This is a genomic window from Aeromonas aquatica (assembly GCF_000764655.1).
Lineage (GTDB): Bacteria > Pseudomonadota > Gammaproteobacteria > Enterobacterales > Aeromonadaceae > Aeromonas > Aeromonas aquatica.
Window position 1 is genome coordinate 1 of sequence record NZ_JRGL01000119.1, and the last position, 57,671, is coordinate 57,671.

49 protein-coding genes and 2 pseudogenes (1 of these 51 running past the window's edge) are annotated in these 57,671 nt (G+C 61.3%); 18 read left to right on the plus strand and 33 right to left on the minus strand.

The annotated features are described in order from the left end of the window. Positions 1-2,486: sensor domain-containing phosphodiesterase (locus tag LG30_RS0115120; protein WP_033131588.1), on the minus strand; the 2,486-nt coding region annotated here is incomplete at its 3' end. 401 nt (positions 2,487-2,887) lie between these two features. Between LG30_RS0115120 and LG30_RS0115125 the strand changes: the two genes are divergently transcribed. The 3 genes from LG30_RS0115125 (at position 2,888) to LG30_RS0115135 (ending at position 5,889) form a co-directional block, all read left to right on the plus strand. Further along, positions 2,888-3,598, plus strand: coding sequence for a UTRA domain-containing protein (locus LG30_RS0115125; RefSeq protein WP_033131532.1), 711 nt, complete (start codon positions 2,888-2,890; stop codon positions 3,596-3,598). Beyond that, complete coding sequence (locus LG30_RS0115130) at positions 3,567-4,583, plus strand: sugar phosphate isomerase/epimerase family protein (protein ID WP_202963163.1); 1,017 nt, start codon at positions 3,567-3,569, stop codon at positions 4,581-4,583. The genes LG30_RS0115125 and LG30_RS0115130 overlap by 32 nt, the downstream gene beginning before the upstream one ends. Positions 4,584-4,728: 145 nt before the next feature. Next, positions 4,729-5,889, plus strand: coding sequence for an MFS transporter (locus LG30_RS0115135; protein ID WP_274518505.1), 1,161 nt, complete (start codon positions 4,729-4,731; stop codon positions 5,887-5,889). 116 nt (positions 5,890-6,005) lie between these two features. Here the strand turns inward: LG30_RS0115135 and LG30_RS0115140 are convergent, their stop codons facing one another. Genes LG30_RS0115140 through LG30_RS0115160 form a run of 5 tightly spaced genes read right to left on the minus strand, consistent with a single transcriptional unit; the run spans position 6,006 to position 11,116 of the window. Beyond that, positions 6,006-6,425 (minus strand): ion channel, encoded by a 420-nt coding sequence (locus LG30_RS0115140; RefSeq protein WP_033131535.1) that lies wholly within the window; start codon positions 6,423-6,425, stop codon positions 6,006-6,008. Between the two features lies 1 nt (position 6,426). Further along, positions 6,427-7,452 (minus strand): DUF2955 domain-containing protein, encoded by a 1,026-nt coding sequence (locus LG30_RS0115145; RefSeq protein WP_033131536.1) that lies wholly within the window; start codon positions 7,450-7,452, stop codon positions 6,427-6,429. Positions 7,453-7,460: 8 nt separating this feature from the next. After that, positions 7,461-8,555, minus strand: a complete 1,095-nt coding sequence (locus tag LG30_RS0115150; protein WP_033131537.1) for an HlyD family secretion protein — start codon at positions 8,553-8,555, stop codon at positions 7,461-7,463. Continuing rightward, a complete protein-coding gene (locus LG30_RS0115155) occupies positions 8,548-10,074 on the minus strand; it encodes an efflux transporter outer membrane subunit (protein WP_033131538.1) in 1,527 nt (508 codons plus the stop codon). Before LG30_RS0115155 ends, LG30_RS0115150 begins: the two co-directional genes overlap by 8 nt. A 4-nt stretch (positions 10,075-10,078) precedes the next feature. Further along, complete coding sequence (locus LG30_RS0115160; RefSeq protein ID WP_238566442.1) at positions 10,079-11,116, minus strand: AI-2E family transporter; 1,038 nt, start codon at positions 11,114-11,116, stop codon at positions 10,079-10,081. Positions 11,117-11,676: 560 nt separating this feature from the next. On the opposite strand from LG30_RS0115160, the gene LG30_RS0115165 reads away from it, so the two are divergent. Both LG30_RS0115165 and pbpC read left to right on the plus strand, forming a co-directional pair. After that, the gene (locus LG30_RS0115165) at positions 11,677-16,530 is read left to right on the plus strand and encodes an alpha-2-macroglobulin family protein (protein WP_033131540.1); all 4,854 of its coding nucleotides are present in this window, start codon (positions 11,677-11,679) and stop codon (positions 16,528-16,530) included. 7 nt (positions 16,531-16,537) lie between these two features. Then, positions 16,538-18,913 (plus strand): penicillin-binding protein 1C, encoded by a 2,376-nt coding sequence (pbpC, locus tag LG30_RS0115170; protein ID WP_081966212.1) that lies wholly within the window; start codon positions 16,538-16,540, stop codon positions 18,911-18,913. Between the two features lie 81 nt (positions 18,914-18,994). On the opposite strand, the gene LG30_RS0115175 is transcribed toward pbpC, so the two are convergent. Beyond that, positions 18,995-19,954, minus strand: coding sequence for a hypothetical protein (locus tag LG30_RS0115175; protein WP_033131542.1), 960 nt, complete (start codon positions 19,952-19,954; stop codon positions 18,995-18,997). A 190-nt stretch (positions 19,955-20,144) separates the two neighbouring features. Between LG30_RS0115175 and thiI the strand changes: the two genes are divergently transcribed. Further along, positions 20,145-21,593 carry a tRNA uracil 4-sulfurtransferase ThiI gene (thiI, locus tag LG30_RS0115180; RefSeq protein WP_033131543.1) on the plus strand — a complete coding sequence of 483 codons (1,449 nt, stop codon included), beginning with the start codon at positions 20,145-20,147 and terminating at the stop codon, positions 21,591-21,593. Between the two features lie 100 nt (positions 21,594-21,693). On the opposite strand, the gene LG30_RS0115185 is transcribed toward thiI, so the two are convergent. Both LG30_RS0115185 and LG30_RS0115190 read right to left on the minus strand, forming a co-directional pair. Next, positions 21,694-22,086 carry a hypothetical protein gene (locus LG30_RS0115185; RefSeq protein WP_033131544.1) on the minus strand — a complete coding sequence of 131 codons (393 nt, stop codon included), beginning with the start codon at positions 22,084-22,086 and terminating at the stop codon, positions 21,694-21,696. Positions 22,087-22,187: 101 nt separating this feature from the next. Further along, positions 22,188-22,820 carry a trimeric intracellular cation channel family protein gene (locus tag LG30_RS0115190; RefSeq protein WP_033131545.1) on the minus strand — a complete coding sequence of 211 codons (633 nt, stop codon included), beginning with the start codon at positions 22,818-22,820 and terminating at the stop codon, positions 22,188-22,190. A 404-nt stretch (positions 22,821-23,224) separates the two neighbouring features. On the opposite strand from LG30_RS0115190, the gene LG30_RS0115195 reads away from it, so the two are divergent. The 8 genes from LG30_RS0115195 (at position 23,225) to LG30_RS0115230 (ending at position 31,937) form a co-directional block, all read left to right on the plus strand. Next, on the plus strand, positions 23,225-24,127 hold the full coding sequence (locus LG30_RS0115195; protein ID WP_033131546.1) for a flagellin N-terminal helical domain-containing protein: 903 nt from the start codon (positions 23,225-23,227) through the stop codon (positions 24,125-24,127). Positions 24,128-24,750: 623 nt separating this feature from the next. Beyond that, a complete protein-coding gene (locus LG30_RS0115200) occupies positions 24,751-25,650 on the plus strand; it encodes a flagellin N-terminal helical domain-containing protein (RefSeq protein WP_033131547.1) in 900 nt (299 codons plus the stop codon). Between the two features lie 610 nt (positions 25,651-26,260). Next, positions 26,261-27,145: a flagellin N-terminal helical domain-containing protein gene (locus LG30_RS0115205; RefSeq protein ID WP_033131548.1), complete on the plus strand. Its 885-nt coding sequence runs from the start codon at positions 26,261-26,263 to the stop codon at positions 27,143-27,145. A 39-nt stretch (positions 27,146-27,184) separates the two neighbouring features. Beyond that, positions 27,185-27,643 carry a flagellar protein FlaG gene (locus LG30_RS21175; RefSeq protein ID WP_033131549.1) on the plus strand — a complete coding sequence of 153 codons (459 nt, stop codon included), beginning with the start codon at positions 27,185-27,187 and terminating at the stop codon, positions 27,641-27,643. Between the two features lie 31 nt (positions 27,644-27,674). Continuing rightward, positions 27,675-29,069 carry a flagellar filament capping protein FliD gene (fliD, locus tag LG30_RS0115215; protein WP_033131550.1) on the plus strand — a complete coding sequence of 465 codons (1,395 nt, stop codon included), beginning with the start codon at positions 27,675-27,677 and terminating at the stop codon, positions 29,067-29,069. Positions 29,070-29,098: 29 nt separating this feature from the next. Further along, positions 29,099-29,521, plus strand: a complete 423-nt coding sequence (fliS, locus tag LG30_RS0115220; protein WP_033131551.1) for a flagellar export chaperone FliS — start codon at positions 29,099-29,101, stop codon at positions 29,519-29,521. Next, positions 29,518-29,844 (plus strand): hypothetical protein, encoded by a 327-nt coding sequence (locus tag LG30_RS0115225; RefSeq protein WP_238566443.1) that lies wholly within the window; start codon positions 29,518-29,520, stop codon positions 29,842-29,844. The genes fliS and LG30_RS0115225 overlap by 4 nt, the downstream gene beginning before the upstream one ends. Further along, on the plus strand, positions 29,844-31,937 hold the full coding sequence (locus LG30_RS0115230; protein WP_033131553.1) for a motility associated factor glycosyltransferase family protein: 2,094 nt from the start codon (positions 29,844-29,846) through the stop codon (positions 31,935-31,937). The genes LG30_RS0115225 and LG30_RS0115230 overlap by 1 nt, the downstream gene beginning before the upstream one ends. A 95-nt stretch (positions 31,938-32,032) precedes the next feature. On the opposite strand, the gene LG30_RS0115235 is transcribed toward LG30_RS0115230, so the two are convergent. The 14 genes and pseudogenes from LG30_RS0115235 to LG30_RS0115295 form a co-directional block, all read right to left on the minus strand. Further along, positions 32,033-32,698, minus strand: a complete 666-nt coding sequence (locus tag LG30_RS0115235) for a class I SAM-dependent methyltransferase (RefSeq protein WP_033131554.1) — start codon at positions 32,696-32,698, stop codon at positions 32,033-32,035. A 16-nt stretch (positions 32,699-32,714) separates the two neighbouring features. Continuing rightward, positions 32,715-33,755 (minus strand): pseudaminic acid synthase, encoded by a 1,041-nt coding sequence (pseI, locus tag LG30_RS0115240; RefSeq protein ID WP_033131555.1) that lies wholly within the window; start codon positions 33,753-33,755, stop codon positions 32,715-32,717. Then, complete coding sequence (gene pseH, locus LG30_RS0115245) at positions 33,752-34,315, minus strand: UDP-4-amino-4,6-dideoxy-N-acetyl-beta-L-altrosamine N-acetyltransferase (protein ID WP_033131556.1); 564 nt, start codon at positions 34,313-34,315, stop codon at positions 33,752-33,754. Before pseH ends, pseI begins: the two co-directional genes overlap by 4 nt. Further along, on the minus strand, positions 34,297-35,241 hold the full coding sequence (locus LG30_RS0115250; protein ID WP_033131557.1) for a hypothetical protein: 945 nt from the start codon (positions 35,239-35,241) through the stop codon (positions 34,297-34,299). The genes pseH and LG30_RS0115250 overlap by 19 nt, the downstream gene beginning before the upstream one ends. Then, positions 35,242-36,531, minus strand: a complete 1,290-nt coding sequence (locus LG30_RS0115255; RefSeq protein WP_033131558.1) for an aminotransferase class III-fold pyridoxal phosphate-dependent enzyme — start codon at positions 36,529-36,531, stop codon at positions 35,242-35,244. Next, the gene (locus LG30_RS0115260; protein ID WP_033131559.1) at positions 36,528-37,283 is read right to left on the minus strand and encodes a cytidylyltransferase domain-containing protein; all 756 of its coding nucleotides are present in this window, start codon (positions 37,281-37,283) and stop codon (positions 36,528-36,530) included. The genes LG30_RS0115255 and LG30_RS0115260 overlap by 4 nt, the downstream gene beginning before the upstream one ends. Further along, positions 37,280-38,125 carry an aldo/keto reductase gene (locus LG30_RS0115265; RefSeq protein WP_033131560.1) on the minus strand — a complete coding sequence of 282 codons (846 nt, stop codon included), beginning with the start codon at positions 38,123-38,125 and terminating at the stop codon, positions 37,280-37,282. Before LG30_RS0115265 ends, LG30_RS0115260 begins: the two co-directional genes overlap by 4 nt. Further along, positions 38,116-39,258, minus strand: coding sequence for a UDP-4-amino-4,6-dideoxy-N-acetyl-beta-L-altrosamine transaminase (gene pseC / locus LG30_RS0115270; protein WP_033131561.1), 1,143 nt, complete (start codon positions 39,256-39,258; stop codon positions 38,116-38,118). The genes LG30_RS0115265 and pseC overlap by 10 nt, the downstream gene beginning before the upstream one ends. Beyond that, the gene (gene pseB, locus LG30_RS0115275; RefSeq protein ID WP_033131562.1) at positions 39,255-40,259 is read right to left on the minus strand and encodes a UDP-N-acetylglucosamine 4,6-dehydratase (inverting); all 1,005 of its coding nucleotides are present in this window, start codon (positions 40,257-40,259) and stop codon (positions 39,255-39,257) included. The genes pseC and pseB overlap by 4 nt, the downstream gene beginning before the upstream one ends. 106 nt (positions 40,260-40,365) lie before the next feature. Then, positions 40,366-41,202: a cobalamin-binding protein gene (locus tag LG30_RS0115280; RefSeq protein ID WP_081966214.1), complete on the minus strand. Its 837-nt coding sequence runs from the start codon at positions 41,200-41,202 to the stop codon at positions 40,366-40,368. After that, the gene (locus tag LG30_RS0115285) at positions 41,195-42,130 is read right to left on the minus strand and encodes a cobalamin biosynthesis protein (protein WP_152599330.1); all 936 of its coding nucleotides are present in this window, start codon (positions 42,128-42,130) and stop codon (positions 41,195-41,197) included. The genes LG30_RS0115280 and LG30_RS0115285 overlap by 8 nt, the downstream gene beginning before the upstream one ends. 23 nt (positions 42,131-42,153) lie before the next feature. Continuing rightward, entirely contained in the window at positions 42,154-42,846 is a 693-nt protein-coding gene (gene mtnN / locus LG30_RS0115290; protein WP_033131564.1) for a 5'-methylthioadenosine/S-adenosylhomocysteine nucleosidase, read from the minus strand. 175 nt (positions 42,847-43,021) lie between these two features. Next, positions 43,022-43,147: pseudogene (locus LG30_RS22155) on the minus strand (ZIP family metal transporter); the annotation flags it as partial. 23 nt (positions 43,148-43,170) lie between these two features. Beyond that, positions 43,171-44,100, minus strand: coding sequence for a ZIP family metal transporter (locus LG30_RS0115295; RefSeq protein WP_033131565.1), 930 nt, complete (start codon positions 44,098-44,100; stop codon positions 43,171-43,173). A 334-nt stretch (positions 44,101-44,434) separates the two neighbouring features. Here LG30_RS0115295 and LG30_RS0115300 point away from each other — a divergent pair, with 334 nt between their 5' ends. Beyond that, on the plus strand, positions 44,435-46,066 hold the full coding sequence (locus LG30_RS0115300; RefSeq protein WP_033131566.1) for a methyl-accepting chemotaxis protein: 1,632 nt from the start codon (positions 44,435-44,437) through the stop codon (positions 46,064-46,066). A 118-nt stretch (positions 46,067-46,184) separates the two neighbouring features. Here LG30_RS0115300 and gloA read toward each other — a convergent pair whose 3' ends face one another. From gloA to rsxA, 8 genes are all read right to left on the minus strand, one after another. Then, entirely contained in the window at positions 46,185-46,598 is a 414-nt protein-coding gene (gloA, locus tag LG30_RS0115305) for a lactoylglutathione lyase (protein ID WP_033131567.1), read from the minus strand. A gap of 97 nt (positions 46,599-46,695) precedes the next feature. Then, the gene (gene nth / locus LG30_RS0115310) at positions 46,696-47,337 is read right to left on the minus strand and encodes an endonuclease III (protein ID WP_033131568.1); all 642 of its coding nucleotides are present in this window, start codon (positions 47,335-47,337) and stop codon (positions 46,696-46,698) included. A gap of 21 nt (positions 47,338-47,358) precedes the next feature. After that, positions 47,359-48,117, minus strand: coding sequence for an electron transport complex subunit E (locus tag LG30_RS0115315; protein WP_033131569.1), 759 nt, complete (start codon positions 48,115-48,117; stop codon positions 47,359-47,361). A 75-nt stretch (positions 48,118-48,192) separates the two neighbouring features. Then, positions 48,193-48,825, minus strand: coding sequence for an electron transport complex subunit RsxG (gene rsxG / locus LG30_RS0115320; protein WP_033131570.1), 633 nt, complete (start codon positions 48,823-48,825; stop codon positions 48,193-48,195). Positions 48,826-48,859: 34 nt separating this feature from the next. Further along, a complete protein-coding gene (gene rsxD / locus LG30_RS0115325; RefSeq protein WP_033131571.1) occupies positions 48,860-49,912 on the minus strand; it encodes an electron transport complex subunit RsxD in 1,053 nt (350 codons plus the stop codon). A 3-nt stretch (positions 49,913-49,915) separates the two neighbouring features. Further along, on the minus strand, positions 49,916-52,150 hold the full coding sequence (gene rsxC / locus LG30_RS0115330; protein WP_052101132.1) for an electron transport complex subunit RsxC: 2,235 nt from the start codon (positions 52,148-52,150) through the stop codon (positions 49,916-49,918). Positions 52,151-52,164: 14 nt separating this feature from the next. Next, positions 52,165-52,731 carry an electron transport complex subunit RsxB gene (gene rsxB / locus LG30_RS0115335; RefSeq protein WP_033131572.1) on the minus strand — a complete coding sequence of 189 codons (567 nt, stop codon included), beginning with the start codon at positions 52,729-52,731 and terminating at the stop codon, positions 52,165-52,167. A gap of 4 nt (positions 52,732-52,735) precedes the next feature. After that, positions 52,736-53,317, minus strand: coding sequence for an electron transport complex subunit RsxA (gene rsxA / locus LG30_RS0115340; RefSeq protein WP_033131573.1), 582 nt, complete (start codon positions 53,315-53,317; stop codon positions 52,736-52,738). Between the two features lie 111 nt (positions 53,318-53,428). On the opposite strand from rsxA, the pseudogene LG30_RS21020 reads away from it, so the two are divergent. Further along, a pseudogene (locus LG30_RS21020) lies at positions 53,429-54,324 on the plus strand (DMT family transporter). Between the two features lie 60 nt (positions 54,325-54,384). Continuing rightward, on the plus strand, positions 54,385-54,582 hold the full coding sequence (locus tag LG30_RS0115350) for a hypothetical protein (protein WP_033131574.1): 198 nt from the start codon (positions 54,385-54,387) through the stop codon (positions 54,580-54,582). An 85-nt stretch (positions 54,583-54,667) separates the two neighbouring features. Here LG30_RS0115350 and LG30_RS22895 read toward each other — a convergent pair whose 3' ends face one another. Both LG30_RS22895 and LG30_RS0115360 read right to left on the minus strand, forming a co-directional pair. Continuing rightward, a complete protein-coding gene (locus LG30_RS22895) occupies positions 54,668-55,966 on the minus strand; it encodes a methyl-accepting chemotaxis protein (protein WP_033131575.1) in 1,299 nt (432 codons plus the stop codon). A 296-nt stretch (positions 55,967-56,262) separates the two neighbouring features. After that, the gene (locus LG30_RS0115360) at positions 56,263-57,300 is read right to left on the minus strand and encodes an AraC family transcriptional regulator (protein WP_081966216.1); all 1,038 of its coding nucleotides are present in this window, start codon (positions 57,298-57,300) and stop codon (positions 56,263-56,265) included. A 292-nt stretch (positions 57,301-57,592) separates the two neighbouring features. On the opposite strand from LG30_RS0115360, the gene LG30_RS0115365 reads away from it, so the two are divergent. Further along, a protein-coding gene (locus LG30_RS0115365) for a beta-glucosidase family protein (protein WP_033131577.1) crosses the window boundary here: on the plus strand, positions 57,593-57,671 show its 5' end (the start). The gene runs 2,342 nt beyond the window's last position; the window shows 79 of its 2,421 coding nt (coding positions 1-79); the start codon lies at positions 57,593-57,595; the stop codon falls past the right edge of the window.

A 57,671-nucleotide genomic window follows, 5' to 3' on the forward strand; every position in this document is an offset into this window, starting at 1 on the left:
AAGCCGGCGGTGTGGAACTGGCGGGCGCTGACGTTGACCGACAGATGGGGAATGGTGAGACCGTTGTTGAGCCAGAAACTGTACTGGGCACAGGCGGTCTTCATCACCCAATAGCCGATCTCCTGGATGAGGGTGGTCTCCTCGGCGATGGGGATGAACTCACCGGGGGGCACCATGGTGCCGTCGGCTTTCTGCCAGCGCAGCAGGGCCTCCACCCCGGACAGACTGCCGTTGTCGACCCTGTACTGGGGTTGATAATGCAGCACCAGCTCGTTGTTGCGCAGGGCATCGCGCAGCTGGTTGCTCAGGGAGAGCTTGTTCTTTTCCTTCTCTGCCATGGCCTCGCTGAAGAACACATAGTTGCCCTGGCCGGCGCGCTTGGCCATGTGCACGGCGGTGTCGGCCTGTTGCATCAGGATCAGGTGATCCCTGTCATCGCCGCAGAAGAGGCTGATCCCCACCGAGGCGCTGCAGTGCAGCTTGTGATCACCGATATCAAACGGATTGCGGAAGATGCCCATCAGCTCGCGGGCGAAATGCTCCGCCAGTATCTTGGCGGTGACATAACCCTGGCCGAGCGCCGTGAACAGCAGGGCGAACTCGTCCCCCGAGGTCCGGGCCAACACCAGGTTCTCCTGTGGCAGGGACTTGAGCCGCGCCACCACGGCCTGCAGCAGCAGATCGCCGCAGGCGTGGCCGAGGGAGTCGTTGATCGACTTGAAGTTGTCGAGATCGAGCAGCAGCAAGGCACCCCATTGTCCACTGGGGCTCTGCAAGGTGCGCTGCATGATGTCGTTCAGGCTGCGCCTGTTGTAGAGATCGCTCAGATCGTCGTAATAGGCGAGCCGCTCTATGTGGCGTGCGGCCTCCTTCTCACTGGTGATGTCGTGGAAGCTGCAGACGAAATGGCTGATCTCGCCGGCCTCATCCTTGACGCCGCTCACCATGAGCCGCACCGGGAAGAGCTGGCCAGCCTTGTGCAGGCACTGCTCCTCACCGAGCCAGTATTCCTGCTCGTTGACGGCGGCGGTGACGTCATCTTTGAGGCTGTCACCGTAGTAGGTCGGGCGCAGGGCACCGATGTGAAGGCCGATCACCTCATCCCTCTCAAAGCCGGTGATGCGGCTGAATGAGTCGTTGACCTTGAGAATGATGCCGCTGTGATCCATCACCAGCAGGCCGTCGTGGGTATTGAAGGCGACTTCGGCCAGGCGCAGGGCATCGTCATTGGCGAGGCGTTGCAGCTCGATGGCGGCCCGCTCACGCTGGCTGTCGAGGGCGTCGAGCAGAGGCATGGGATCGGCGAGTGACCCATCGAGCAGCAAGGTGAGCTGGCCCAGAGGGGCGCCACTTGGGCCATGGAGGGGAATACCGACATAGGCCCTGGCATCGAGGGCCAGCAACTTGCTGGCCTGGGGGTAGCGCAGGGGCAGGTCATCTACGTAGAGGCTCTGGCCGTGCTGGAAGATCTCCCGGCCTGGGCCCATGTCCATCCGGATGGGTCTGACGGTGGAGAAGGTCTCCCCCGACAGGACGCAGCGCGGGATGATCCAGAGATCCTGACCGCGGGGCTGAAATTCACCGATCCAACCGATGCGGGCCCCGCAACTGGCCATGGCCCAGCCGAGCAGGGCACGGCAATAGTCGTTGCCGGTCTTGCAGCTCAGCTCGTCGGCGGGCAGGGAGATGACCACTGTCTCGGCCGCCAGTGGCTCCGGTTGCCAGTGGCCCAGCAGCCGGGCGCAGTGGCGCACCAGTTGCAGCGTCTCCTCACTCGGTAGGACCGTCTCGGTATATTCGAGGCTGAGTACGCCGATGAGCTTTTCCTGCTCCAGCAAGGCGCCATCCAGGCGGGAGCAGACATTGGCATCAGCCAGATAGTAATGCTGGCTCAGCATGGGCTGATGGGCCGCCTCGGAGAAGCTCAGGGCGCCGCGGGTGCGCAGGGCGCGGATATAGCGACTATCGCCTCGAATAGCGCTCGGCGTCTCAACCCCCAGGGTGAAGACCGGGGTCAGCTGTTCGCTACCAAGGGGGCCATTGGCCTGGTAGTGCCAGAGGATGAGGCGATCGGCGCCGAGGCATTCCTTGAGGCTCTCCAGCATGGCGGCGTACTGTTGCTGGCTGGCCATCTGGCTCAGGCGCGGCAGTTGCAGCGACAGGTTGGCCGCGCTCTCCTGGCGCTGGGTCTGCAGGCAGATGAGCCAGAAAGCATCCTGTTCGTGGGAAAGGGAGATGTGCCACTGCAGATCGGCAAAGCGCAGCAGCAGCTTGCCGCCTTGGCCGCTGGCGAGCCGCTGCTCTATGGGCTGGCGCAAGGCATCCGGCAACTGGGCCGGCCAGGCGTCTCTTGGCTCATCGAGCCAGTGGAGCGGTGTCTGCATCACATCGGTCAGGGCGACCAGCCGTTGGCTGCGGGTATCCAGGCGAAAGAACAGCGGCGCCTGGCTGGCGGTCGGGAGATGACTGAGCGCGGTAGACGACATGAACGGGCACTATCCTGTTGGGCAATTATCTGCGGCCAAGAATACTGCAAAACCGGTCCAAACGAAATTTCACGCCATAGGAAGTGCGGGCGCTGTCGAGCTTGTGTCCAAAAGTCTGCCAGGGCGCTTCCTTGTCACGTCTCTCGAGGCATGAGTCTTCGGTTTGAGCGGGCTGAACCGGCGTCCAGACGGAAATCTTGTCTCTCCGCTTCTGACAAGAGCCTGAGAGGCCTCGATGGAAGCTTCTCTGGTAGTATTGCTCCTCCCATCTGGGCTCAAATCCCATCGGCACTGAGAGTGAAATCACATTTTGACACCATGACCTCGGGTCGCTGTTGCCGGCTACGGGGGCGAGGGAGTACTGTTTCTGAATCTGGTTTAAACCAATTTATAAGGGCGTGATGTCAAACACTATATATACCGTCGAAGTCGCTAAAGTAGCGCTGGATAAATGGATAGCCGATCACCGGCTGGCTGCCGGTAGCAAGCTGCCATCCGAGCGAGCATTATGTGAAGCGCTCAATGTGAAGCGGATGACGCTCAGGCAGGCATTATTGAGCCTGGAATCAGATTCAGTCATTTTTAGAAAGGATCGCCGTGGCTGGTTTATGACGCCCGCCCGCTTTATTTATAATCCAAAATCTTCGTCCAGCTTTCGCATTGCCGCCGAGGAGCAGGGACGTGTTCCCAGTTGGGGATATTTAAGCAAGGAAATCCTTGCTGAATATGAGGCGCGTTTCGCCACTATTTTTTTCGGCGAAGAGAGGAAATCCATTTATAAGATTACTGGTTGGGGCGCCCTGGACGATCACCTGGTATTTTATCATGAGACTTATATTCATCCCGAATATGCCCCCGACTTTATCGATCATATCGGCAACGACTCCTTGCAGACGCTGTGGCAAACCCGTTTCACCCAGACGGTGAGGACTCAACATCTGACCTTCAGTCCCGTCCGGATCGGTGCGGATATTTGCCGGCATCTGGGTTGTGCTCCCGGTTCGCCCGCCATTCTCGTCGAAAAGCACAGGGCCAATGAGGACGGTGTGGTGGTCCATATCGATATCGAATATTGGCGTTTTGAGTCTGTGGATTTTGTTATTCATCTGTGAGGTTGTAAATATGAACGCAAGTCAGGCCAGAAAAATCCTTGAGCGGCAGGCATCGCTGCCGCTCTATCTGCACGCATATTCTTTCCATATGAACATGCGCCTGGAGCAGATCTTGCCAGCTGATCTACTGGACATTGCTCATCAGCAGGGGCTGCGCGGGGTCAAGATCCATATCCTGGATGGAGAGAGCCGTTCCCTGAAGTACCTGAGCGACCAGGAACTGGCGGCTTTTCGCCGCAAGGCCGAGCAGCTGAGACTGGATATCAACCTGGAGATCAGCTCCTCCGCACCGGCGGAGATCGACGAGGCCGTCACCGTCGCCGAGAAGATAGGCGCCACCTCACTGCGTTTCTATCCTCGCTATGAGGGGCATCTGTCGACTGTATTGGCGCGTATCAGGGATGATTTGGCACATATTCGGCAACAGCACGGCCATCGGGAGTTGTCCTTCACCATAGAGCAGCATGAGGATCTGAAGTCAGGCGAGCTGGTGAAGCTAGTACAGGAAAGTGGCGTCGACTCCCTCTCCCTGTTATTTGATTTTGGCAACATGATCAACGCCAACGAGCAGCCTCTCGCGGCGTTGCAGATCATGGCACCCCACATCGCCCACGTGCATATCAAGGATGCCAAGATCATTCCGGAGGGGACCGGCCTCGGTCATATTGCCTGTGCGTCCGGGACCGGGGATATGCCATTTGAAGAGCTGTTGAAACAGCTGATCTGTCTGGGGGACGATACGCCGCAGGTGCTCGCCTACGGATTGGAAGAAGAAGTGGATTATTATGCACCGGCATTTCGTTTCAGCGACGAGGGCAATGATCCCTGGATCCCGTGGCGTGAAATGAGCGAGACCCCCTTGCCGGCCCCCGAACTGTTATCAGCCCGTCTGATCCAGGAAAAACAGGATGCCATTCGCCAGATAGAACATGTCAGGGCCGTCCTGAAAAAATTGGTCACTCAAGCCGAAACCATTCTGAATTAATAAAAAGCACGTTCCCTACCCATAATATAAAACAAGAGACACTATTATGCTCACCAAGAAGAGATGGGCTCTTTTCAGCCTGCTCACGCTGTGCGGCGGTACTATCTATAAATTGCCATCCCTGAAAGATGCATTTTATATCCCCATGCAGGAATACTTTAATTTAACCAATGGGCAGATAGGCAATGCCATGTCGGTCAACTCCATAGTGGCAACCATGGGTTTTTTCTTCTCTATTTATTTTGCCGATAAATTGCCGAAAAAATATACAATGGCTATTTCTCTGATAGCCACCGGTCTCCTGGGATTATATCTCTCGAGCATGCCGGGATATTGGAGCATCCTGCTGATCTGGGCCCTGTTTGGCGTGACCTGCGACATGTTGAATTGGCCGGTCCTTCTCAAGTCGGTCAGCCTGTTGGGGGACAACACCCAGCAGGGGCGGCTGTTCGGTTTCTTTGAGACCGGGCGTGGGGTGGTGGACACCGTGGTCGCCTTCTGTGCGCTGGGGGTCTTCGCCTATTTCGGCAGTGGCCTGAGCGGTTTCAGGGCCGGTATCCTTTTCTACTCCTGCATAGTGATAGTGGTGGGAATTGGCATCCTGTTCCTGATGAACGATGAGGAGAAGACCGGGGTCGCGCAGAAGGAGGCGCGTACCGGCGACCTCTCGTCGGTGCTCAAGGACAAGCTGGTGTGGCTCATCGCCCTCAACATCTTCTGCGTCTACTCCGTCTATTGCGGTCTGACCTTCTTCATCCCCTTCCTGAGCAAGATCTACGCCCTGCCGGTGGCCCTGGTCGGCGCCTATGGCATCATCAACCAGTACTGCCTGAAGATGGTGGGGGGCCCCATCGGCGGCATCATCGCAGACAAAGTGTTGAAGTCCCCCAGCCGTTATCTCTGCTACAGCTTCATGGTCAGCACCGTCATGCTCGGCCTGCTGATCGTCTTGCCCCACGAGCAGATGTCCGTCTACCTCGGCATGGCCTGCACCCTGGGCTTTGGGACCGTGGTGTTCACCCAGCGCGCTGTCTTCTTCGCCCCCATCGGCGAGGCCAGGATCAAGGAAGATCACATCGGTTCCGCCATGGCGATGGGCAGCTTCATCGGCTATGCCCCGGCCATGTTCTGCTTCAGCCTCTATGGCCACTTGCTGGATCAATACAGTGGTCTATTGGGGTATCAGATAGTGTTCGGCATCATGGCCTGCTTCGCCTTCGCCGGGACCGTCATCTCCACTATGTTGGTGCGTGAAATCAAGCGTAAGAACACTGTCACCGCGACCGAACAGATCACCGCGAGCTGAGGTTAGGAGCACGGGGCGAGCGGTCGGCTCCAAGCCACCTGAAATGAGAGAGGGGAGCCACTGGCTCCCCTCTTTTTATGTGTTCGAGCGCCCGGCGAGAGGCACTATTCGTGGCACTACTGGCCGAGTTGCTTGCGAATGTGATGCTGCAGGACCGCCAGCATGCTGGCGCCGGACAGGCCGATCATCAGGGCGCCGTTGACCGCCTCCAGCGGGCCAAGCAGCTTCCACTGTGCGCTCATGACGATGTCGCCATAGCCCAGGGTGGCAAAGTTGACCCCGGAGTGATAGATGGCCTCCTGCAGGGTGGCAAACTCCCCCAGCCACAGGAACAGGGCGCCCCAGAGCGTGATCTGCAGCAGGTTGCCCGTCAGCACTATGATGATGATGCCAAACAGGGCCAACACCCCGGCCAGCACCCCTTCCCTTTCATGGAAGTGATTGATATAGAAGCGAATACCCCCGACGGATACCAGGGATTGCAGCAGCATATTGGCCAGGATCACGGGGAGGCCGACCAGCAAAATAGATAACATATCACTCTCCTATCTGTGTTTCTGCCGCCGGTCGGCCAACGGGCCACCAGCGCTCTAGGGTCACGATGCACAACCAGCCATAACCGGCCACCAGCAGATACAGGCCACACCGCATCGCGGCCGCCAGCCAGACATCTTTGCCGGTCGCACTGTCTTCGATGGCCGGACCAAACAGGATCAGCGCCGTGATCCAGGCATTGCTCCAGAACGAGGGCGGGAAGCGGCCCGGTACCAGCCGCACCAATCGCCTGGCCAGCCAGAGGGTCATCAGGCCCAGCATCAGCACCAGCATCAGCAGGGAGGGCCAGATGCTGAGCCCCATCCAGAGTACAAAGGCCAGCAGGGCACCCATCAGGGTCGACAGCACCAGCTCCTTGCCCGCGTGTTTGGCATTGATTGAGGTGCTCTGCTGCGCGAGCGCCACCGTCTTCATCACGGCGGGAATGTAGAATGCCGGGTTGCCGAGTGCCAGCAGCCAGACCGGCAGCACTATCACCACGGCTCGCATCGCCAGCCGGGTCGGCTGCTCGGGGCGAGAGGGGGCCTTGCCCGCCACGGCGGCCGTGGGCTGAGGAGGGAACAGCCCATGGCTCAGCAGATTGACCAGGGTACCGATCAGGATCCCTACTCCCATCATCTGAGCGATGGAGATGGCCAGCGTCTGCTCGATGAGGCCCGCCACCGGGATCACGGTGATGGCCATGATGAGCAGCATGGCGGAGGCTCCCTTGCCGGCCATCGACTGTTGCATCAGCAGATAGAGCAGCAGGGCGATGAGCAGCACGGCCGCCAGGGCATAGTGGGTCAGCAGGGGGACCAGCAAGACGCCACCGACCATGATGGCCAGCAGCATGAGCCCCCCGACCAGCCCCTTGCGCAGGGCGAGCGGTTCCCCCGGGCGGCACAGCACCACCCAGGCCATGATGCAGCCAAGGTGTGGCATGGGCAGGGCCAGCCCATAGCAGATCAGAGTGGCGAGCGCGATGCCAACACCAATCCTGAGTACCGCACGATCTCCGTTATGCATAGGGCTCATCAGTACAGGAAGGAGCAGAGGCTCATCAGGCGAATGTAGAGGGCGCCCAACAGGTTCATCAGCCCGCCCTCATCCGCATAGACCAGCACGTCGGCCTGACCGCCGACCCGCAGCGCGGCAACCGGTGGCAGATCGTCTTCGGTGAAGGCGACCTTGACCGGGAAGCGTTGGGCCTGGCGCAGCCAGTCACGGTTGTTGTCCACCGTCGGCAGCGACCCCGCCGGCTGACTCTGACCATCACCTACCCCGTAGCCGATGCTGCGCACCTTGCCCTTGAAGATGCGACCGGGCAGGCTGTCGAGCAGGATGGCGACCTCATCGTCAGGCTGAATGTTGGCCAGGTTGTTCTCGGTCAGATCGGCGGAGATCCAGACGTCGTGGATGGCGATCAGGGTCATGGCCGGTGCGCCGGCACCGATGAACTGACCGACGTCGGTACTCAGGTCTGTGATGAGGCCGCTACCGGGCGCCACCACCAGGGTATTCTTCCGATCCAGCTCCGCCTTGTGTACCGCCGAGCGGGCGCTGAGCAGCTGGGAGTTGTTCTCACCGTTCACCCCAGCAGCCTCGATGGCGCGGCGCACGTCGGCCTCGGCCGCGGCTACCTGGCTCTTGGCCGTCTCGCGGGTGGCCTGGGCGACCTCGAGGCGACGGACCGAAATGGCACCCGGATCTTCCCGATAGAGGCGCTCCTGGCGGTCGGCATCCTTGGCCGCATTGTCATAGGCGGCGCGCATGGCCTGCAGGCTTGCCTCTGCGGCCTTGATGCCTTCACCGCTCGCCTTGACGCTGCTGAGCACCGTCTGGTAGTCGGAGCGCGCCTTGGCGAGGGCGATGTCGTAGGGCTCGGGATCGATCTCGAACAGGGAGGCCCCTGCCGACACGTCCTGATTGTCGCGCACATAGACCTGCTTGATCTGGCCGGATACCTCGGCGGCGACGGGGACCACAAAGGCTTGCACCCGGGCCTGGGAGCTGTAGGGGGTGAGCCGGTCGGCCAGCAGATACCAGCCGAGCAGCAGGGCGATCAAGCCCAGCAGCCCGAGAGTGGCGCGGCTGCTGGCCTGACCGGGAGAAACATTGCTGTCAGTCATTCGATGTTACCTTCTGGTGCTGGGTTTGAGGCTGAGGCCGGGTTGCGTCGAGCAGGGGAGCCCAGTCGGCGCGGGCGCGCAGCTGGGCTTCCACCTCCGGGGTCACCAGGGGGCGCGATCGTCCCTGCTCCCAGCCACCACCCAGCGCCTTGTAGAGCGTGATGAGATCGCGCATCTGGGCACCACGGCTGTTGACCAGGCGCTCCTGCTGGTTGAACAGGGCGCGTTGGGAGTCGAGTACCCGCTGGAAGTCGGCCATTCCCTCGCGGTACTGGGTGTTGGCGATGTCCAGTGAACGGCGGGCCGCCTCACCGGTCTGGGTCAGCAAGGCGAGCTCATCCTGGCCGTTGGCGTAGCCTACGGCCGCATCATCCACCTCGCGGGCGGCCTTGAACACGGTATCGCGGTAGCGTTCATGCAACTGCTGGAAGCGGGCATCCTGCACCAGGATCTGGTTGCCGAGCCGCCCCTGATCGAGCAGGTTCCAGCTTAGCGAGGGACCGACGGCCCAGGAGAAGGTGCCACTGTCGCCACCGGTAGCGCTAACTCCCAGGGTGCCGAGCAGGGTGATGGAGGGATAGAGATCGCTCTCGGCCACCCCGATCAGGGCCGACTGGGCAGCCAGTTGCCGCTCCGCGACCCGCACGTCGGGGCGGCGGCGCAGCAAGTCGGCCGGCATCTCGGCGACCAGGGCGAGCTTGCCCTGGGGGATCTGACCGGTGTTGGCGGCCATCTCGGGCAGCGGGCCCGGTGTCCTCGCGAGCAGGGTACTCAGGGCATTCTGGCTCTGGCGCAAGTTGGTTTCGAGCTGGGGTATGCCAGAGAGAGTGCCCAGATACTGGGTCTTGGCCTGTTGCACATCCAGCTCGGCGCTGTTGCCGCTCTTGAACAGCCGCTCGGTGATCTCCAGACTGCGCTGCTGGATACGGGCGTTCTCATGGGCGATTTGGAGTCTGGCCTCGACGGTTCTGATGCTCACATAGAGCTGGGCCACCTGGGCAATCATCAGCACCTGGACATCGTCATACTGGGCCAGAGTGGCGAAGTAATTGGCGTCAGCCGATTCTATGCCGCGCTGGAACTTGCCCCAGAAGTCGAGCTCCCAGCCGAGATTGAAGCCCGCGCCATAACTGCTGCCGGCACTGCTGTGGCCGTTGCGGGTCTGACCCGCCTGCAGTAACTCGGCGGTGCCTATGGTGGCCTGGGGACCGAGCAGGCTCTCGGCGATGCCGAGCTGGGCCTGGGCCTCGAGGATGCGCAGACCCGCGATCCGCACGTCCGGATTCTTCTTCAGGGCCTCTTCCACCAGGGCGCTCAGCACGGGATCCCCGAGTTGGTGCCACCACAGACGATAGTCGGCGGCTGCGGTCGTTTTCTGACTCTCGCTGGCGCTGTGCCAGTCAGTAATCTCCTTGACTTGGGGTGTCTGGTAGTCGGGGCCGAGCACGGTACAGGCGCTGAGCAACAGGCATGCGCCCCCTGTGAACAGGGGGCGCATAGAGGGAAGAGCGATGACCATGGGGTTATTTTTCCGCAGTGGCCAGGCCTTCGTTGACCCAGGCCATGAAGATGCGATAGCCGATGGAGAGCATGGTGGCACCGATAAACATACCGAGGATGCCGCTGGTTGCCATGCCGCCAAGGGCGCCAAGCAGCACCACCGGCATGGGGGCATCGACCCCGCGCCCCAGCAGCAGCGGCTTGAGCACGTTGTCTGCCATGCCGGCAATGACCAGCAGCACCGAGTAGATGATGTTGACCAGGGTGCCGTGATCCCCTGCCATCCACATGTAGGCGATGATGGGACCGGTGACCAGAATGACGGGGACCTGGGCGATGCCGAGGATGAGGGCCAGGATGAAGAAGATGCCCACGGCCGGGATCCCCGCCAGCGACATGACGATGCCGGCCAGCAAGGCCTGGATGAAGGCCACGCCGATCACCCCTTGCGCCACCGCCCGTATGGTGCTGGTGCACAGCTTGGTCAGGGCGTTGCCCTTGCGCTCATCGGTGATGCGAATGGCGATGCGGTTGGCACTCACTGCGCCCGGGGCACCCCAGGCCATCATGATCCCCGCCACGATGAAGGAGGCGACGAAGCCCAGCAAGCCACCGCCCATGCTGGCCAGCATGCCGACGACCTGCTTGGCAAGATCCCCCAACTGCGGCTTGTAGCTGATGATGAGGCTTGGCAAGTCAACCGAGGCTTTCAGCCAGATGGCGTGCAGCTTGGCACCCACCAGCGGAATGTTGGCGATGTCGGCGGACGGGGCCGGGATCACCAGAGTGTTGTTGTCCACCTTGTCGACCAGGGTGCTGACGCTGTCACCCAGCGAGCTGACCATGGCAACCGTGGGAGCCACGATCAAGAGTATTCCCAGCAATACCAGCAGGGTCGATGCCTTGCCCTGTTTCCCGCCAAGGCGCGCGGCGAAGCGCTGGTGGAGGGGATAGAGGGTAACCGCCAGGATCAGGGCCCACAGCATCATGTTCATGAAGGGGGAGAACACGGTGAAGCAGAAAGATCCCAAGGCCAGGATAAGACCAAACTTGATGAACATATCCAGGAATCTGGCAACCAGTCTTTTTTCGACTACGGCAAGATCATTAATTTCCATTCTGGTATCACTCCAACAGGTGATGAGCGCACAACAATTCTGGCCCGACAAAAGCCGAGCCAGCAAGTAAAGGTTGCGCAGTAATAAATGAACTTGAGTTCAAACATTGAGGGTGCGCCTTGGTATTGCACCATGCCTTCTTTTCATTGATGGCACAGACGTCAAGTTTTTAAAAAATGACTTAACCGTTTGATATTAGGTTGATTGGTGCAACAGTTCCAGTGGGGCTAGAGAATAAAGAGTCCTCGCATACCACACAAGTGAACTGTTGTTCCCAGTTTAGCTTGGGTTCAGAAAACGGGGGATAAAGGTATATATAAAATAGTTATCCATTAATAAGCCTCGAATGGGTTACGCCAATATCACTCTTATGGGTAGATATATGTGCTGAAATATACCTCTTGCACGACATTATCCCTGTCATGGATGTGTATTCATGGGAAACCCTATATTCTATTGGCTCCTGAGCTGCGTCAGCGGCGACTCCACCCGGGATGAAACTTATGCGCCTTTTCGAGCCCAAACCCCTGCCTCGTGCCTCCTATGCCTGCCGTCCTTGGTCAGCCCTGTTGCTGACTGCTGTGCTGCTCGCCGGTTGCGGCCCAGAGCCCGCGACTGAGGCCAGTCCGCCGTCTGCGGCGCAGCAAGAGAGCGGCGCCCCGAGCGAGATCAGTCAGGCCAGTGCTCGCCAATACCGGGATGCACCGGCGCTGGCGCTGGTCTTCTCGGCCCCGCTCTCACCGCGCAGCAGCTGGCAGCGCTGGCTCGCCGTGAGCGAGGGGGGCAAGCAGGTGCAGGGAGACTGGGTCCTGGCCGAGGATGGCCGCACTCTTTACTTCCCGCAGGTTGCCCCCGACAAAAGCTACGAGGTGACCCTCAAGGCGGGGCTGGGGCCCGCCCCCCAGAGTTGGACCATCAAGACCCGGCCGTTGGTGGCGGGGGCCTCTTTCACCGCCAGCGGCATGGTGTTGCCGCTGCGTCAGGAGCTGCGCCTGCCCATCAGCGCGGTCAACGTGGACGAGGTCAATATCGACTTCTTCCGCATCGAGGCCGACTATCTGCCGCGCTTTCTGGCGGAATACAAGCCGGGGGCGGGCATGGGCAACTGGGATCTGGAGCAGGTCAGTGCGCGGGCCAAACGGGTGTTCAGCGGCCGCTACGCCCTGGCGCTCGATCCGAACCGCCGCGAGACCCGTCTCATCAACGTGAAGGAGCCGCAACTGGCGGAGGCCGGGGTCTATTTCGCGGTGATGTCCCCCCTTGGCAACTACAACTGGCGCAAGGAGACCACCTACTTCGCGGTGAGCGACATGGGGCTCAGTGCCCGTCGCTACCCGGATCAGCTGGAGGTGTTCGTCAGCTCCCTGGCCAGCGCCGCCCCCCTCAAGGATGTGCAGCTCTCCCTGCTCGATGAGAAGGGTAACCGGCTGCAGGTGCACACCACGGACGTCCAGGGTCATCGCCGCTTCGAGCAGATCCAGGGGGCCCGCCTGTTGCTGGCCGAGCAGGGCAAGCACCTGGCCGTGCTGCGCCTCGACGGCGCTGCGCTGGATCTCTCCTCCTTCGATCTGGGCACCCAGCCCTGGCAGGCCCAGCAGCTCTATCTGTTCAGCGGCCGGGATCTCTATCGTCCCGGCGAGCGGCTCGACAGCGAGATCCTGCTCAAGGGGCAGGATGGCCAGTTGCTGCCGGGCATGGCGGTGGAGCTGGAGATCAAGCAACCGGACGGCCAGCTGCTCGAGCAGCGGCGACTGCTGCCAGATAGCCTCGGCGCCGCGCACTATGGCGTGCGCCTGCCGGACGATGCCCCGCTTGGGCGCTGGAACATCATCCTCAAGACCGCCGCCGGTAGCCGCTTCGAGTGGCCCTTCCTGGTGGAGGAGTTTCTGCCGGAGCGGTTGAAGCTCCAGCTGGGCAAGGGGCCGGATGGGGAGCTGCTGAGCGACACCGATGCGCTGACGCTGCCTCTTAAAGGAGATTATCTCTATGGCGCCCCTGCCAGCGGCACCAAGGCCAAGGCGGAGGTGAAGATAAGTCGCGCCCTCATGCCCTTCACCCAGTGGCAGGAGTTCACCCTGGGGGATGTGCGGCTCATCGAACAGGTCAAGGAGCTGGAGCCCGTCAGCCTGACCCTGGATGAGCAAGGGCAGGGGCGTGTTGCCCTCGCGGATCAGCTGGAGGACCTCAAGGCTCTGGGGCCACTCGAAGTGAATTATCGGGTGTCGCTGTCCGAACCCGGTGGCCGGGCGGTCAATCGCAGTCGCACCCAGTTCGGTTGGCCTGCGGGGAGCCAGTGGCCGGCCCTCAAGGCTGACTTCGTGGCCGACAGAGTGGAGGGAGGCCGGCCGCTGCCGTTCCAGATCCTCAACCTGGATGAGCAGGGGCAACCGGTGGCGGGAGAGGTGAAGGTGCGCCTCATCAACGAATACCGGGACTACTACTGGCACTACGCGGGCGGGGAGGGCTGGAAGTATGAATACAATCCCCAGCCCTATCTGGAGCAGGAGCAGACTCTGCAGCTCGATGGCAAGGGGCCGACGGCCTTGAGCCTGCCGCTCTCGGCGGGCTGGTATCGTCTCGAGGTGGAGAACAGTCAGGGCCACCAATCCAGCCTGAGAGTTGAGATTGGCAGCTATGCCTGGGGCGGCGGTGGCGAGCAGGCGCGCCCGGACAAGATCGCCATCAGCCTCGACAAGCGTGCCTATCAGGCTGGTGACAAGGCCAGGGTGACCCTGGTGGCCCCTCGTCCCGGCAAGGGACTGCTGCTGGTGGAAGATGGCGGCGGCCTGCGCTGGTGGCAGCGCATCGAGCTGAAGGAGGGGCGCGGCGAGTTCGAGATCCCGGTCAGTCCCGACTGGCTGCGCCACGACTTGCATATCTCGGCCCAGATAGCGGCTCCCGATAGCGAGTCGGTGGCCATGGGCAGCCAGGGCGCCGGCAGCAAGCAGGTGCAGGGCCTGCGCTCGGTCGGGCTGGTGCCGCTGGTGCTCGATCGGGAGGCGCGTCGGCTGCCGCTCAGTCTGAGTGCCCCGGACAAGGCGGTGCCGCTCACCCGGCTCGAGGTGGCGGTCAGCGCGACCCCGAACAGCCGGGGCCGGGTGGTGCTGGCGGCGGTGGACAGAGGAGTGCTCAATATCAGCGATTACCAGCCCTTGGATCCCTTCGAGATCTTCTTTGGTCGCAAGCGCTTCGCCCAGGACCTGTTCGATAACTATGGCCAGGTGATCCCGCCCCAGGATGGCAAGCTGGCCCGCCTCAACTACGGCGGCGACGCGCCGACCCTCAAGAAGGGCGGGGCACTGGAGAGCCGGGTCGAGGTCGCCGCGCTCTGGAGCGGTGAGGTGAGCTTTGATGAGAACGGCAAGGCGGTCATACCGCTGGACTTGCCGAACTTCAACGGCGAGCTGGCGCTGATGGCGCTGGCTTGGAATGAGCAGCAAGTGGGTCAGGCCGAGCGGGCCATCAAGGTGGTGTCGCCCCTGGTGGCCGAGATAGGCTGGCCACGCTTCGGTGCGCGCGGGGATGAGACCCGTGCCCTGGTGCAACTGCGCAACATGAGCGGCGAGGATCAGACCCTGTCGCTGGCCTGGACCCTGAGTGGTGGCCTGCAGGCGGGCGCCGAGCTGCCAACCACGCTGGCGTTGAAGCAGGGCGAGGAGCATTGGCTCACTCTGCCGCTGCATGTCAGCGGGGCGAGCGGGGTAGCCAGCCTGCAACTGGCGGCCAGCGGCAAAGGCTTTGCGGTGAACCGCGAATGGTCACTGCCCCTGCGCTCCCCCTGGCCGGCCGAGACTCGTCAGCGTTATCAGATGCTGGCGCCAAACCAGCAGATGAACTTCGCCCCGGGCGAGTTGGCGGGGTTGGATCCTGCCAACCTGCAGGGGCTGCTCAGCCTCTCCGGCACGCCCCCCTGGGATCCGGCGGCCCAGTGGCAGGCCCTGGCCCAGTACCCTTATGCCTGCCTGGAGCAGACCCTGTCCCGTGCCTGGCCTTATCAGCTCAGCACGGCCGCCGAGCGCGAGGCCTGGTCCAAGGATCTGCCCGGGCCGGCCAAGGGGATGAGTGAGGCCGAGGTGCAGCGGGCCCTGCTGCAGCGCCTGCAACGGCTGCAACTGCCGAGCGGCGGCTTCGGTCTGTGGGATGGGCGCTCCGACGAGGAGCAGTGGCTCACCGCCTACGCCGCCGATTATCTGCTGACCCGAAAGGAAGCCGGGGAAGCCGTGCCCGAGGCCATGCTGAGCCAGGCGCTGGGTCGCCTGCAGAGTTATCTCACCGATGGCCAGTACGGCGAGCGCTGGAGCAGTGCCCCCGAGCACAGCCGGCTGGCCTATCAGGCCTACAGCGCCTTCGTGCTGGCACGGGTGGGCAAGGCGCCGCTCTCTACCCTACGGCTCATCTGGGAGCAGCAGGCGGATCATGCCCGCTCCGGTCTGCCGTTGCTGCACCTCTCCCTGGCCCTGTCGGCCATGGGGGACGAGCAGAACGGTGCCCTGGCCCTCGGCCGGGCGCTGGCGACCCCGCGCGGGGAGGATTATCTCGCGGATTACGGCTCGCCGCTGCGGGACGGAGCGCTCGAGCTCGCCTTGCTGCGCCAGTACAAGCTGGCGCAGGCGAGCTGGCCTGACTTGAGCGCCAAGCTGGCCGACACCTTGGCCCATCGCCAGTGGCTCAGCACCCAGGAGCGGCTCGCCCTGCTGCGCCTGGCTCAGGTCGACCCCGCCGTCGACTGGCAGGCCAGGGTGGAGAGCGCGAGCGGCGAGCAGCCCCTCGCCGGTCAGATGAGTCGGCAGCTGGGTGCCCCGGATGCGCTGACCGTCACCGGCGTCGACAATCAGGGCGAGGGCTCCCTCTATGTGCAGCGCACCCTGATAGGCTACCCGACACAGGCACCCACCCGCATCAGCCAGGGCATGAGCGTGACTCGCAGCTGGTTCAATGCCGATGGCCAGCGTTTCGATCCCGCCAAGGCACGGGTCGGCGATCTCGTTGTGGTGCGGCTCAACGTGGCGAGCGAACAGGCGGTGCCCGACGCCCTGCTGGTGGAGATGCTGCCGGCGGGCTTCGAGCTGGAGAACCCGGCCCTTGGCAACAGCATCAAGCTGGAGGAGCTGAAGATTGAAGGCAAGCCGGCCTGGCAGAGCGACTGGAACGACTACCTCAAGCATCAGGAGTTCCGGGACGATCGCTACACGGCGGCGCTGGATCTGAGCGCGGGGGGCAATCAGCAACTGGTCTACCTGATGCGGGCGGTGACGCCGGGTCGCTATCAGGTGCCGCCAACCCAGGTGGAGGATATGTATCGCCCCGAGCTTAGGGCGGTGGGGCAGGATATTCACGAGGTGATCATCTCTGAATAAGTCGTCCTTGTCGGACCCCTCACGTCCGGCCAGCTACTTGGCGCTATGCCGGGCAGGCGCTCGCAAGCTAGGGTCCACCTGGCGGAGGTGGCCACGTTGGCTGCGCCTGACGGGGTTGCTATTGGCTGGCATTCCCCTGTTATTGCTGGTGCTGGATCGGGCCTTCCCGCCACCGCCGCTGGATCCCGCCTATGCCCGGGTGGTGCTGGATATGAGGGGCAAGCCGCTGCGGGCCTTCGCCGACACCAGCGGGGTCTGGCGCTATCCGGTCACCCTGGAGCAGGTCTCCCCTCGCTACATAGAGGCGCTGCTCGGCTACGAGGATCGCCACTTCTGGCAACACCCCGGGGTCAACCCGCTGGCCATGGCGCGCGGCGTCTGGCAGTGGCTACGTTATGGCCGAGCCGTCTCAGGCGGCTCGACCCTCACCATGCAGGTGGCGCGTCTCATCGAACCCTACCAGCGATCCATTCCGGGCAAGCTGCGCCAGATGGCGCGGGCGCTGCAGTTGGAGTGGCACTATGACAAGCGCACCCTGCTCACCGTCTACCTCAACCGGGCGCCCTTTGGTGGCAATCTGGAGGGGGTACAGGCGGCGAGCTTCGCCTATCTCGGCAAGAGTGCGGCCAAGCTCACCCATGCGGAGGCGGCCCTGCTGGCGGTGCTGCCCCAGGCCCCCAGCCGTTACCGGCCGGACAGGCACCCCGAACGGGCCCGTGCCGCCCGGGACAAGGTGATGCAGCGCCTGGTCAGGCAGGGGGCCTGGCCCGCATCGGTCTGGGAGCAGGGGCGCATCGAACCGGTACTGGCCCGAGGACACTTCACCCCCATGGAGGCGCCGCTGTTTGCCCGCCTCGTCGCCGACAGCCAGCCGGGGGCCCTGGTGCACACCACCATAGACGGGGATCTGCAACGCTGGCTGGAGGCGCGGGTGGCGAGCTATATCCGCCGCTTCCCGGAGCAGACCTCCGCCGCCCTGCTGCTGGTAGACAACCAGACCATGGCGGTGCGCGCCTATGTGGGCAGCGCCGAGTATGGCAACCTGCGGCGCCACGGCTACCTCGACATGGTGCAGGCGATCCGCTCCCCCGGCTCCACCCTCAAGCCGTTCATCTATGGCCTGGCGCTGGATGCCGGGCTGGTGCATTCGGCCTCCCTGCTCTCCGATGCCCCTCGCCTCGGCGCTGACTATCGCCCCGCGAACTTCAGCGGTGCCTTTCAGGGACCCGTGACCCTGACCCAGGCGTTGCAGCAGTCCCTCAATGTGCCGGCGGTGCAGGTGTTGGAGGCGCTGGGACCCGATACCCTGGTCAACCGGTTGGACAATGCTGGCGTCAGGTTGGCGCTGTCCGATAAACCCAATCCCGCCATTGCGCTGGGGGCCGCAGGCATTCGGCTGGAGCAGTTGGTGGCGCTCTACAGTGCGCTCACCCGCCAGGGGCAGGTGGCGATGCCGGTCTGGCTCGCGGGGCAGCAGGCGGTGTCTCGGCCCTTGCTGAGCCCGGGGGCAGCCTGGATTGTCTGGCACATGCTGAGCACTCAGGGGAGGGCGGATCAGCCCTTCGACAGCGAAGCGACCGGGCGGGTTAACCGGCTGGCCTGGAAGACCGGCACCAGCTATGGCTACCGCGACAGCTGGGCGCTCGGGGTCTCGGGTCGCTGGACTCTGGGGGTCTGGCTCGGCCGGCCCGATGGCACCCCCTTGCCCGGCTTCTACGGCCAGAGTGCGGCGGTGCCGCTGCTGCTCTCGGTGTATTCTCGCCTCGGCGATAACAGCCCCTTGCCGGCGCAGCCCAATACGGTGAGCGAGGCCGACATCTGCTGGCCACTGGGGCGGCGGGCGAGCGTCACCCTGCCAGGTACCTGCCAACAGCATCAGAACGCCTGGCTGCTGGATGAGCGGGATCCACCGACCCTGCCTGATCCCATGGACTGGCCCTCGCCGTTGCGCAAGGTGGCGCTGACGGCGCAGGGCAAACCGACCCTGGCGCGCTGTCTCGAGGCCAGCGGCTCTGCCTGGCGGGCCTTGTGGCCGCTGGCGCTCGAGCCCTGGCGTGCCCCCGCCGAGCGGCGCGGGGCCCTGCTCGCCAGTGGTTGCGAGGGGGAGGGACGTGGGGCAGATTTGCAGGCGCCCATCCGCATCGTGGCGCTGGGGGAGGGCAACCTCATCCGCAGCCAGCGTTACCGCCTGCAACCCAGGGTGCTGGGCGGGATCGGCAAGCCGTTCTGGTTTCTCAACGGTCAGCGCTTGCGCTGGGACGGGGATCAGGTACTCAGCGAGGCGGGTCTTTACCAGCTGGTGGTGGTCGATGAGGCGGGCAACAGCGATCGCATAGAGTTTCGACTGGAAAACCCTCCTGAGCAGGAGGGGGTTCGGTTTTAGCCCACAATAATGCGACAAAATATTGACGATTGTCCATGTCAGGAGCCTATGGATGGCGAAAGGTGTCGAGCCCTAAGCCGTTTACGGCTTGACCTGCCCCAGGCGAGTGAAGAAGTGCTGGCTCTTGCGCTGATGGAAGTGGCTCTTCTTGATGGGATGGAAGATGAGCGTCGTGTCCGGGTGGCTCGCCTTGAGCCGGTGGATCATCGCCATGGCGGGTAAGCCAGTACTGACGAGCGTGGTGAGCGGCAGACTTTGGGTCTCTGCCCCGAGCAGCAGGTTGAGCCCTTGCTGGCCCTGCTCGAAGCGAGTCAATACGGCGGGGTCGGCATAGCCGCTACCCAGCATGGTGAGCAAGGCATCGAGGGCCTGATGAAAAGCCGCCAGCTGCTGACGAAAACCGCTGCGGGCCCGCAGGGCGATCAGCTCCTCGAAGGGGATGGCGGCGAGGTGAGTGGGCACTCGCAGCGGGATCTCGAGGTGGAAGCAATCCTGACCGCCTCTGTTGTGGTAACGGGATTCGAGCAGGTGCAGCAACCGGTCCAGATAGTCGTGATCGGTGATGAGAGCTCCCTCATTGGCGAGCGCCCACTCACGGGCGAGACGCATGGAGAGCAGATTCGCGAAGCGCCGCGCCATCCTGATCCCCCCCTCGTCCTGGCTGGCAAAGCCGGTGGCGAGACAATAGCCGTGCAGCCGTTCGAGGCCGTCCTGAGCCGGGCAGAAACAGTCGTGATTGCTGGCCTGACGCCAGCGACCGATGAGTTCCTTGTTGCCAAACACCTTGTGGCGGACGAAGTCGGGAGCGATAAGGCCGGCGATCTGATTTTCTATTTGGGGGCTGATGGCAGCAAAGAAGTCGGCATCGGGCCGCTCGGCCAGCAGATCGGTCTGCTGGCGCAGGGTTTCCAGCAGGGCGGTCAGGCCGCTCTTCTCGCTGACAGTAAAGACGAAGGCGAGCCGCTCCAGGTAGATCAGGGCAAACTTGAGCCAGAGTTCATCCCGCACTTCCATGCCGGGGTAGTAGATATAGGTCTTCATCGAATCGATCTGTTATCAAGACTGTTGCCAAGTCGCAGGCTGGGGAATATACGCAAGATCGCCGTCTGGCGGCAAACATTGCGTGGGGAATTGTGTGGGGGAATGTGAGCGGGCGCTCAGCCAGTAGGCGCTGGCCCTAAACTTCTGATATAATTCGCGCCCTTAAATCGAGGCCACCCGAGTCATCATCATGAAGTTCATTATCAAGCTGTTCCCGGAAATCACCATCAAGAGCAAGTCAGTGCGTCAGCGCTTCACCAAGATGCTGCAGGGCAACATCCGCAACGTGTTGCGCCGCTTTGACGAAGATGCCCGCGTGCGGATGGACTGGGACAAGCTGATCGTGAGCTCGCGCAACGACCAGTTCCACGCCCAGTATCTGGAGACCCTGGCCTGCATTCCCGGCATCCAGTATTTCCTGGAAGTGAAGCTGAGCAACTTCACCGACCTGCACGATATCTTCGAGCAGACTCGCGCCGTCTGGGGAGATCGCCTTAAGGGCAAGACCTTCTGCGTGCGTGCCCGCCGGGTCGGCAAGCACGACTTCAGCTCCCTGGAGCTGGAGCGCTACGTGGGGGGTGGCCTGAACCAGCATTGCGAAACCGCCGGTGTGCGCCTGAAAAAACCCGATATCCAGGTCAACCTGGAAGTGGAAAACGATGAGCTCTACATCATCAGCGCCGTGCACCACGGCATGGGCGGCTTCCCCATGGCGACCCAGGAAGATGTGCTGAGCCTGATCTCTGGCGGCTTCGACTCCGGCGTGGCCTCCTATCAGTTCATCAAGCGCGGCTGCCGGGTGCACTACTGCTTCTTCAATCTGGGGGGGGCCGCCCACGAGATCGGCGTGAAGCAGGTGGCCTACTACCTGTGGAGCAAGTTTGGCGCCTCCCACAAGGTGCGTTTCACCGCCATCGACTTCGAACCAGTGGTGGCCGAGATCCTCGAGAAGATCGACAACGGCCAGATGGGCGTGGTGCTCAAGCGCATGATGATGCGTGCCGCCGGCCAGGTGGCAGAGACCTTCCAGATCCCGGCGCTGGTGACCGGCGAATGCGTGGGGCAGGTCTCCAGCCAGACCCTCACCAACCTCAACGTCATCGATCGGGTGACCGACAAGGTGATCCTGCGCCCCCTCATCACCTGGGACAAGCCGGACATCATCAGCGAGGCGCGCCGCATCGGTACCCTGGAGTTCGCCGAGACCATGCCGGAATATTGCGGTGTCATCTCCAAGAAGCCGACCATCAAGGCCGTGCTGTCCAACATCGAGGCGGAAGAGGGCAACTTCGACTTCGCCATCCTGGACAAGGTGGTGAGTGAAGCCCGCTATCTCGATATCCGCCGCATCGGCGAGGAGACCTCCGCCCAGGTGCAGGAGGTCGAGACGACAGAAGTGCTGGCCGCCGATGAGATCGTGCTGGATATCCGATCCAGCGATGAGCGCGACGAGAAGCCGCTGGTGATGGAGGGGCGTGAAGTGCTGCACATCCCCTTCTTCAAACTGGCAACTAGCTTTGGGGATCTGCCCAAGGAGCAGACCTACCTGCTGTACTGCGATCGCGGCGTGATGAGCAAGCTGCAGGCGCTCTATCTGAAAGAGCAGGGCTTTGACAACGTGAAGGTGTATCGCCCGTAACCCACGCGCCTTCGATAAAAAAATCCGGCCATTGTGCCGGATTTTTTTATTTCACCTCGGGAGTCAGCCCAGGCTGATCCCTATCTCTTCTGCCATGGGGTCAGGGGCAAGGCACGGGGGTAAAGGTCTCCTGGCCCTGGCAGCGCCAGCCCATCTCGGCCTGACGCATCTGCCACAGGTTGTCACTGCGAAACAGCGTCAGGATATAGATCATGTCGCTCTTGCGGCCATCGAGGGCCACAGAGAGTACCAGATCGTTATCCAGTTGCTGGGCGTGGATGCGACTGGGCACGTCTTCGTGGCCCACGAAGCGGCGCGCCACTTCGCGGTAGTCGTTGACCCAACTCTGCTGGCTGCTGCTCGCCAGGCGGATCTGCTGGTTGAACTGTTGCACCGGAGTCGATGCCAGGCGTCCGAACAGGGCCTGTGCGCCGGCGTGAGCCGCCGCAACCGTCATCAGTAGGAGAGTGGTAATGAGCCCAAGTTTTTGCATGAGGTAGTCCGGCTTAAAACGACCACTCTATGACAACAGAAAAGCGTACTTGGTTCAATGTTACCCCTCCCGGGATGGGATCCAGTCCATTCAGAGCCGGTTCAGTGTCGCTGCAGCGAGAAGCTCGGCAGCGATAGATGCCAGTAGATGGCCGCCACCCGCAGGCCAAACACCCCCAGCATGCTGATCAGCATGGCGACGACCTTATCCACATGGCACTCCAGCGCCAGGGTATAGAGGATCCCCCCCAGAATGCAGGCGGTGGCGTAGATCTCCTTTTGCAGCACCATAGGCACTTCACGGGCCAGCACGTCACGGATCATGCCGCCGGCGACGCCGGTCATGGTGCCCATGATCACCGCAATCAGGCCCGGCGTGCCGAAGTTGAGCGCCTTTTGCGCCCCGATCACGGTAAACAGGGCCAAGCCGAAAGCATCCGCCACCGGCAGCACGTACCAGGGCATGCGTCTGGGCAGCTTGACCATCCACATGCCGATCAGTGCGGTGGCGATGATCACCCAGATATAGAGGGGATCCCGTACCCAGAACACCGGGGTGGCGCCCAGGATCATGTCGCGGATGGTGCCCCCGCCGATGGCGGTCACCGCGGCCAGCACCATGACACCGAAGCCGTCCATCCGCAGCCGACCGGCGACCAGCACGCCGGAGAATGCGAAGACCGCAGTACCAAACATGTCGCTGATGTAAACAATTTGCTCAACCAGTGTCTGCATGGAGAACAACTCACGTCCGATAAATGGTGGGGCGGCGATTTTAGGGGCAAGGGGCGCCGGTGAGCAATCCTGACGTGCAAAAGTGGGAGCCAGAGCCGGTTTCCTTGGCGCCAGTCGTCGGGGGAGGCGGGCGAGAGCGGCGCTCCCTGCACATTGGCAGTAGCAAAGAGGGAGCCAGGCCGATGAGGGGCAGTTCGAACATATCGGTAAAAAATCTCGAATTTTTTCTCAAGGCTGGCGGATATGGGCCGATATATAGGGTAGGCGGCGATTACAGCGACAAGCGCTGTAAAAAACAAATTAAAGTATCTGAAAAAAGCGCCGTTAACTAAACATATCAGGCACAAAACAAAACAAAGCCTGAGTGAATTAAAGATAAAATTTAATAGCTTAGGAGAATAGTTATGAGTCTGTTTATTAATACTAACGTGTCATCGCTCAACGCTCAGCGTAACATGATGAATAGCACCAAATCCCTGGATACCTCCTACACTCGTCTGGCCTCCGGCCTGCGCATCAACAGCGCCAAAGACGATGCGGCCGGTCTACAGATATCCAACCGTCTGACCTCCCAGGTCAACGGCCTGGATCAAGGTAACCGCAATGCCAACGACGGCATCTCCCTGGCACAGACCGCAGAAGGCGCCATGGACGAAGTGACCGGTATGCTGCAGCGTATGCGTACCCTGGCCCAGCAATCCGCCAACGGATCCAACTCCGATAAGGATCGTGAGGCTTTGCAAAAAGAGGTGGATCAGCTGGGAGCCGAGATAAACCGTATCTCTGGCGCGACCACTTTCGCGGGTACCAAGCTGTTGGATGGCTCTTTTAGTGGAACCTTCCAGGTCGGAGCGGATGCCAACCAGACTATCGGTTTTAGCCTGAGTCAGGCTGGTGGTTTTAGTATCTCCGGGATTGCTGCCGCTGCGTCTGCGATAGTGACTGGCGCAACGGGCACTACCATTGCTGTAGATACTGTTTTCAGGAGTGGCTCTGCCGGTGCAGTTAGCATCAGCAGTCAGAATAATGCCCAAAATGTTTTGGCATCAGTCGATGCCATGCTGGAAGTGGTCGATGGCAAGCGTGCGGAGCTGGGTGCGGTACAGAATCGGTTGGACTCGACCATTCGCAACCAGTCCAATATCTCCGAAAACGTCAGCGCCGCGCGCTCCCGCATCCGCGATGCAGATTTTGCGACCGAGACCGCCAATATGACCAAGCAGAATATCCTGCAGCAGGCGGCCTCCAGCATTCTGGCCCAGGCCAACCAGCGTCCGCAGTCCGCGCTCTCCCTGCTGCAGAACTAAGTGATAATTAAAGAATAAAGAAAAAGGGCGGTTGTTCAGGCCGCCCTGGTAAGAAAGATGGAACAATGGGGTGTTCGGATTTACGCCTTGTTCTATCGAAAGAGAAGTTCTCTTATTGGTATACCCCTCGAGTGTTACGCAGATCGTTCACTCTGTCACCCTCGAGGTTGTTCTCCTGAGCGTAAGCTCTTCTTTGGCCGACATTGTCGGCCTTTTTTATGGGCGCCGAAAAATCGACACTCATAAAACTAAGCATAGTTCATGCCAACTACTACCTGACGCCGGCCCTCGACTGTGGATTATATCTTCTGGCTGAGGGGGGCTGGGTGGTGAGTATCTTTGTCAGCGACTCAACTCTGGGTGAAAGGTACTGGCCTCTTTGTTGATGAGAGCGGCAATAAATTATTTAAAGCTTCTGATGGGCCTGCCGTTACAGGATATGAAGCAAATTGAGGGGTGTTCGGAAAACCAACATTTGCGCAACTGCGGGTCCTATGTCCGTTCAAACAGAGGACCCGCCAGATGGTACAGACCCGTTCAAGCTGTCCATCAGAACGGTGGGACCTTGACTGCATTGATGCAGGCTGAGCCCGCAGTTTCTTGTTCATCAGGAGAAATCTTTTATGGCCATGTTTATCAATACCAACACTTCATCATTGAACGCCCAGCGTAACTTGATGAACTCCTCCAAATCGCTGGATACCTCCTACACCCGTCTGGCATCGGGCTTGCGCATCAACAGCGCGAAAGACGATGCAGCCGGTCTGCAGATCTCCAACCGTCTGACCTCCCAGATCAATGGCCTGGATCAGGGTAACCGTAACGCCAACGATGGCATCTCCCTGGCGCAGACCGCGGAAGGTGCCATGGATGAAGTGACCGGTATGTTGCAGCGCATGCGTACCCTGGCTCAGCAGTCTTCTAACGGATCCAATTCCGCCAAGGATCGTGCCGCCTTGCAAAAGGAAGTGGATCAGCTGGGGTCCGAGATCAACCGTATTTCCAAAGACACTACCTTTGCTGGCACCAAGCTGCTGGATGGCAGCTATAGCGGTAGCTTCCAAGTCGGGGCTGATGCCAATCAGACTATCGGCTTCGGTCTAACCCAGGCCAACGGTTTCTCTATCTCAGGGATTTCGGCCGCGGCGACGGCAACAATTACAGTTGGTCCTGCAGGCTCTGTCACCACGACTATTGATAGTATTTTTGCTGCTGGTTCTAGTATTGACATCAGCACTGCCTCCGCGGCCCAGGCGGTTCTAGCCGCAGCCGATTTAATGCTAGGTGTAGTTGATGGCAAGCGTGCGGAGTTAGGTGCGGTACAAAACCGGCTGGATTCGACCATTCGTAACCAGGCCAATATCTCTGAAAACGTTAGTGCCGCACGCTCCCGTATCCGGGATGCGGACTTCGCGACCGAAACCGCCAACATGACCAAACAGAACATTCTGCAACAGGCGGCCTCCAGCATCCTGGCTCAGGCCAACCAGCGCCCGCAGTCGGCCCTGTCACTGCTGGGTTAAGCAGGAAAAAGAAAAGGGCGGTTGTTCAGGCCGCCCTGGTCAAATAGATGGAACAACGGGGTGTTCGGATTTACGCCTTGTTCTATCGAAAGAGAGATTGTCTTATATACCACCTCGAGGGTTGGCAGTCGTTCACTCTGCCACTCTCGAGGCGGTTCTTCTGAGCATAAGATCTTCAATGGCCGACAAATGTCGGCCTTTTTATTGGCGCCATAAAAGCGGCGACCCATACATCTTGGCATAAACCATGCCACTCTTCATTTCAATCATGGGATCCATTGCGGGGCGGGTTGCCTGTGTCTGGACGGAAATTGAATAACCTCTCCTTGGTCGCCTTTTCATGACAGGCGGAGGAGTCTTGCCTCTCTGTTGCTGAGAGCGGCAATAAATGTCCTAAAGCTTCTGATGAGGCTGCCGTTACAAGATATGAAGCAAAATGAGGGGTGTTCGGAAATCCAACATTTGCGCAACTGCGGGTCCGATGTCCGTTCAAACAGAGGGCCCGCCAGATGGAACAGACCCGTTCAAGCTGTCCATCTGAACGGTGGGATCCTGACTGTGTTGACACAAGCAGAGCCCGCAGTTTCTTGTTCATCAGGAGAAATCTTTTATGGCCATGTTTATCAATACCAACACTTCATCATTGAACGCCCAGCGTAACTTGATGAACTCCTCCAAATCGCTGGATACCTCCTATACCCGTCTGGCATCGGGCTTGCGCATCAACAGCGCGAAAGACGATGCGGCCGGTCTGCAGATCTCCAACCGTCTGACCTCCCAGATCAATGGGCTGGATCAGGGTAACCGCAACGCCAACGACGGCATCTCCCTGGCGCAGACCGCGGAAGGGGCCATGGATGAGGTGACCGGCATGCTGCAGCGTATGCGTACCCTGGCCCAGCAATCCGCCAACGGCTCCAACTCCGACAAGGATCGTGAGGCCTTGCAGAAGGAGGTGGATCAGTTGGGGTCCGAGATCAACCGTATCTCCAAAGACACCACCTTCGCCGGCACCAAACTGCTGGATGGCAATTACAGCGGCAACTTCCAGGTGGGGGCCGATGCCAACCAGACCATCGGTTTCAGTCTGAGTCAGGCTGGTGGTTTCAGCATTTCAGGCATTGCGGCCGCGGTATCTGCAGCAGGTGGAGCCCCGGTTGGAAGTGTGTTTACCAGTGGTTCAACCGTTGGTGGTATCAGCATCAGTACTCAGACGAATGCTCAAAACGTCTTGGCCTCCGTCGATGCCATGTTGGAAGTGGTCGATGGCAAGCGTGCCGAGCTGGGTGCGGTGCAGAACCGTCTGGATTCAACCATCCGCAACCAGGCCAATATCTCGGAGAACGTCAGTGCTGCGCGCTCCCGTATCCGGGATGCGGACTTCGCGACCGAGACCGCGAACATGACCAAGCAGAACATCCTGCAACAGGCGGCTTCCAGCATCCTGGCTCAGGCCAACCAGCGTCCACAGTCGGCTCTGTCGCTGCTGGGCTAATTTGGCAACATTGTCAAACACTGACATGAGGAGCAGCAGATGGCCAATGAATCGATAACCATGCCCTCTGTTACTTCGACGCTAGCTCAACATGGCGGCCACCAGGCCGCCATGTCTGCATCTCCACCAGTATCTGGTGAAGATAATGTGGCCGAACAGGCAAGTGTCGAGCCAACAGCCAAGGCATCGCAGGAACCGGCTGCGCATACCAAGTCATCAGCATTGCGTAAAGAGACGGCCTTGATTGAAAAAGAGGCCCAAGAATTGCAGGAGAGATTGGACAGCCTGAGCAAGTTGAAGGGGTGGACCATCAATTTCAGTCTGGTGCCTGAGCTCGATCAACCCGTGATCAAGGTGATAGATGCGGAGACCAAACAGGTTATCCGCCAGATCCCGAGCGAGGAAATGCTCTTGATAAGCAAGAGATTACAGTCGATGGATCAGGCGGCTGGCAATGGTCCCGGCTTTTCCGGGCTGCTGTTCGATGGTCAGGTGTGACCCTATTTTTTAAGTTGATAGACAGGAGGATATGATGGCAATTACCTCTGCAGGGGCGGGTTCTGGACTCGATCTTGAAAGCGTGATCTCGGCGAGTGTGGCGGCGAAGAAAGCCCAGTTGCAGCAGCCGATCATCACCAAACAAAACAGTACCAAGATCACCTTGTCTGGCATAGGTCAGCTCAAATCCTCTCTCTCCGCCTTCACCGACATCCTCGACAAATTGAGCGCCCCCGGGGCGTTCAACAAACGCGCCATCAACATCACTCAGAGCAAAGACGACCCTGTATTGAAGGTGGAGAGCAAGTCTGGCTCCTCCAATGGTCAATACAACATCACCGTCAACAAGTTGGCAGAGACGGGCCGTCAGGAAGGCATTTTCGACAGCTCGACCACCCCCCTGGTCACTCAGGATGGGCAACTGACGTTCAAGGCGGGTGAAAAAACTTTCAAGGTGGATGTCAAGGCGGGCGATACCCTGCAAGACATCCGCAAGAGTATCAACAGCAATGGCGACAACTTTGGACTCAGCGCCAACATCGTCAATACCGCGGATGGCAAAGCCAAGCTGGTGATCGATTCCGGTGTGTCCGGCGATGGCAAGGATCTGACCATTACCGGGAATACGGCCGAGCTCGGTATCTTCGAGGCGGGGGGCGGTGTCATGAACCAGACCAGGGCCGCCAGCAGTGCCGAGATTTCCGTGGATGGCAACGTCCTCAAGAGTGATACCAATACCTTTGACGACTCCATCCAGGATCTCAAAGTGACCGTGCTGCGGGTGTCGGATAAAGACAGTACGGGTGCTATCAAGTCAAACAAGGTGGATATCACTACCGACAAGACCTCTATTCAGGAGCTGGTCCAGCAGTTCGTAGATGGTTACAACACGTTGCAGGAGAGTATGGGAACGCTCGGCAAGCGTGGCAGCTTCGTGGGGGGGGTGAAACAGGATGATGGCGGCGCCCTGGCCGGTGATTCAACCACCCGAGCCATCGAATCTTTCATGAGCAATCTGCTGGTCAGTCCCTCCCAGAACAGCGGCACCTATTCCACCATCTTCGAGGTCGGCATCAAGATGGACAACAAGGGCAAGCTGTCTCTGGACAAGACCAAGTTTGGCGAGGCCGTCGATAAGAACTTCGATCAGGTTGTTGCCCTGTTTGGTGGGGATAAGGGCCTGGCGGCCACCCTGAATACAGGGTTGAAAGAATACACCAAGAGTGGCGGTATGCTGGCGCAACGAGAAGATGTGTTGAATTCGGATTTACGCAGCCTCACTCAAAAAACGGCGACGGCCAGCGCGCAACTGGCAAAATATGAAGCCTCCTTGCGAGCCCAATACGGCAGCCTGGATGCCCTGCTTGTTAAAATGAATAACTCGGCATCCGCCCTGACGTCGTTACAAATAAACAATAAGAATTGATTGAGCGTGATATTGCGAGGACCCATGTTATGTACAACCGTAATCTGAAGGCATATAAGGCAACCAGCATCGCGGCTGATCTGGCGGTTGCCGACCCTCATCGTGTCATTCAGCTCATGATGCAAGGCTTTCTCGAGCGGCTGGCTCAGGCCAAGGGCGCCATCGAGCGGCAAGATATGGAGGCAAAATCGGTTGCTGTTTCCAAGGCGCAAGGGTTGCTGCACGGACTGCAGGATGCGCTCGACCTGAGCCAGGGGGCCATGGCCGAGGATCTGTATGGACTCTATGCCTATATGGATGAGCGTATCTGGGATGCGAGTCTGGCACGGGATATTGCGCCCCTCGAGGAGGTTATGGGTCTGATGGTGACCATCAAATCCGGTTGGGATCAGCTGCCGGAGGCCGAAAAACAGCAAGGCTATCAGATGAGACAACAGCTGGGTGAGTTGTGAGCGTCACGCTCGTCTCCCTTGCAGAGGCATTGACGGAAAATGCCTGCCTGATGGAGTCGCTGTTGCAACAACAGCAATATGACGAAGCCTTGCTGTGCATGGATGACCGGCTGGCGTTGATCGACAGTCTGGTACAGCTGGTCAGAGAGGATCCGGCGCAGCAGCAAGCTGCGGTGGCCCTGGCCGGCGCTCTGTCAATTCAGGAAGAGAGCATGAAAACCCTGGCCGCCAGCCATCATCACACCATTTTCGAACAGCTGGCTCGCGTCGGGAAAGGCACCAGGGCCGGGCAAGCCTATCGTGTGAACAGCAAGGAGTTCTGATGTCACTCAATATCGACGCAACCCTGGTCAAAGCCGAACAAGACGCACTGCGACTTCAACAGCAGGCAGAACAGGAAGCGGCCATGGCGATGGCCTTACCGCTGCGCTTTGAACAGAATATGGCGGCATTTCGCCAATATATCCCCCATATCGCCGATATGTACGAAGCCTACCAACCCGCACGCCCTTTCCGATTCTTCTGCAATGAGAATGGTCAGCCCAACTTGGCCTGGCTCGACGATGACGTCGCCGTTTATGGGGCCGAACCCTACCTCATCTGCGAGACGCTGGTGACCGAGTTCATGGAGAAGGGGGGGCTATCCAAGTTCTCCTTCAGCCAGGAGGCAAATCCGCTCGGCTTCATGCATGTGGAATACCTCAACAAACTCAATGCCTATCTCGACGATATCTCGGCCCGGGAGGTGATGCTGGATCGAGTACCCCATGAGGTACCCAGCGCCCTGATCTTCGGGGTGGGGCTGGGTTACCATCTCGGTTACCTCTATGAGCAGTGCAAGATAGGCACCCTGTTCCTGTTCGAGCCGGATCTGGATCTGTTTTACGGGTCGCTGTTTTGCTTCGACTGGGCTCCCCTGCTGGCCTATCTGCATCAGGAGAATCTGGGGCTGCACATACTGCTGGGACAGGATGAAGAGACCATAGTGAAGGATTTCGCGTCGGCCATTCACAGTCGGGGCTCTTTCCTCATCGCCAACGCCTTCATCATGTGGGGGTATCAGGGCGACAAGATAAAGAAACTGATAGAGAAGGTGCAGCAGGAATATTATCTGCTGGTGATGGGCTGGGGCTTCTTCGATGACAACCTGATCGCCTTGTCTCACACCATCAACAATATCGAGCGTGGTGTGCCGTTCCTGCAAAAAGATCGGCGGATCTCGCCCCAGTATCAACGTACCCCCATCTTCATCATCGCCAACGGTCCCTCGCTGGACGAATCCATCGCCGTCATCGCAGAAAATCGGGACAAGGCCATCCTGATCTCCTGTGGCAGTGCCATCTCGGCCTTGCACAAGGTGGGCATCAAGCCGGATATCCATGTCGAGACCGAGCGCACCAAGATCGTCTATGACTTCCTGGTGAATCTGGATGATCCTGACTATCTGCGCGATGTGCTGTTCCTGAGCACCGACGTCATCCATCCGGATTGTGCCACCCTGTTCAACAACTCGGCGCTGGGGTTCAAGCTCAGCGAGCCCGGGGTAGTGCTCTACCAGAACTACTTCTCTCAACTGAAGCCCTGTGCCGGGCTCGGCGGGGTGAATCCCCTGGTGGGCAATATCGGTATCAGTGCTCCCGTCCACCTCGGGTTCAAGCATCTCTATCTGTTCGGTCTGGACAATGGCTACAAGCACAAGGGACACCATCACTCCAAGCTCAGCTCCTATTACAACGATGAGGAGAATGCCGGGGCCCTGGGGGAGATGATGTATGGCGACAGCCTGTGGCAGCGTGAGGGGAACTTCGGTGGCATGGTCATCAGCAACGCCATGTTTGATACCTCCCGCCGCGTGATGGAGCAGGTGTTGGCCACCAATGACGAGGTGCGCTGCTTCAATTGCAGCGATGGCGCCAGGATTGAGAAGGCCAGGGCCTTGCCGAGCACGGAGATAAGCCTCTCCCTGCCGATCGACAAGGCCGCCCTGCTGGGAGATATTCTGGCACTCTGCGCGCCCATTCCCTTGTCCAAGCAAGACTTTTCCCCGCTGCTCGACGTCGAGTTCTTCAATGTGTTCATCGACAAGATGATGGACGAATGGCAACAGCCATTCTCGTCTCGCCACGAGCTGAACCAACTGATGCTGCGCAACTTTGGTTACCTTGCCCAGATCGCCGCGACCCGGCAACAGCATATTTCCCAGACCATGGTGGGGTCGATGAACTATGTGTTCACCCTGCTGAGCTCCATTCTCTATTCGTTCGAGGGGGAAGAGGAGACGCTGGTGCTGATGCAACCCGCCATCGAGCTATGGCTTGAGTTCCTGGGGAAGGTGAGGGAGATGTATCCGAAGGCCCTCGACAGCGTCGACATGATCGATAACGAAGTGATGGCCCTCTTCAGGAAGAAAGCGTAGGAAACAGGCCGCGAGGCCTGTTCAGAATATCAGCCGAAAGATGGGCCTGGAACCGGGCCCGAAAAGAACAATGCCGACCCGGGGGTCGGCATTTTTTATCGCTTCGGATAGGGGTTCTGCGCCGCGAGCAGCCTCGCGTCCTTGCGCAATATCTGCACCGAGATCAGCGCATCGGGCTCCAGCTCCTGACCGCCGTCGTGATGCTGCACGTGTTCGAACAGGCGGTGGTAGCCGGGGTGCCAGCCAAACAGGTCGCCGTAATTCATCTTGTAGCTGAACAGATTGGCGTGATGCTGATAGTCGTTGCGATAGTGGCCCGCTGGAGGATTGAAATCCAGGATGGTCATCAGGCCCCCATCGGCCAGCAGGGCATCGCTGCCGGCGGCAATCTTGAACAGATCCTGGGGATCGCACAGGTAGAGGCAGAAACCGAAGATGATGAGATCGACGGGCTCTATCTCGGGCAGACAGTCGGCCGTGCCCACGCTGAGCTGCAAGCCGGGGTAACGGGCAAGGCCATCCTGGATGGCGCTGGCCGAGGGGTCCACCCCATAGCAGCGGGCGCCGTAGTGGTCTGCCAACTGCGCCAGTCGCCAGCCGTTGGCACAGCCTATCTCCAGGATCCGGCCGGGCTTTCTCCCCAGGTATTGCAGTGCCTTGAAGATGGGATCGCTTCCCAGCGACTTGTCGAGGATGGCGGCCTTGTTGCGCTCATACCACTCGTTCCCTTCCTGCGCCATGAAGACGTTCTTCTGTTGCATCTCGTGTTCCTCGGGGTCAGGAAACCAGTGACCAATCCAGTGGCGTACCCGCCTGAATATCCTGACTGGCGCTGCGACCGAGCAGGGAGGGCAGGTGGACAGGTGCCAAGCCGTGGGCGGGGCGAATGGATCTCAGGTTTTGGGGGGTGAACGCCTCGCCTGCCTTCATCTCCTGGCACACGAAGAGGGAGCGCGAGAATTGCCGACTCAGCATTGCCTTCTCATTGAGGTGGTAGCTGACCTCGCCCAGCGCCGCTTCCGCTTGCCGTATTCCTTCAACCATTGAGCCGAACTCGCTGGGTGTCATCGAAAAAGAGGCATCAGGCCCACCGATGGTGCGATCCAGAATAAAGTGCTTCTCGATCACTTTGGCGCCGAGGGCGGTAGCGGCGATGGCCACGGCATGACCCAGGGTATGATCCGACAGCCCGGCCTTGACCCCGAAGGTCTGCGCCAGGTTGGGCATGGTGAGCAGGTTTGCCTCCTCGGCCGGGGCCGGGTAGGAGGAGGTGCACTTGAGCAGGGTAATGTCCTGGTTGCCCATGCGCCGACAGGCCTGCACGGCCGCATCTATGTCGGCGAGGGTGGCGATGCCGGTCGAGATGATCATCGGCTTGCCCTTGCTGGCGGCGTATTCGATCAGCGGTATGTCGGTGATCTCGAAGGAGGCGATCTTGTAGAGCGGTACCTCGAGGCTCTCCAGGAAATCGACGGCAGTGAAATCAAAAGGGGTCGAGAAGAAGACCAGCCCCTCCCTGTGTGCCTCGGCCTGGATGGCGGCATGCCATTCCCAGGGGGTAAAGGCCTGCTGATACAGCTTATGGAGGGTGGTGCCATCCCAGATGGTTCCCTGCTTGATCTGGAAATAGTCGTTGTCACAATCCAGGGTGATGGTGTCCGCGGTATAGGTCTGGATCTTGATGGCATCGGCGCCGCACGCCTTGGCGGCGCGCACGGTCGCCAGCGCCGTCTCCAGGGAGTGGCCATGATTGGCCGACAGTTCGGCGATGACGAAGCATCGGTTCGGATTGATGGCTTGAGCCAGGGCTAGTGTCATGGGTGTTTCCACTCCTGTTCGGTGATCCCCATGAGCAGGAGATCGATAAAGCGGTGTTGATCCTGGCGGCAGACGGCTTCCCGCCAGGCGCCTTCGTGGCGAAAGCCGGCTCTTTGATAGGCCTGGATGGCTCGCTCGTTGTCGGCGGCCACCTCCAGCTTGAGGGTGTGCAGCCGGGCAATATCGAATGCCAGCTGACCGACGGCCGCCAGCAGGCGCGCGCCCAGGCGCTCCCCGTGCCGGGAGGGGTTGCGATAGATGCCGAGCCAGGCGATGCGGTTGTGCCAGTCCAGCTGGTGCAGGGAAACGACCCCGGCGGGGCCCTGGCTATCTAGGCAGAGGTAGTTGAAGTTGCGGGTCTCGTGCTGCTGGCGTGCCATGAAGACCAGGTGAGCCTCCAGCGGGATCTCGCCTCCCGAGCTCATCCAGTGGGCCACATCCGGGTGGTTGCGCATCTGCCAAACCGTCAGTGTCTGCGGCTCACTCAGGGTGGAGAAGGGGAGGAGGGTCAGCCCGGCCAGCTCGACGCTTCGGTGCAGATCTAGCGCTGGTTGAGCCATGCGAGGGCCTCCAGGGTGCCATTTCCGTTCATTCGTGCTTGCAGCCCCCGGGCTCGTCTGGCCCGTTCATCCTGGCTGCCGAGCAAGGCCAGGCCTTGTGCCAGTTGGGTATATAACCCCTCCTCATGCCACCAACCTCCCGAGACGAAGCCGTCCGGGTCGCACCAGCCTGCGAGCTGCTCGGCCTGATTGTCGGCGACCCCGATGAGAAGGCCGGGCAGACCGCAGCGGGCCAGTTCGTAGCTGACCTGGCCGGCAGCGCTGATGGCGAGATCGCAGCGGGACATGAGTTCAACCATCTGTCCGGCGTCGAGGCGATGGTGCTGCCTGCATTCCAGGAGCCGTGAGTCATGTTTCTGGGTTATTACCTCCAGCTCGACCTCGGGGTGATGACGATGCAGCCACGCCACTAATCCCGGGGTCAGATCCCGGATATCTGTCCCTCCCATGATGATCAGGAGGCGCTCGATACGGGCGGAGATCCGAGTGCGGGCGGGCACCGACCAAAACGGTGGGCGCAGCGGCTGCCAACTCGGCCCCCACTGCCAGATGGCGGCGCCCGGCTGCGAGTCGGGCACGCCGGGGCTGGCATGGATCACCCGTCCCTCGGGGTAGGCCAGTCGCCTGGTGTCATCGAGGTAGATGACCCGCACAAAGCCGGCCGAGATGCACTCCAGAGTGGTCAGGCTTGCCGAATAGGAGTCGACGATGGCGACGGCGTTCTGTGGGGGGACGTTTTTATCCTGCCACGCCTCCCAGCTGACGCTGTCGCCCTCGAGCAGGGAACCGGCGAACTTATCCCCGTCCACGACCCAATGGACGGTGCCCCCCTGGGCTCGCCAGGCGGCGGCGTAGGCGCAGCAGCGGCTGAGATGACCCAGGCCCCGCGCCTTGTCCCCTTCACTGAAAATCCAGAGTGGCAGCACTCAGCGCACCTTGAAGACGGGCTGGATCGGCTCGCCATCCAGGGCCTCGTGGATGGCGTGTTCGGCATCCAGACGGATCAGCGCAGGCAGCACCTCGGCATAGACCTCGAGCAGCCGTGCGACCTCGGCTTCACCGTGCGCCAGGTTGATGTTGTGGCTGCCGAGGCTCAGGATCCCGCGCTTGCACAGTTCCTGAATGAAGTAGCTTTTCAGCAGCCAGCTGGAGTGGTTGGGGGAATCGCTGATGAGCAGGAAGCTCCAGCTCGGGTGGCCGGCGCTCTGCAGCCAGTTCGGGGCATCCAGCCTCTGCAGCAAGGCATCGAGTTCGCTAAGCAATTGCTGGCCACGTTCGGCCAGTCGTGCAGGCACATCCAGTCGACGCATCTTCTTGATCACGGCGTTGGCGGCCGCCAGGGCGATGGCATCGCCGCCGAAGGTGCCGGAGAAGAAGATATCCTCCATGCGCCGCATGTGCTCGCGGCGGCCCACCACGGCGGAGATGGGGAAGCCGTTTGCCATCCCCTTGCCGAAGGCAGCGAGATCCGGGGTGACGCCGAACAGGGTCTGGGCACCGCCAAGGTGGAAGCGAAAACCCGTGATGGTCTCATCGAAGATGAGCAGGGCACCGTGCTCATCGCACAGCTGGCGCAGGCCGGGCAGAAACTCCGGCGTAGGCCAGGCGACGTTCATGGGCTCCAGGATCACGGCGGCAAATTCGCCGGGGTGAGCCTCGAGCTGGGCCCGCAGGGAGGCCAGATCGTTGTAGTCAAAGCGATGAGTGAGCTCGCGCACGCACTCGGGCACCCCCAGGTGGCGGGTGGTGGAGCCTATGTACCAGTCCTGCCAGCCGTGGTAGCCACAGACGGCGACTCGCTCACGGCCGGTCACGGCGCGGGAGAGGCGGATACAGGCGGAGGTGGCGTCGGTGCCGTTCTTGCCAAAGCGTACCATCTCGGCGCAGGGGATGAGCTCGATAAGCTGCTCCGCCACTTCGGTCTCCAGCCGGTGAGGCAGCGAGAAGATGGAGCCCAGGTTGAGCTGCTCCAGCACGGCCTGGTTCACGTCCGGGTCACAGTAGCCCAGGCTGATGGCCAGCAGGCCGCTGGCAAAATCCAGGTACTGGTTGCCATCCACGTCCCAGACCGTTGCGCCTTCACCGCGCTCGATAAACAGGGGGGCGGCGCCGTAGGGGAAGCAGAGACGGCTCTTGGAGAAGGTCTGGGAGCCCAGGGGAATGCTCTGCTCTGCCCGGGCGGAGAGTGCCAGTGAATGCTGATAACGTGAGGTCATGGGTGCTTCTCCTTGGCCAGCGAGCTTGCCAGCCCTTCATTGCGCTGATGCCGGGTATTCAGGGTCGCGAGATATGGCGCCCGAGCCAGCAAATTGAGGATGTCGTTAGTGGTAAATGCTGGGTTTGCAGGGTAAAGCTGTCTGTAAATCTGTTCAATCAGCTCAAAATCGGCGGGTTCATCTACCGTCCAGCGCAGATGAGACAGGCTCGGCTGGCGTGCCAGCTTGCCTATGTTGAACTGCGTTTCATGTTGGCGGATGTAGTAGGTGACGTGTTCACGCTGAACCTGGCTATGGGCCTGCTCGGCCAGCAGGTTGAGGGTGCCGGCACTCAGGATCTCGGCGTCCAGCCCATCGGGGTAGCTGGGGTCCCAGCAGTTGCTGCTGTAGTCATAGCCGCCAGCCAGATGCAGTTCGATGAGCTCGTCGATGAGCTCGGGATCCGCCAGCGGGCAGTCGCCGGTCAGTCTGACGACATGAGCCGGTGCAAAGGGTTGGGCCGCCAGGTGGAAACGTGCCAGCACATCGTTCAGGGGCCCACGAAAACAGGGAACACCGAGTCGCTCACAAAGCCGGGCGATGGCTTCATCGTCGGCCTGATCGCTGGTGGCGACCATCAACTGATCCAGCCCTGTCGCGCGTTTGAGCCGCTCAATCTGACGTGCGAGCATAGGTTCGCCCAGCAAGGGTTTGAGCACCTTGCCAGGCAGCCGGCTGGAGCCCGCCCTGGCTTGCAAGATTCCGAGGATCATGATGATGTCCACATGGCCGGATTGATGAGGAAGGGGTCGTCGCAGGCGAGGCCGGCGAGCTCGGTGTCGGGCCACTGAGGCAGATGGCCATGGGCCGCGCCTATGGCCGCCAGCTCATGGGCATGACAGACCCCCACCACGAAACGGCTGACCTGCGGCAGGGCCGCTGTCAGCGAGAGCGCCTTGACGAGGGGGGAGAGATGGGGATACCAATTGTCCAGCCGCGCCAGCGGCTCGGCGAAGGCCTTGAAGTAAGCCGGGCGCAGCGCCGGCTGCATCAGCAGCAGTCCCTGCAGGAAGAGGGAACGGATGTGGATCTCGCAGCCCATATCCTGCAACCGATCGAGCCAGCCCGCACGCAGGAAGCGCTGATCCAGCAGGTTGGCGGGCAGTTGCACCAGTTGCAGGGGATGACCCTCTTCGAGCCAGTGTGCGAGCTCTTGCGGTGAATAGACGGAAACGCCGAGCTTGCCCACCTTGCCCTGTCGCTGCAGCTCCTTGAGCCGCTCGAACAGCGCCGGGCCGGCATCCTGGCTGCGGTGCAGCAGCAGACCATCCAGCCTGGCGCGGCCGAGCCGCTGCAGGCTGTCATCGACACAGGCCACGACATTGGTGGCCGAGGTGCCCGGGGCCAGCTTGCTCACCATAGTGAAGTCGGCGGTTTGTCGGCTGCCGAGCCGTGACTCCGCATTGCCATAGGCTTGCGCCGTGTCCAGGGTATCTATCCCGAGGCGACGGGCCAGGGCCAGTATGCTGTCGAGCTCGCTATCCGCAACCTCGCCTGCCCGATTGCTGATGCCGTAATCGAGCCCAAACTGCACCGTGCCCAGGGCTAGGCGCATAGCACCAGCTCCAGGGCCTGGATGACCCTGTCCTGATCGGCCAGAGAGAGGGTGGGGAACAGGGGCAGGCTGATGGCCTGACGGTAGTAAGCCTGGGCGCCGGGGTAATTGGCGGGATCCTGCCCCAGCTCACGGTAGTAGGGCTGGGCCGGGATGGGCATGTAATGCACATTGACCCCTATGCCTGCGTCCCGCAGGCGGGCAAACACCTGGTCGCGGTCGGCAACCTGGATCACGTAGAGGTGGTAGCCACAGCGGCGATCCTCGCATTGACGCAGTGGCCTGACCGGCAGCCGGGTCAGCAGCTCGTCGTAACGGGCTGCCAGTTGTTGGCGCCGGTCTATAAAGTGGGACAAGCGGTCGAGCTGGCTCAGGCCCAGCGCGGCCTGAATGTCGGTCAGCCGATAGTTGAAGCCGAGCACCTGCTGCTCATAGTACCAGCCACCCGGAGTGGGAGCGCTCAGTTGCTCGGGGTCCCGGGTGATGCCATGGCTACGATAGAGGCGAAGCTTGGCCGCCAGCTCGGCACTGCGGGTGGTCACAGCTCCCCCTTCCCCCGTGGTGATGGGTTTCACGGGATGGAAGCTGAAGACGGTCATGTCGCTGTGGGCGCAGCTGCCGATGGGGTCCCCCTGATAGCTGGCCCCCAGGGCATGGCAGGCATCCTCAATCAGGCGAACGTCATATTGCCGACACAGGGCGCCAATTTCCGCCAGATCGCAGGGCTGACCCGCCAGGTGCACGGCGACCAGCGCCTTGGGCTGAGCCGGGGTGCCCTGAACGGCCTCCAGCTTGGCGCGCAGCGCCGCCACGCACAGGTTGCCGGTATCGGGCTCCACATCGACAAAGTCCACCTGGGCGCCGCAGTAACGGGCACAGTTGGCGGAGGCGACGAAGCTGATGGCAGAGACCCAGACCCAGTCATTGCTGTCCAGTGCCAGCACGGCACAGGCGAGGTGCAGGGCCGTGGTGCCATTGTTGCAGGCGACTACATGGGGGACCTGGCAATAATCGGCCAGTCCCTGCTCAAAGGCGGGGACCGCCTCACCCTGGGTGAGATAGTCCGACTTCAGGACGGCAACAACGGCATCGATGTCATCATCTGTGATGGATTGGCGTCCATAGGGGATCATTCGGCTAGCACCTGCTGGTTCATCATCTGTAATTCGTCTATCGACAGAAAGTGCTGATTGTTTAGGGAATTGTATTCAAAACCGGGTTCGACCAGAGTGGCCGTTTCCCCAATGGCATTGGTTGTGAAGTCGTTGTTGCGACTGCTGAAACTGATGCTCGGGGAGATCACGTAATAATCCTTGAACTCGAAGGTGTGATAGGAGTCGTCGGCCGGGCACATGACCTCGTGCAGCTTCTCGCCGGGGCGAATGCCGATGATCTCTTGTGGCAGTTCCGGCGCCATGGCGCTGGCCAGATCCGTGATGCGCACGGACGGGATCTTGGGGATAAACAGCTCCCCCCCCTTCATCCGCTGGAAATTGGTCAGCACGAAGTCGACCCCTTGTTGCAAGGTGAGCCAGAAGCGGGTCATCTCGGCGTGAGTGATCGGCAGATGGCTGGCACCCTCTCTGATCAGCCTGTCGAAGAAGGGCACCACTGAGCCACGAGAGCCCACCACGTTGCCATAACGGACCACGGAGAAGATGGTCGGGTTCTTGCCCGCCATATTATTGGCGGCGACAAACAGCTTGTCGGAGCAGAGTTTGGTGGCGCCATAGAGGTTGACCGGGTTGGCGGCCTTGTCGGTGGAGAGGGCGATCACCTTCTCGACCCCGTTATTGAGTGCCGCCTTGATGACGTTTTCCGCGCCCCCCACGTTGGTCTTGATGCACTCCATGGGGTTGTATTCGGCAGCAGGTACCTGCTTGAGGGCGGCGGCATGCACCACGAAGTCCACGCCGTGCATGGCCATGTTGAGCCGCTCTGCGTCTCGTACATCACCGATGAAGTAACGCATGCAGGGGTGGTTGAAACGCTGCTGCATCTCGAACTGCTTGAGTTCATCACGGGAATACACGATCAAACGGCTGGGGGTGTAACGGGAGAGGACCGTCTCGATGAATTTCTTGCCAAAGGAGCCGGAACCCCCGGTGACCAGGATCGTTTTTCCGTTGAACATGTTGGTGTCCCATGATGAAGGTGTGTGTCTGCGAAAATTAAAAGCATATTCTGTGCCAGAACCCATCTTTGGCATCCTGGTGGCAGACTCGCGATAGGAATGTGGCTCAGGGGGCCGGGTTGGCCTGCGCTATGGCTTCACACACCTTCTCCACCGCGTTGAGGGCTCTGGGGGTGAAGCGGTGCAACTCATCGGGGTTGATGAGCCTGAGCCGCTGGTGCTTGACGGCATCCAGCATGGGCCACTGCTGCCAGTGGGCCAGCACGGCGGGATCCTGACTGCCGGCCAGGATCAGGGTCGGGTTGGCCTTGATCACCTGCTCCAGCCCGAGCTGGGGGTAGGGGGTCCTGGCTTCGGCGGTCACATTGGTGCCACCGCAGAGGTGAATGGCCTGACCCGGCCAGGTCGAATCGTTGACGCTGGTCAGCGGCGGGGTCCAGAGCTGGTAGAACACCGACACCGGCTTGGGTTGGCCATAACGACTCTTCAGGGCATGGAGCCTCGCCAGGTAGGCATCGGCCCGGGCATTGGCGGTCTGCTCGACGCCAAGCAGCGTGCCCAGGCGGCGCATCTCGTCGGCCAGGGAGGCAAAGTCGGTGGGCTCCGAATAGAAGACCGGAATGCCGAGTTGCTCTATGGGGGCCAGCATGCGGGACTGGGCGGAGCGCCAGGCCACCACCAGATCGGGCTTCTGGGCCAGCAGGGCTTCCAGGTTGATGCTGCGGTAGTTGGCAACCTGTGGCCGGGTTTTCACCTCGGGGGGAAAATCGGAGGCATCGTCGGTGGCGACGATGCGATCCCCGGCGCCTATGTCGAACAGCAGTTCGGTCAGGTGGGGGGTGAGGCTGATGATCCGCTGCGGCGGTTGGGCCAAGCCCGAGAGCGGCCAGCAGAGCAGGCAAAGCAGAACGCCAAGGGCGCGCAAGTCGAAGAGGCTAGCCACGGGACAACTCCAGCAGTGTGAGCAGCAGGGCCAGCGCCAGCCAGCTCCACCCTATCAGCAACAGGCGATGGAGCAGGCGCAGTGGCGAGTCGGCGACGGGGTCGGCGCCGGCGTCAAACACCGGGAAGCGCACTAGCTGTCCCTGATAGTAGCGCGGGCCTCCCAGCCGATTATTGGTGTTTTGTGCCAGTAGGCTGAGCAGGCAACCCATGGCCGGATAGGGCCAATGGAGGGCCGCGCGCAGTCGGCTGCCCAGTTGACGCAGCTGGCTCAAGCACAGCGGCAGCGCCAGCAGCAAGATGGTGGGGGCACAGAGCCCCTGATAGAGCGCGGCGGCGGGGCGGCCGAAATGGGCAAACTCGGGCCTTTTCGGGCTCCAGCCCTGATTCATCAGCTGGGCGAGACGCCAGAGCAGGGCGCCCTGTACCCCGGCCAGGGCGAAGCCCAGCAAGGGGCCGGCCCATTGGCCCACCAGTCGCAGCACACAGCTCTCGCTCACCGCCTTGTTCAATCCCATCACCGACAGGGTGCCCGTCTCGCGTTTGAGCCAGGGGGCCACTTGCAGCCTTGCCACCACCAGGGTCTCTTGCGTCGCGAGCGCCCGGGTCGCCTTGGCGAGTTCGCGCAGGGGCCGGGATTCCAGCATCAGCAGCAGGAACAGGAGATCGAACAGGGGTTCGGACAGGGAGAGGTTGCGCAACGCCCAGAGCCCGGCGGCGCAGGGTAGCCAGACCACCAACAGCGCCAGCAGGCCGGCCTGCAGTTGTTGACGGGGCGAGCCATCGGGGCGATGCACCTTGCGACCGAGGCGGGTCAGCAGGGGAAGGGTCGCGCCAAGCCGGAAACGGGCAGGCCAGGGCAGGAGCGCCTCCAGCAGGGCGGCGCCCACTAAAATGGCCGCCGTCGTTGAAGCCAGCGAGGCGGCCATCTGTGCCAGGTTGGCGGTGTCGATCACAGCTTGCCGAGCAGCGCGATGATCATCTCGGCCGAGTGCTGGCCCGCCACTTCGATGAAGGCATCGAAGGATTCCACCTGCTCCTTGCCGGCGATGTCAGACATGGCGCGCACCACCAGGTAGGGCACCTTGAACATGTGGCACACCTGGCCGATAGCGGCCCCTTCCATCTCCACCGCCAGCATCTGCGGGAAGTCGGCGCGGGCCTTGGCGATGGCGTCCGGCTTGCACATGAATTGATCGCCGGTGCAGATGAGGCCGACCTTGGTCTGGTGCTTGCCTTGCTCGGCGATGCAGGCTTGGGCCACGGCCATCAGCTTCTCGTCACAGGGGAAGGCGGCGGGCTGCTGGGCCATCTGGCCCATCTCGTAACCGAAGGCGGTCACGTCCACGTCGTGGAAGCGCATTTCGCTCGCGATCACAACGTCACCGATATGCAGGTCCTGGGCGAAACCGCCGGCGGAGCCGGTGTTGATGACGCAATCCGGGGCAAATTTTTCCAGCAGCAGGCTGGTGGCGACGCTGGCGGCGACCTTGCCGATACCGGAGCGGGTCAGGATCACCTCTTTACCGGCCAGGCGGCCCTGATAGAACTCGCAGCCGCCCAGTTGCAGGGTGGTCAGTTCGCTCAGCTGGCTGCGCAGCAGGGCTACTTCCTGCTCCATGGCGCCGATAATACCTACTTTCATCCTCTACCTCGTCTCTCTGGTCTTGCGCGGGGTCGGCCGCTTGGCCGAAATAAGTTGGCGCGGATCATAGCAAAAGATAAGGGCGGCGCCGAGTGCCTACGGTCGAATGCAGACGGGGGAGGCCGGAGTGGCGTCTAAATAAACCGGTCCGCTCCTCCGACCAGTCATCCGCGCTTTACCCCAGGGCGGTATCCAGCGTCATCATCAGGGCGAAGCCCGCCATCAGGCCCAGAGTGGCAAAAGTGGCATAGGTCTGGTGACTGTTGAGGTGGGTATTCGGGATCCCCTCGTGGAAGACCACTGGCTACATGGGGTGCCAGCGTCTCAACCCAGCGCCGTGTCGAGCGTCATCATCAGGGCGAAGCCCGCCATCAGCCCCAGGGTGGCATAGGTCTGGTGACCGTTGCGATGGGTTTCCGGGATCACCTCGTGGGAGACCACGAACAACATGGCGCCGGCGGCAAGTCCCAGGCCAATGGGGTAGGCGATAGCCATGCCGCTGGCGAGTCCCACCCCGAGCAGGGCACCGAGCGGTTCCAGCAGGCCGCTGCCGATGGCCACCAGCACGGCGACCGAGGGACGAAAACCGGCGGCGCACATGGCGAGCGCCACCGCCAGCCCTTCCGGAATGTCTTGCAGGGCGATGGCGGTGGTCAGCGGCAAGCCCACCGCCATGTCCCCCTGGGAGAAGCTGACCCCGATGGCCATGCCTTCCGGCAGGTTGTGCAGGGCGATGGCGAACACGAACAGCCAGACCCGGGAGCAACTCTCGTGGCCGGGGCCGCAGGGGCCCGTCTTGTCGTGCTCGTGGGGGGTGAATTGATCCAGCCCCAGCATCAGCAAGACGCCGAGGGTCATGCCCGCGACCACCACCACGGCGGCGAGAAAGCCGTCGCCGGTGATCCCCTCGGCGGCCTCGAGCCCCGGCAGCAGCAGGGAGAAGGCGCTGGCGGCCAGCATCATGCCGGCAGCGAAGCCCAGCATGCCATCCTCCACCCGTTGCGGCACAGAGCGCAGGAACAGGGCCGGCAGGGCACCGAGCGCCGTGGCGGCGAAACCGGCGACCCCGCCGATGAGGCCATAGCGCACCCCCGGGCTGATGTCACCGGCCGCCAGCATGACGAGGCTCTGCAGCAGGAGCAGCAAGACGGCGATCAGGGCGACGAGCAGCCCCAGGGCGGTGAGGGGGCGGGCCTGGATCTGCTCACGCAGTTGAGCAGACCAGGGGGATGGTAGGGTCGATGCGTTATCCATGAACAAGACCTCGGGGGCAGTGAGAGTGAAGAGACGAGGACGCCATTACATAACCTGACCCGCGGTTTGTCCACGAGGACGGGTCGATTGTGACAATCGGCTCAAGTTTGCCGTCTCCCGGTCGCTATTGTGCCTGGCGCAGAGCGCCGATTGAAATCGATAAAGGCGATGAGGCCGTGGGGGGATTGTGGTAAGGTGCCGCCCCTTGCGAAGTCTCCTCCCTTTGATCTTTCGCGATTTTTTGCATTTCCCGTCAGGACTCTCGGGTCATCGCTCACAGGGATGTGATCGTCACAGCACCGCTGCTCATCAGCAGTTGAGGATCACCGCCACCATGTCTTACAAGAATCTCTCCATCGGCAAGAAGATTGCCGTGGTCTTTTCGGTCATTGCCGTCATCAACGTGATATTCGGCCTCTTTCTCGCCAGCGAATTGCGCGACATACGGTCTCGGGTGCTGAATTTCACCGACTCCACCCTGCCCAGCGTGATCTCGGTGGAGAACCTGCTCTATGACGTCTCCTATGTGCGCCGCGCCCAGTTTGCCCTGCTGATGATCGAGGACGCCGCCGATCTGCAGGCGCGCCGTGGCCGCATTCAGGACAACATCAACAAGGTCGAGCGCGCCCTCAGTGCCTATGAGGCGACGGTGGGGGACGACAACGAGCGGCGGGTGTTCATGGGCGCCAGGCAGCACTGGCAACAGTACCTGAGCGCGGTCAACCGGGTCGACAGCCTGCTGGCACAGGGCAACATGGCGCAGGCCAAGGATGAGCTGTTCCAGTCCAACGGGGCTTATGCCGAGCTGGAGCGCTCGGTCAACGGCCTGGTGGACGTCAACCTCGGCTTCGTGCAGGAGAACCGTGGCAGCCTGCTCGGCAGCGTCAGCATGGTGACCAACTCCGCCACCCTGGGCATAGGTGCCCTGCTGTTGTTCATGGGGGTGATGACCTGGTTCCTCACCCGCCAGATCTGCCTGCCGCTGCAGGCGGTGGTGGCCCAGGCCAACGCCATCGCGGCCGGCGATCTGACCCACCAGCTGGATCGCCAGCACATCGGCCAGGATGAACTCGGCATGCTGGCCAGGGCCTCCCTCAAGATGCAGGACAACCTGCGCGGCCTCATCGAAGAGGTGGTGGCCGCGGTGACCCAGCTCGGCGCCGCCATCGAGGAGGTGAGCACCGTCTCCGAGCAATCGGCACAAGGGATCCAGAGCCAGCAGCAGGAGATCTCCATGGTGGCGACCGCCATGGCCCAGATGAAGGCAACCGTGGCCGACGTGGCGGGCAATACCGAGGTCGCCTCGGAATCCGCCAGCTCCGCCAATGCCCTGGCCAGACGGGGCAATCAGGATGTGCAGGGGGCCCTGGTGGCCATCACCCGGGTCGCCGAAGAGATAGAGCAGGCGGGCACCCTGGTGACCGAGCTGGAGCGGGAATCCGCCCAGATCAACCTGGTGGTGGACGTGATCCGCGGCATCGCAGATCAGACCAACCTGCTGGCGCTGAACGCCGCCATCGAGGCAGCCCGCGCCGGCGAGCAGGGCCGTGGTTTCGCCGTGGTGGCCGACGAGGTACGCACCCTGGCGGGCCGTACCCAGGCCTCCACCGGCGAGATAGTCGCCATCATCGAGACCCTGCAGGCCCGCGCCAATCAGGCGAAGGCGGTGACCGGCCAGAGCTGCGAGATGATCCGCCAGTGCGTGGTGCAAAGCGAGCAGACTAGCTCGGGCATCCAGCAGATCGAAGAGGCGGTGGCCCAGATAGCCGACATGGCGATCCAGATCGCCAGCGCCTGCGGTGAGCAGGATGCGGTCTCCGACGAGTTGGGCCGCAACGTGGAGCGGATCAACGATTCCTCCAACGAGGTGGCGATCGGTGCCGATCACACCGCCCGCGCCTGCCTGGAGCTGAGCCAGCTGGCGGCCGGCCTGCGCCAGACCATAGGTCGGTTCCGCCTGGCCTGATGCTGACAGTTCGCTGCCGAGGTTCAGTGCACCCTGTTGCGGGGCGCACTGAGCCGTCGGGCACAGACAAAAAAACGGGGCCCATGGCCCCGTTTTTTATCGCTCGCAAGCGGCTGGCTTAGGCGCTCTGGCCCAGACCCGCGCCCGCATCCTTCTTGGCGATCAGCTCAATCTTGTAACCGTCCGGATCTTCCACGAAGGCGATGACGGTAGTGCCACCCTTCACCGGGCCCGGCTCGCGGGTGATCTTGGCGCCGGCGGCGCGCAGGGCATCGCAGGTGCCATAGATGTCGTCCGCTTCCAGGGCGATGTGGCCGTAGGCCGAGCCCAGCTCGTACTCGCTGACGCCCCAGTTGTAGGTCAGCTCGATGACGGCTTCATCCTTCTCGTCGCCGTAACCGACGAAGGCCAGGGTGTACTTGTACTCGCTGTTCTCGCTCTTGCGCAGCAGCTTCATGCCGAGCACCCGGGTGTAGAAGTCGATGGAGCGTTGCAGATCGCCGACGCGCAGCATGGTGTGCAGAATTCTCATTGCTTGCCTCTCCAGGTTGGTTGTTTGTACTGCTTTTATATGAATCAACAGAACAAATGGTAGGGATTATTTGTTCTATTAACAGAGGTCGCTTTGGTTAGCTCTCTGGATAGACTTTTTCTTTGTACTCGCACAAGTCTTCGATGATACAGGAGCCGCAGCGCGGTTTGCGAGCCAGACAGGTGTAGCGCCCATGCAGGATCAGCCAGTGGTGCACATCCAGCTTGAACTCGGCGGGCACCACCTTGAGGAGTTTTTCTTCCACCTGATCCACGTTCTTGCCCACCGCGAAGCCGGTGCGGTTGGAGACGCGAAAGATGTGGGTGTCGACGGCGATGGTGGGCCAGCCGAAGGCGGTGTTGAGCACCACGTTGGCGGTCTTGCGGCCGACCCCGGGCAGGGCTTCCAGCGCCTCGCGGTCCTCCGGCACTTCACCGCCGTGGCGCTCCAGCAGGATGGCGCAGGTCTTGATGACGTTCTCGGCCTTGGTGTTGAACAGGCCAATGGTCTTGATGTACTGCTTCACCCCGTCCACCCCGAGCGCCAGCATGGCGGCCGGGGTATTGGCCACCGGATAGAGCAGGGCGGTGGCCTTGTTGACGCTGACATCGGTGGCCTGGGCCGACAGCAAGACGGCGATCAAGAGCTCGAACGGCGAGTTGAAGTTGAGCTCGGTGGTGGGATGCGGGTTGTTGTCCCGCAGCCGCTCCAGAATTTGTCTGCGTTTTTGGTTATTCATCGAGTCTCGAGTCTGGTTCTTTTAAAGCTGAGTCGCGCGGGCTCCGGGGGCCGGCACGGCGCAGTGGGCCTTGTCGGCGGCCTGCTTGCGACCCATGCGATCGTTGATGGCATTCTTGGCGGCGATGAGCAGCCCAAGCCCGATGAAGCCACCGGGCGGCAGGATGGCGATCAACAGGCTGGCATCGGCGTGGAACAGCTCGATGCGCAGGGACTTGGCCCAGTCTCCCAGCAGCAGATCGGCGCCGTCGAACAGGGTACCCATGCCGATGATCTCCCGCAGGCCCCCCAGTACCAGCAGCACCAGGGTGAAGCCCAGCCCCATCATGAAGCCGTCGACGGCCGCCAGCAGAGGCGGGTTCTTGGAGGCATAAGCCTCGGCCCGACCGATGATGATGCAGTTGGTGACGATCAGCGCGATGAAGATGCCGAGGGACTGATAGAGGCCATAGGTGTAGGCGTTCATCAACAGCTGCACGCTGGTCACCAGGGCGGCGATGATCATCACGTAGATCGGGATGCGAATATCCTTGGGCGCCAGGTTGCGCACCAGGGAGATGGCGAGGTTGGAGCTCACCAGCACCACCATGGTCGCCAGCCCAAGCCCGAGGGCGTTGGTGAAGGTGGAGGAGACCGCCAGGGTCGGGCAGAGCCCCAGCACCTGCACCAGGGAGGGGTTGTTCTTCCACAGCCCCTGCAGCATCAGCTCCTTGAGCTCTTCGCGGCGACCATTGCCTTCGTTGGCGAGGCTCTGGCCGTCAATCACATCAATCTGTTCCATCTGTTGGCTCCGCTGTTCTCGAGTAGCCCGTGCCGGCCATCAATCTGTTCTGTTTCAGTGTATGAGCCGCCATGGTCAGGGCGCGGCGTCACAGGGGGGGGCATCACGCAGCAACTCCGGGTGCTGTTGTTGCAACAGCAGCAGGTTTTTCACTGCCTTGACCACGGCGCGAGGAGTGATGGTGGCGCCGGTGAAGGCGTCGAATTCGCCCCCATCCTTCTTCACCGCCCAGCTGGCGCCGTTGTCGGCATTGAGCACCCGACCCATGAAGCTGTCGATCCAGTTGGATTTTTTCAGCTCTATCTTGTCCCCAAGGCCCGGGGTTTCCTTGTGGGTCAGCACCCGTACCGCGCTGACCGCCCCTTTGGCATCGGTACCGACCACCATGCGAATGGCCCCACTGTAGCCGTCGGGGGCGATGGTTTCCAGTGCATAGCCGGTCGGCACGCCGTTCAGGGTGGCGCTATAGAGCGGCATGCCCTGATCACTGCCCAGGAACTCGCGGCTGGTGACAAGCCGGCAACTGGCCACCAGATCGTTGTCGTAGCTGCCCTCCGGCAACAGGGCTTCGAGGGTGCGCAGCTTTTCCAGCTGTTGCTGGTGGGCGATCCTGCCTTCGGTCAGTTCGTTGGTCAGCACCACTATGGCGGTGCAGCCCAGGGCGAACAGGGCCAGGGTCACGCCGTTCTTGCGCATGCTGTTTAACATGGGAGGATTCCTGAGAGTGAGGTGCGAGCGGCGATCATTTGCGACGATCCCCATAGACCTTGGGACGGGTCAGGCTGTCTATGAGCGGTACACACAAGTTGGCCAGCAACACCGCGAAGGCGAAGGCATCCGGGTAGCCACCGAAGCGGCGGATGAGGTAGACCAGCACGCCGATCAACACCCCGTACACCAGGCGGCCGCGGGGAGTGGTGCTGGCGCTCACCGGATCGGTGGCGATGAAGAAGGCTCCCAGCATAGTGGCGCCGCTGAACAGGTGCAGCATGGGGGTGGCGGTGGAGTCCGGCGTGGCCAGATAGCCCAGCAAGGCCGAGAGCAGCAGGGCCCCCAGCACCGCCACCGGAATGCGCCAGTGGATCACTTTTTGCTGCAACAGGAAGAGGCCGCCCAGCAGATAGCCGAGGTTGACCCAGCTCCAGCCTATCCCGCCCCATCCTTCGAACACCTTGTGAGTCATCACCTCGCTCGCGGTGAGCCCCTGGGTCAGCCCCGTCTTCAGGGTGTCGAGCGGCGTCGCCATGGTGAGGCCATCCACCCCCTGCTTGAGTTGCAGCATGCTGTAACCGTCGAGGCTGAAACCGGTGAAGATCACCGACAGCGCATCCCCAAAGCCGATGTCATAGGCGGCGATGCTGGACGGCGGCAGCCAGCTGGTCATCTGCACCGGGAAGGAGACCAGCAGCAGCACATAGGCCACCATGGCCGGGTTGAACAGGTTCTGCCCCAGCCCGCCGTAGAGCTGCTTGGCGATGATGATGGCAAAGGACGTGCCCAGCACCAGCATCCACCAGGGCAGCAAGGGTGGCAGGGAGAGACCGATCAGCACGGCGGTGAGGGCCGCACTGCCATCTTGCAGGGCCGGCTTGACCGGACGATTGCGCAGACGGAGCACCAGCGCCTCGCAGCCCAGCGCCGTCACCAGCGCCAGCAGGACCTGGATGAGGGTACCCCAGCCGAAGAACCAGGTCTGGGCCAACAGGCCCGGCAGGCAGGCCAGGATCACTAGCAACATCAGGGTCTGGGTCTGTTTGCGGTTATGGGCAAAGGGCGCCATCGCGATATTGAACATGGATCAGTGGCTCTTGTCTGAAAGTGGATCTGACTCGCGCTGGTCGAGTTTGGCTGCTTCGGCGGCCGCCTTCTTGGCCTTGGCACGGGCGATGGCGGCGGCGATGGCCGCCTTCTTGGGATCGGTGTCGCCGGCAGGCGAGGGTTCGCTCACCACGGGTGCCTCGACATCGGTCTCTGTGCCTGCAAGGGAGGCATCAGCCTGAGCGGCCTTCTTGGCCTTGGCACGGGCGATGGCGGCGGCGATGGCCGCCTTCTTGGGATCGGTGTCGCCGGCAGCTGAGGGCTCACTAACCGAGGGGGTCTGATCGTCGGTGATCTGTCCGCTCGCCGCTTCCACCGGCACCGCCACCTCAGCCGCCAAGGCCTTCTTGGCTTTGGCACGGGCGATGGCGGCGGCAATGGCCGCCTTCTTGGGATCGGTGTCGCCGGCAGCTGAGGGCTCACTCACCACGGACGCCTCGCCATCGGCATTGCCTTCATCGGTGGCCTGCGCCGCCTTCTTGGCCTTGGCGCGGGCCAAGGCAGCGGCGATGGCGGCCTTCTTGAGATCTACCTCGCCAGTCGCAGTCTCTGCCACGACCGTCTCTGCGGCCGGGGCATCGGCCGCCTTGGCGGCGCGGCGGGCCAGAGCCTCCTGCTTGCGCGCCTCGCGGGCGGCGGCCATGGCGGCGTTATCGGGCTGCGCAGCGGTGCCGCTGGTCGTTGCCTCCTGCTTGGCCTTGAGACGGGCCAGGGCGGCGGCCACCGGATCTTCGCCACCGACGGCGGTCATGGCCTGACGGCGCTGGGCGGCAGCCTCGGCGTGGCGAGCCTCGCGCGCGGCTTTATCGCGCTCGAAGCGGGCCTGTTTGGCCTCGAAACGCTGCTTGGCGCGCTCGGCCTTTTCGTGCTCGGCTCGGGCCTCGCGGATATCGTCCTTGGCGACCTTGTAGTACTGCACCAAGGGGATAGTGCTCGGGCAGACCCAGGCACAGGCGCCGCACTCGATGCAGTCAAAGAGGTTGAGCTTCTCGGTCTTCTCGTAGTCCTTGGCGCGGCTGTACCAGTACAGCTCCTGGGGCAACAGCTTGACCGGACAGACGTCGGAGCAGGCACTGCAACGGATGCAAGACTGCTCGGGGCCGGGAGCGGGCAGCTCGGCTCTGGTGGGGGAGAGCAGGCAGTTGGTGGCCTTGACCACGGGTACCATGGCGTGGGGCAGGGTGAAGCCCATCATGGGGCCCCCCATGATGACCCGCTGATCCGCCTCCGGTTGCAGTTCGAAGCGTTGCAGCAACCAGCGTACCGGCGTGCCGAGCCGCACCCAGGCGTTGCCCGGTTGCTTGAAGGCGTCACCGGTGAGGGTGACGATGCGCTCGATCAAGGGCTCGCCGTCGATGATGGCGCGCTTGATGGCAAACACGGTGGCGACGTTGAGCACCATGATGCCCATGTCCACCGCCCGGCCACCCTTGGGGACCTGACGACCGGTGAGCAGCTCTATGGTCTGCTTGGCGCCACCCGAGGGGTACTTGGTCGGCACCGACTTGACCAACACGTCCTCATCGGTGGCGTGACGGATCAGCGCATCTATGGCGGCCGGCTTGTTGTCTTCCACCCCGACGAGGGTGAGCTTCGGCTTGAGCAGGTGCTTGAGCACCCGGATGCCGTCCATGATCTCGTCCGCGTACTCCTGCATCAGCCGGTCATCGGTGGTGATGTAGGGTTCGCACTCCAGGCCGTTGACGATCAGGATTTCGGTGAGCTGGCCGCGGCCGTCGAGCTTGCTGTGGGTCGGGAACACGGCGCCGCCCAGGCCCGCGATGCCGGCTTGCTGGATGCGCTCGAGCAGATCGCCCCGCTCCAGATTCCAGTAATCGGGTCTGGCGTCGCGCGGCCCCCAGGCATCCTCGCCGTCCGGGGTGAGCAAGACGCAGAGATCCTCGAGGCCTGAGGGGTGCGCCACCGTATGTTGCTCGATGGCGGTGATGGTGCCCGAGGTGGAGGCATGGACCGGCACTATGCGGCCCTTGTCATAACGGGTCAGGGGTTGGCCCTTCTTGACCTTGTCTCCGACCTGCACCAGCAGATCGCCGGCAGGGCCCGCGTGCTGGCGCACCGGGATGATGAACTGGGGCGGCAGACCCGCGTCCACCACCGGGGTCAGGCTGGACTGATCTTTGTTCTCTGGGGGGTGAATGCCGCCGTGAAAATCCCAGAGAGTGCCGGCTTTGATGCGTTCTAGCAGATGCTGCATGGTTACTCCGCTGTTTATTCCACTATCTTGACCGGAATGGCGACCTTGGCCAGATCCCATTTCCAGTTGTCGACCGTGGTCGGCACCGGGATCATCTCGATACAGTCGGTCGGGCAGGGATCGACACAGAGATCGCAACCCGTGCACTCGTCTTTGATCACGGTGTGCATCGCCTTGGTGGCGCCGAGGATGGCATCGACCGGGCAGGCCTGGATGCACTTGGTGCAACCGATGCACATGTCTTCGTGAATGAAGGCCACCTTCTTGACGGGCACGGCCGCCGCGTCACCGCCACCGAGCGGTTGGGGTTCGACCCCCATCAGGTCGGCTATCTTGCGCATGGTGGCATCGCCACCGGGCACACACTTGTTGATCTGATCGCCGTTGGCGAGTGCCTCGGCGTAAGGCTTGCAACCCGGGTAGCCGCACTGGCCGCACTGGGTCTGGGGCAGCAGGGCATCGAGCTGATCGACGATGGGATCGGCTTCCACATGAAACTTGACGGCGGCAAAGCCGAGGATGATGCCGAAGGCCAGGGCCAGCAGAGCCAGCACCAGGATGGCAAAGAAGATGTGAGTCATAGCGCTATATCTTGATGAGGCCGGTAAAGCCCATGAAGGCCAGCGACATCAGGCCGGCGGTGACCATGGCGATGGAGACGCCGCGAAAGGGCGTGGGCACATCAGCGGCCACCAGACGCTCGCGCATGGCGGCGAACAGGATCAGCACCAGCGAGAAGCCGCACGCAGCTCCGAAGCCATAGATGATGCTCTGGATGAAGTTGTGATGCTCGTTGATGCTGAGCAGCGCCACGCCGAGCACGGCGCAGTTGGTGGTGATGAGCGGCAGGAAGATGCCGAGCAGGCGATAGAGGGTCGGGCTGCTCTTGCGGATCACCATCTCGGTGAACTGCACCACCACGGCGATCACCAGAATAAAGCCGAGGGTACGCAAGTAGGCGATATTCAGCGGGATCAGGATATAGTGCTCCATCAGATAGGAGCAGGCGCTGGCCAGCGTCATTACGAAGGTGGTGGCCAGCCCCATGCCGATGGCGGTTTCCAGCTTGCCTGAGACCCCCATGAAGGGGCAGAGGCCGAGAAACTTCACCAGCACGAAGTTGTTGATCAGCACGGTGCTGATCAGTAAAAGCAGGTACTCAGTCATTGACGATGGGTTATCCGGTGTGGAGGCGGCCGTATTATCTGATGTTAGGTGCCTTTAGACAACCGCAAGGCTGCATGGTTATTATTCAAATGCCCAATTCATGGAGGAGTTGTGCGCCCCTTACCCATTTTTACCCTGACCCTGGCCATGTTGCTCTGGTCCAGTTCCTTTATCGCCCTCAAGCATGTGCTGGACGTCTGGTCCTTCGGCCAGGTGCTCTTTATGCGGATGGGGGTGGCCTCTGGCTGTTGGCTCCTGTGCTACCGCCAGCTTGGCAAGTTCAGCTATCGAAAGGGGGACTGGCGCTGGCTGGCCCTGATGGGGGCGCTGGAGCCCTGCCTCTACTTCCTGCTGGAGGTGAACGCCCTGCGCTACACCAGCGCCGGCCAGGCGGGCATGGTCTGTGCCCTGTTGCCCCTGATGGTGGCCCTGGTGGCCTTCGTGCTGCTCAAAGAGCGGGTGAGCCGCCGTCAGCTGCTCGGCTTTGCCATCGCCATCTTCGGCATCGCCCTGCTGGGATTGGGTGGCGGGGCAGATGAATTCGCTCCCAACGCCCTGCTTGGCAACAGTCTGGAGATGGGGGCCATGCTCTGCGCAGCGACATATTCGGTGGTGTTCAAGAAGCTCTCCAGCCGCTACGGCGTCATGACCCTGACCGCCCTGCAGGCCTTCGTCGGCACTCTCTTCTTTGCCCCCTTCGCCTTCAGCGCCCCTGGCCAAGTGCCTGGAGCTGGCAGGATATGGCGGTGATCGTCTTCCTCGGCGCCTTCGTGACTCTGGGGGCCTACCTGCTCTACAACTGGTCGGTGACCCAGGTGAAGGTGACCCTGGCGGCCGCCTACGTGAATCTCATCCCGGTGTTTACCCTGCTGCTTGCCTACCTGTTGCTGGGGGAGACCCTGAACAGCCTGCAGTGGCTCGCCTGCGCCGCGGTGCTGGCCGGGATCGGGGTGGGCCAGCTACCGACGAGACGCCGCAGGGAGCGAGCCGCCGCCACCGAGAGTTGACTCCCCGCTTATCGGCTACCCTCTGGACAGAGGGTATCCCGGCCATGAAGGAGCCAAGTGATGAACGACATGATGTTACTGGCAAGGGCGCAGACGCTGCTGACCCACCAGCCTTTCACCCTGAGCGATGCCCGGGCGCTGGAGGCGCTGGAAGAAGAGGCCGTGGGGGAGGAGGGGCTGCGCATCGCCGAGTTATGGGAGTCGGCCCTGAGTCTGGCCGATGAGGATGCCAGACGTTATCTGATGGGGGAGGATTGAGCGCGCGGCGCCTCTTTGGTCATCCTGATTGCCAACGAAAACACGGGGACAAGCCCCGTGTTTTCGTTGCTGGTATGGCTGTTTGTCAGATGGACAGACTCTTGACGGTATCGGACACCGAGTTGGCGTCTTCGATGATCTCCTCGATGACGCCGGAGATGATGTTGGCCTGATCCTGCCCCGCCATTGCCTTGTCGGAGACGATGGAGACGGTCTGGGTGATCTGGGAGGTGATGCTGGAGTTGTGCTTGATGACGGAGACTATCTCGCTGGTGGAGGTCGAGGTTCTGGCGGCAAGCTGCCTCACCTCGTCTGCTACCACCGCAAAGCCCCGCCCTTGCTCCCCGGCCCTGGCCGCCTCGATGGCGGCATTGAGCGCCAGCAGGTTGGTCTGATCCGCGATGCCACTGATGGTGGAGATGATGGACTCGATGCTTTTGGATTGCTGGTTGAGCTGATCGATCTGCTTGCTGACCTCGTTGACCGAGGTGTTGATGTGGCGAGAGGTATCCAGCACCTTGTCGATGACCTCGCGCCCCTTGGCCGCACTGGCGACGGTTTCGCTGGCGATGGCGCAGGCCTTCTGGGCCGCCTCCCGGGTGGAGATGGACTTCTCGACCCGCTCTGTGATGTCGCTCGCCAGCTTGATGATTTTGACTACCTTGCCTTCGTGATTGAAGATGGGGTTGTAGGTCGCCTCCAGCCAGATCTTCTCGCCACGATGGCCGAGGCGCATGAAGAGCCCGGACTTGATGTCACCGGAACCCAGGTCGCGCCAGAAGTTCGGGTTTTTCTGATAAAACTCGGGATCGCAGAACTGGCGGTGGTGCTTGCCGACCACCTCCTCCAGCCGGTAGCCGAAGCAGCGCAGGAAATTCTGGTTGGCGGTGATGACGGTGCCATCCGGCTGGAAGTCGATCACCGCCAGGGACTTGTCCAGCGCCGCCAGCAGGGCCTGGGTGCGTTCCAGAGAGGATTGCTGCTGGGTCACGTCGGAGGCGACCTTGGCCACCTTGGCCACCTTGCCATCGATCATGATGGGGAAATACGTCGCCTCCAGCCAGATGGGCTTGCCCGACTTCGACTGACGGATGAAGCGACCGTTGCGAGAGGTGCCGCCGCGCAGATCCTGCCACAGATTCTCATAGTCGTGGGTCTTGACGTCTTCGGGGAAGCAGAGCGCGCTGTGGTGCTTGCCGATCACCTCCTCCCGCTGGAAGCCCACTATGTTGAGGAACAGGTCGTTGACGAAGGTGACCATGCCCGCCGGGGTGAACAGGATGAAGGGCACCCGGGACTGGATGGCCTGCTCGAAGGCACTCAATGCCACTACCTTGGCTGCCTGCTCACTCGCTTCCTTGCTGGTCGTATTTTTCCAGAACATAACGGCGCTCCTCCATGAGACCTTGAATGACATGCTCAATCTTATCTGAGTGATTTGACAATAGCGTTGGTGTTCTATGAACCTTAATCGACTCCGGGTTAACTTTTGGTATTTTTTAATTATCAATGCCGATTAATTTAGGGCGCTATCGCCCGTCACCGGGGTAAAGCAGATTTGATCGGATACGAGTGCCAGTGGCATACCCTCATGATACTGGCATGAATGAGTGCCCACAGGCACTGCTTATAAACAGCCCATCCGGGGGGCGTAGAAAGAATAGTTGTTCGTATGAGGCCTCAAGCCCGCGGACCGAGTCGGCGACGATAATGCAGCGGGGAAGATCCCATATGGGTAGAAAAAAACCGTGAAAACACCGAGAGGGAAGAGAAACGAAGGCGCTCGCTGATATCCTGGATGCTCAGGTTTGTTTCGGCCAACCAGAGGCAGGCTTTTTTCAGGCGTACATTTTTCAATAGCTGGCTGAGGTTGGTATTTTCCTGGTTGAGGCGACTATTCACCGTCCAGCGACTCATGCCGATCACGGCACAAATATGCTTCATGAAGCTGGCCTCATCGGCAATATGATTATTTTCGATGGCCTCGTCGAGCAAGGAATATATCAGGGATGAGAACCCTTTCTCATATTCCAGCGCCGCCACCGTTTTCGTAATTTGCCGGTGCTGATTTTGATGGAGCAGCGGCAGATAGCTGTCCACCGGGGCCAGCAAATCGGCCCCCTTGAAGTGGATGACATTGGCATTCTGGCCGAACTGGCAGCGACAGCCGAAGGCATCATCGAGCCGCTTGCGGCCCTCGCCGTCACTGCCACGCAGGCTCACCGCCGTGCTGGCGGTGGGGGCGTAGAGGCGCACCAGTTCCCTGAGCATCCTGAAGTTGCCGATGGCGGAGCGATTTCGCTGCAGCGGGTCGGCATCCTCGACATAGCCGATGGCGAGTTGTCCCTCCTCCTGGTGCAGGGTGAACCGATCGCAGTTGCCTATGATGATCCTGTTGCGGATATAGCCGAGCACGGCGTCGCTGGCCGTCTTCTGATTGAGGCAATAACCCACGAGCTCGGGGAACAGCTCATAGGCCTGACTGATAAGTCGATCCGGTGCATCATCTTGTGACATCTGTTCTTGCCACAAGCTGTCGTATGCCGCCGTCTCCTTGATAAAGCGCAGATGCTGTTTATCCGAGAGGCGGCCATCGTTCTTCTCTATTTCATATTGACTGAGATGACATTGCGATATTATGGCGTTGGTATTGACGCCTTGCTCTTTCAGGAAATAAAGCGTCGATCTGGCGATGATATTTGAAACGCTCTTTCCCATATATAATCCCTCATGCTGAGCCTATTTTTATTGTCCAGACAGCATCCTGCCGCGCCGCGGGATTAAGGCATTTTCCGGGCAAGATATCTGCGCGTCAGGTCAAATGCTGTGAAACTTAATGTTCATTGCTGTAACCAAAGGTAACGCTGTGATGACAGCGGCGATATTGCCTGCCGGCACCTCAATGCAAAATAGCCGCCCCCCCATGCAAAGCGGGTTCCCTTGCCTTCGCGATAAGCTGCGCAGGCTATTTCGGCTTGTCCATTCGAATAACGCAATGAAAGGGAATCACATGAAACATAACAATAAGGGCCATCACTGGAGTGGTGTGGCGGTCGCCATCGCGCTGGCGCTGGGCGTTCAGGGGTGTA

Coding starts and splice junctions, on each gene's coding strand:
- LG30_RS22895 (WP_033131575.1), bottom strand. CDS start 55,966: ATGTTCTGGAAAAATACGACCAGCAAGGAAGCGAGTGAGCAGGCAGCC.
- pseB (WP_033131562.1), bottom strand. CDS start 40,259: ATGTTCAACGGAAAAACGATCCTGGTCACCGGGGGTTCCGGCTCCTTT.
- rsxB (WP_033131572.1), bottom strand. CDS start 52,731: ATGACTCACATCTTCTTTGCCATCCTGGTGCTGGCTCTGCTGGCCCTG.
- LG30_RS0115140 (WP_033131535.1), bottom strand. CDS start 6,425: ATGTTATCTATTTTGCTGGTCGGCCTCCCCGTGATCCTGGCCAATATG.
- mtnN (WP_033131564.1), bottom strand. CDS start 42,846: ATGAAAGTAGGTATTATCGGCGCCATGGAGCAGGAAGTAGCCCTGCTG.
- LG30_RS0115350 (WP_033131574.1), top strand. CDS start 54,385: ATGAACGACATGATGTTACTGGCAAGGGCGCAGACGCTGCTGACCCAC.
- rsxG (WP_033131570.1), bottom strand. CDS start 48,825: ATGTTAAACAGCATGCGCAAGAACGGCGTGACCCTGGCCCTGTTCGCC.
- LG30_RS0115195 (WP_033131546.1), top strand. CDS start 23,225: ATGAGTCTGTTTATTAATACTAACGTGTCATCGCTCAACGCTCAGCGT.
- rsxD (WP_033131571.1), bottom strand. CDS start 49,912: ATGTTCAATATCGCGATGGCGCCCTTTGCCCATAACCGCAAACAGACC.
- pseH (WP_033131556.1), bottom strand. CDS start 34,315: ATGGCTCAACCAGCGCTAGATCTGCACCGAAGCGTCGAGCTGGCCGGG.
- LG30_RS0115165 (WP_033131540.1), top strand. CDS start 11,677: ATGCGCCTTTTCGAGCCCAAACCCCTGCCTCGTGCCTCCTATGCCTGC.
- nth (WP_033131568.1), bottom strand. CDS start 47,337: ATGAATAACCAAAAACGCAGACAAATTCTGGAGCGGCTGCGGGACAAC.
- pseC (WP_033131561.1), bottom strand. CDS start 39,258: ATGATCCCCTATGGACGCCAATCCATCACAGATGATGACATCGATGCC.
- LG30_RS21175 (WP_033131549.1), top strand. CDS start 27,185: ATGGCCAATGAATCGATAACCATGCCCTCTGTTACTTCGACGCTAGCT.
- fliD (WP_033131550.1), top strand. CDS start 27,675: ATGATGGCAATTACCTCTGCAGGGGCGGGTTCTGGACTCGATCTTGAA.
- LG30_RS0115360 (WP_081966216.1), bottom strand. CDS start 57,300: ATGGGAAAGAGCGTTTCAAATATCATCGCCAGATCGACGCTTTATTTC.
- LG30_RS0115155 (WP_033131538.1), bottom strand. CDS start 10,074: ATGGTCATCGCTCTTCCCTCTATGCGCCCCCTGTTCACAGGGGGCGCA.
- LG30_RS0115150 (WP_033131537.1), bottom strand. CDS start 8,555: ATGACTGACAGCAATGTTTCTCCCGGTCAGGCCAGCAGCCGCGCCACT.
- gloA (WP_033131567.1), bottom strand. CDS start 46,598: ATGAGAATTCTGCACACCATGCTGCGCGTCGGCGATCTGCAACGCTCC.
- rsxA (WP_033131573.1), bottom strand. CDS start 53,317: ATGACTGAGTACCTGCTTTTACTGATCAGCACCGTGCTGATCAACAAC.
- pseI (WP_033131555.1), bottom strand. CDS start 33,755: ATGACACTAGCCCTGGCTCAAGCCATCAATCCGAACCGATGCTTCGTC.
- LG30_RS0115315 (WP_033131569.1), bottom strand. CDS start 48,117: ATGGAACAGATTGATGTGATTGACGGCCAGAGCCTCGCCAACGAAGGC.
- LG30_RS0115190 (WP_033131545.1), bottom strand. CDS start 22,820: ATGCAGACACTGGTTGAGCAAATTGTTTACATCAGCGACATGTTTGGT.
- LG30_RS0115260 (WP_033131559.1), bottom strand. CDS start 37,283: ATGATCCTCGGAATCTTGCAAGCCAGGGCGGGCTCCAGCCGGCTGCCT.
- LG30_RS0115205 (WP_033131548.1), top strand. CDS start 26,261: ATGGCCATGTTTATCAATACCAACACTTCATCATTGAACGCCCAGCGT.
- LG30_RS0115160 (WP_238566442.1), bottom strand. CDS start 11,116: ATGTTCATCAAGTTTGGTCTTATCCTGGCCTTGGGATCTTTCTGCTTC.
- LG30_RS0115235 (WP_033131554.1), bottom strand. CDS start 32,698: ATGCAACAGAAGAACGTCTTCATGGCGCAGGAAGGGAACGAGTGGTAT.
- LG30_RS0115175 (WP_033131542.1), bottom strand. CDS start 19,954: ATGAAGACCTATATCTACTACCCCGGCATGGAAGTGCGGGATGAACTC.
- LG30_RS0115145 (WP_033131536.1), bottom strand. CDS start 7,452: ATGCATAACGGAGATCGTGCGGTACTCAGGATTGGTGTTGGCATCGCG.
- LG30_RS0115300 (WP_033131566.1), top strand. CDS start 44,435: ATGTCTTACAAGAATCTCTCCATCGGCAAGAAGATTGCCGTGGTCTTT.
- LG30_RS0115230 (WP_033131553.1), top strand. CDS start 29,844: ATGTCACTCAATATCGACGCAACCCTGGTCAAAGCCGAACAAGACGCA.
- LG30_RS0115295 (WP_033131565.1), bottom strand. CDS start 44,100: ATGGATAACGCATCGACCCTACCATCCCCCTGGTCTGCTCAACTGCGT.
- fliS (WP_033131551.1), top strand. CDS start 29,099: ATGTACAACCGTAATCTGAAGGCATATAAGGCAACCAGCATCGCGGCT.
- LG30_RS0115265 (WP_033131560.1), bottom strand. CDS start 38,125: ATGCGCCTAGCCCTGGGCACGGTGCAGTTTGGGCTCGATTACGGCATC.
- LG30_RS0115135 (WP_274518505.1), top strand. CDS start 4,729: ATGCAGGAATACTTTAATTTAACCAATGGGCAGATAGGCAATGCCATG.
- LG30_RS0115255 (WP_033131558.1), bottom strand. CDS start 36,531: ATGACCTCACGTTATCAGCATTCACTGGCACTCTCCGCCCGGGCAGAG.
- LG30_RS0115285 (WP_152599330.1), bottom strand. CDS start 42,130: ATGGCCGCCTCGCTGGCTTCAACGACGGCGGCCATTTTAGTGGGCGCC.
- thiI (WP_033131543.1), top strand. CDS start 20,145: ATGAAGTTCATTATCAAGCTGTTCCCGGAAATCACCATCAAGAGCAAG.
- rsxC (WP_052101132.1), bottom strand. CDS start 52,150: ATGCAGCATCTGCTAGAACGCATCAAAGCCGGCACTCTCTGGGATTTT.
- LG30_RS0115185 (WP_033131544.1), bottom strand. CDS start 22,086: ATGCAAAAACTTGGGCTCATTACCACTCTCCTACTGATGACGGTTGCG.
- LG30_RS0115125 (WP_033131532.1), top strand. CDS start 2,888: ATGTCAAACACTATATATACCGTCGAAGTCGCTAAAGTAGCGCTGGAT.
- LG30_RS0115200 (WP_033131547.1), top strand. CDS start 24,751: ATGGCCATGTTTATCAATACCAACACTTCATCATTGAACGCCCAGCGT.